Source organism: Streptococcus caecimuris, assembly GCF_943193075.1.
Taxonomy (GTDB): domain Bacteria; phylum Bacillota; class Bacilli; order Lactobacillales; family Streptococcaceae; genus Streptococcus; species Streptococcus caecimuris.
On record NZ_CALPCT010000017.1, the window covers coordinates 1 to 50,178 of the forward strand.

Consider the following 50,178-nt stretch of genomic DNA (forward strand, 5'->3'; position numbering starts at 1 on the left):
AGCCCTACTCAACTGTGCGGAGGTGGGACGACGAAATCGAATTCTAACGAATTACCGATTTCTGTCCCACTCTCTCTTTGGACAAAGTCGTCCTTGTAATTACTGTTTACCAGACTGTTCCATATTCCAGAAGTCGGTCACAGCACCACGAGAGGCGGAAGAAACGATATGGGCGTATTTACCGAGAACCCCACGGCTATACAGTGGTGGCAAGGTTGTTTCCGCCTTCCGTTTCGCCAACTCTTCGTCTGAAACGTGCATGGTGATTTCTTTGGTATCTTGGTCTACTGTTACCAGATCCCCTGTGTGGAGGTAGGCGATTGGGCCACCGACCTGAGCTTCAGGCGCAATGTGACCAACAACGAGACCGTAAGTCCCACCAGAGAAACGTCCGTCTGTCAAGAGGGCCACCTTGTCTCCTTGGCCTTTCCCAACGATCATAGATGACAAGGACAGCATTTCCGGCATACCAGGACCACCCTTAGGTCCTACAAAACGAACAACAACAACGTCGCCATCCACGATTTCATCCGAAAGAACCGCTTCAATGGCTGCTTCTTCCGAGTCAAAGACCTTAGCAGGTCCAGTGATGTTACGAACTTTCACACCTGATACTTTGGCAACCGCCCCTTCTGGAGCCAAGTTCCCTTTCAAGATGATCAATGGACCATCTGCACGTTTAGGATTTTCAAGTGGCATGATAACTTTTTGACCTGGTGTCAAATCAGCGAAGGCTTCCAAGTTCTCAGCTACTGTTTTACCAGTACATGTGATGCGATCCCCGTGAAGGAAACCATTCTTAAGAAGGTATTTCATGACGGCTGGCACACCACCGACATTGTAAAGGTCTTGGAAGACGTATTGACCTGATGGTTTTAAGTCAGCCAAGTGAGGCACGCGCTCTTGGAAATCATTGAAGTCTTCAAGGGTCAAGTCCACATTGGCCGCATGAGCGATCGCAAGCAAGTGAAGAGTCGCATTGGTGGATCCACCCAGTGCCATGGTCACTGTAATCGCATCTTCAAAGGCTTCACGAGTCAAGATATCAGATGGCTTCAGTCCCATTTCAAGCATTTTGACAACTGCACGACCTGCTTCTTCGATATCGGCTTTTTTATCAGCTGATTCAGCAGGGTGAGAAGAGGAACCTGGCAAGCTCATACCAAGGACCTCGATCGCTGTCGCCATGGTATTGGCCGTATACATACCACCACAGCCACCAGGGCCAGGGCAGGCATTACATTCTAGTTGCTTTACTTCTTCAGCAGTCATATCACCATGGTTCCATTTCCCGATCCCTTCGAAAACAGAAACCAAGTCGATATCTTTTCCATCGAGATTCCCTGGAGCAATGGTCCCACCATAAGCAAAGATCGCTGGGATATCCATATTGGCAATGGCAATCATGGAACCAGGCATGTTCTTATCACAGCCACCGATGGCTACAAAGGCATCGACGTTGTGACCACCCATAGCAGCTTCGATAGAATCCGCAATGATATCACGTGACGTCAAGGAGAAGCGCATCCCTGGTGTCCCCATAGCGATCCCGTCCGCAACTGTAATGGTGCCAAATTGGACCGGCCAAGCTCCTGCATCTTTCACACCTTCTTTGGCCAGTTTTCCAAAATCGTGGAGGTGGATGTTACAAGGAGTATTTTCCGCCCATGTCGAAATCACTCCGACAATCGGTTTCTCAAAACTTTCATCGGTCATTCCCGTCGCGCGAAGCATGGCACGGTTGGGAGATTTTACCATGCTATCGTAGACACTACTACGATGGCGTTTGTCTAATTCTGTCATGTCATTCCTCTCGTTTCATTTTTTACCATTATAGCATAAAAGAAGGCCCAAAGACAGATCCAAACTTTGAGATCAACCAGGGAGAAGAAACTTTTCCCAAAAATTTCAATTTTTTTGTCAAGTAACTTTACTTTACAAAAAAGTTTTGTTATACTGTTAAAGTTGATGAAAATCAAACCTAATTGAATTTATATCTTAAAAGGAGAATAACGAAATGGCAGTACCTGCACGTCGCACATCAAAAGCGAAGAAAAACAAACGTCGTACGCACTACAAAGTAACAGCTCCATCTGTAAACTTTGACGAAGCAACTGGAGATTACTCACGTTCACACCGTGTATCACTTAAAGGATACTACAAAGGACGTAAGATCGCTAAAGCTGCATCAGCTGAATAATAGAAGGGAGATACCATGCGCGTAAATATTACACTTGAACACAAAGAATCTGGTGAACGCTTGTACCTTACTTCTAAAAACAAACGTAACACTCCAGACCGTCTTCAATTGAAGAAATACTCACCAAAACTTCGCAAACACGTTGTGTTTACAGAGGTGAAATAGGGGTTCACTACACGTCAATAGATGTTAGAAACCTTGATTTTAAGCGATTCTTGAAATTCTAAATTTCACTACATTGCAATATAAATCAACCGAATCACTACCTTTTTCACTACCTTTTTTGAAATAAGAATAATGATTCGGATATATAAAAGAAGAGGAACTTTATTGTGAAGCTCCTCTTTTTGTTATGTGTTCTTTTTCTCACAGATCGTATGACCTGGTTTGACACAGTTGGATTTCAGGTACTTTCAGTTTAGCTTTATATCAACCATCATCAAAATCCAACTATTTTCTTATTTTAAAAAATATGAATAAGTTTGATTGAATGAGGGAATTTCTTTAAATTTTTTCTTAGCACCTATAAGTTAATAATACTATTCTTTAAATTATAGTTTATAATTATCTGATGTTTCAATGACCACAAAACAAAGTACAGCGAATCACTTCCTTTAGTCAAACATATAACTGAACAACATTGTTTATCTTCCTGCACTTTCATATTTTTTCAATCCTTTTCTAAAAATTGTACGACTGATAATAATCAAAAAAACTGTAAAAACTATTTGATAGAAAAATAGGTTCAATGTATCTTTCCCTAAAAATATTAATACTGCAGGATTGGCAATTAATAAATTGGGAACAAATAACATAGTGATCAATCTGTTAATACCTGTAAAAATATTATATGGATACTTAGAAATTCCAATATAATTCAAAAATACATCTACTTTTGAAAATTTAGTTGGGAACCAAAATGAACTAATCGTTATTAGAAACCAAATTGAATAATATATAATACAACCACACATTAAAGAAAGGATATAAAATAATATTTTTAATGAATTTAAATGTACATTTAAATTTCCATAACTTATAAAAATGATCGCAAGACCAAAAAAAGTATTCACGAATTGAACTAAATTAAATGATCTAAAAATATAGAACAACTGAGTATCAAACGGCCTCAATAAAATTTGATCCAAGTTACCACTCAAAATATCTGATTCTAAAATTCCCATACTTCTAATTAACAATCCCATCATAACTCCATCTACAATAGTGTAGGAACCTACCAAAAATAAAATTTGATAATAGTCCCAACCATTAAAAGAGTCTATGTTTAAGAAAATCAATCTAAAAAATACAATAGGTAAACCAATCCACAGTATCGACGAAAATAGACCACAAAAGAAGTCAAAATGAAAATTCATATCAGATTTAAAACCAAAATGAAGTAGCCTAAAAATTACTTTTATTCTAAACATTTTATCCTCCCACATTTGAGAAGTGCTCCACTCCTTTTCTCAATATGAATCTTGATATAATATAAAAAATGATGCACCAAATCAATTGAATACAAATAATTCTCAAATAGTCTATTAATTTATATGTATCATTACTAAACATCTGAAGCGGTTCATATACTAAGTATTTAAAAGGTAATACATCTAAAAACAGACGAAAATTATTTGAAAAAAAACTTAAAGGCAATAATATTCCTGATAAAAACTGAATTACTATTTCTTTAACAGTAAGGACAAAAAATATATTTTCTAACCAAAAAGAAAGCATACCTACACAACATGATATTAAAAACCATAGAACCATAGATAGAATAATTGCAATACTTCCTAAAATAAGAATTTCAATGGTTAATAACTCATTCTTGTAATAAACACTGGAGAATAAAATGACAGGAATGATGATAAATAATAAATGAGCAAGCCTATCTCCAAGCATTTTACAAAAATAATACTTATAAAAAGTAACAGGTTTTATTAATATGCTAAAAAAATTTCCTGAATGAACATCGTCATTGATTTCCCAATCAACTGGATAAAAAACAAAATATGAAAAAATTATAGTCCCCAAATAGTATTGAACCATTGAGGTAAAATCATATCCTGCTATATTTATCTGGTTACTCTGATATATATACGTCCATAAAAATACTGATATCATAATTTGTATACTTGCCTGTAACATTAACAATAGTACACTTGATTTATAGTTCAAAATAGATCGAAATGATATCAGAATAATAGACATTTCTTTTTTCAATTGTGCTCCTTTTTTGTAAAATAGTTTTGTAAAATAATTTCTTCTAAAGAAAGATTTGATATTTCAAAATCTTCTATATCTACAAGCTTATTGATTGATTCTAATGTCTCAAAGACAAAATCTCTAGGTATTTTTAGTATACATTCCGATTTTGTTTGAGAAATGACTACTACTCCTTTAACAGAGCATAACTCTGGTACCAAATCTAATGTCATTTTTATCTTTAAATATTTAAAATCAGAAAATTTAGATAAAATAACATCCATTGACTCCTGCAAAATAATTTTTCCTTTGTCAATGACGATTAATTCGTCACAAACAGACGAAATATCATCCATATCATGACTCGTTAAAATAATAGTAGTATGACATTCTTCATTCATTTTCTTTAAAAATGTTCTGATATCTTTTTTAGACTGTATATCTAACCCTATAGTAGGCTCGTCTAAAAATAATATTTCCGGACTTGTTAAAGATGCCGCGATAAACTCCATTTTCATTTTTTGTCCAAGAGAGAGGGTCCGGACCTGCTGGTAAAGCTGATCTTTTACATTCAACAAATTGCTTAATTCCTGAATTCGTTCTTGTAAAATCGCCGGTTCTACCTCATATAAAGTACCAATCAATTGAAAATAATCCATAGCCGAAACATCTTGAAATAACTGTAATTTATTTCCTACTACTATTGAAATTTTTTTTCTAAAATTTATACTTCTTTTAAATGGAATTTCTCCATTCACTTCTAATTTTCCGGAACTAGGATAAAGAGTCCCAGTCAACATTTTAATCGTTGTGGATTTACCAGCTCCATTACTCCCAATAAAGCCAACTATACTCCCTCTCTTAATCGTAAAACTAATATCTTGAACAGCTCGAATCGTTATTTGATTACGTTTCAAAAATCTCTTGATAAATGGGAGTCTTGAATCAAAATTATAAAAATTTTTAGATAAATTCTGAGCATTAATAACTATTTCACTCATATATCTCTCCTTTCGATAAAATATATTTACTTGTACTTTTTCCATACTTTACCAAAATGCTAAAGATTGAGCTAAAATCTTCGGGATGGGTAAAATAATTTTTGTCTTTAAAAAGTTTCTCAAAACCTTCAAGGCGATTATTGAAATCATTAAATTTTGTATTGTCTAGCTGGTTGAATGTCTCTTTAATATCCATAAACTTTCTCCGTGATTCTTTATTTCACTTTATAAATAGAAGAGTGTCTATATATTTATAGATCCTCAAGAACTTGCATTTTATCAAGTATAAGTAGAATAGTATGTAAGGGTTTACATATTCATATTATATGATTATGTAAGGAATCCGTCAATTTTCCACATTATTATATGACAAAATGTATTTTTTAAAAATGCAAAAATCTATGAGCAAGATGTTTGACTTCCTTTTTTAAAGTATATATACTTATATTAACCTTAGAAAAAAATGTTTGAACAGATATTCAATAATAATTACTTTTTTTAAAATTAAAATTCGAACTTTAAATTTTTATCTTTTTTATATTATTGAGTAACCTAAATTGCCCAATTTGTAAAATTTAGCTAGACAAAAAAAGACATCCAAGAGAAATTTCTTAAATGTCTGTAAACGTTGATATAAGCGTGTTGATTAACGTTTTGATAATTGTGATGCTTTACGAGCTTTCTTAAGACCTGGTTTGGAAAGCATGGGTTTCAGTTGGACTAAAAACAATGTAATACCAAGGATTTTCAGAACGATATCTACTGATTAATTTCATAAAATATGAATAAGTTTAAGCGAAATAGGGAAATTACTTTAAATATTTTATTTACAATTATAATTTATCAATGGTTTTCCTTCAATAATAGTATATAATGGAAGAAAACTGAGTCAACTATCCAGAAAGATACTATTCTGTCTGAAAATAGAATATAGTAGCCAAGTGTAAAGAATATACTATAAGCTTTCCGAAAAATTCGTATTTTCCTGAACGTTTTGAATTTGAAACGATGAACAAACAAAAACAACCGGAAAAGAAACCGTTCCCGACTGGCTTCTTCTCTGGTTGTTTTTCATACTAACGATTTTTCCGACTTAATTGATAAGAGTACACCATAGGGATAACCACAATGGCGAGGATGACCAGCACCAGTACATAAGAAAGCGCGAATTGAAGGCCTGCTTCAAGCAGAAGGATCAAACCTCCGAGGACCCACAACTTCCCTGCCAAGCGATGGGTTTTGTGCCAGTTATCTTCACTCTGTAAGGTCCAAGGCAAACGGATTCCAACCGTGTGATTCACTTTCAACTTAGGCATGTAATTGCCCATGATCACAAAGATGAGCCCTAGCAGAACCGAAACAAAAACTGATGGATTGGTAGTAGATCCTAGCGCCTTGCTATAGATGAGATAGGAGGTACTTAAGGAAACGATTGGGGTCAACCAGTAAATCGCTCTGATCATTTTTTCATTCATAGCGCTATTCTTAGAATCGCGACCGATCATAAAGATCATAAACAAATGCACCATGAGATCGAAAATAGGAAGACCAAACACAACCAGGGGTTTCGATTGGAAGTTATTGGCCTGGCCGGCAAAATTGAAATGAATCGGGATTTGGTTAGGCAATTGTGGCCAAATTATCAACCCCCAAAGCATGGGTAAAAGGATCACCATAGAAGTTAATAGCAATAGTTTTTTATTCGTTTTCATCAGTAGAGTCTCCTTTCAAATCAACGAGCCAGACCATTAAATCCTCCAAGACAGAAGTATTGAGTTCATAGTAGATAAAATTCTTCTCTTTTTCCTCTCGAATTAAATCTGCCTGCTTGAGGAGGCTTAAATGATGGGAAATGGTCGCTCCTGCTACATCAAAGTGGCCAGCGATATCACCAGCAGATAATTTCCCCGCCTTTAGCAGTTCTAAGATACTTCTTCTTATCGGATTCGATAAAGCTTTAAATGTTTGCGCAAAATTCATTCTCTATCTCCTCTAATCTATTTAGAAATCTTTCTAAATAGATTCTAGTACTTTCGGATGGGTTTGTCAACTCTATTTAGAAAAAAATCTAAATAGCTTCTGTTGTAAAAAAATATCAGACCTAAGACCGATTCTTATAAACAGCGTCTTTTCTTAAGTTTTCTTTAAGAAATCAGCCTTATAATAAAACCATCAAATGAAGACCTCCTAACTTTGTTTGATAGAAAATCCTAAACTTTTTCATAATAATCTCCCTATAAGAGTCACCAAAACCGGTGGCTTTTTCTATGGGAGTGAGACAGAACAATTATTTAAAATTGTTCGTTGTCTCACCCCCGCACAGTTGATTAGGTTATCTTTGGAGCTATAAGAGCGAACAAAGATACCAATCAACCACTGCGTTATACAATTATTACTAACCTATTCTTAGTGAGTCAAGTCCAATAGGGGCTTAAACGAGCTTAGGTACGTTGATGCAGTTCGAACGACAGTGAGAACTACGTTCCTTAGAATGGAATAAGTAATTTTACTGTTTGGAATGATGATTAATGCATTTTGTCAGACTTAAGACCTATTTTTTAAACACAACCTTTTCTTAAGATTTCTTTAAGCAAACCGCCTTATAATAAAACCATCAAATAAAGACCTCCTAACTTTGTTTGATAGAAAATCCTAAACTTTTTCATAATAATCTCCCTATAAGAGCCACCAAAACCGGTGGCTTTTTCTATGGGAGTGAGAACTACGTTCCTTACCCTTCATTTGTACAAATACTCCAATTTATACTCGATCTATGTTATAATGAAGAGAATTTTTGTCTGAGGAGGATTTATGAAAAAAACACATTCTACGCTATTCATCCCGGGCATCATTATGCTTGGGATTGTTTTACGAACACCATTTACTACGCTTCCGACGGTCTTGTCTGACATCGCTGCTGGTTTTGGGGTAGATGTGAGCTCTCTGGGACTATTGACTAGCTTACCACTTCTCACGTTTGCCATTTTCTCACCTTTTGCGATTCAATTTGCTAAAAAGTTGGGGATTGAGCGCCTCTTTTTCCTAGTTTTGATCGCGATTACGATCGGATCTGCCATTCGGATTATCAACCTCCCCTTCCTCTATCTGGGAACCATCTTGATTGGAGCTGGCATCGCCTTTCTCAATGTGTTGCTTCCAAGCCTGATTCAGGCGAACAGACCCCGCCAACTAGGCATTCTGACCACTTTGTACATCACTTCTATGGGGATGTCCACAGCGATCGCCTCTTCTGTCGCTGTTCCGATCACCAAAGCCACTTCTTGGCAAGGTTTGGTCAACATCTTGACAGCCTTATGTGCTCTTGCTTTGGTCATCTGGATTCCTAACCTTCGCTACAACCACCATCTAAAAAAGACGGCTACTACAGAATCTAGTAGCAAGTGGTATACCAATAAGTATGTCTGGGCTATCATGATTTTTGGAGGCTTGCAGTCACTGCTTTTCTACACAAGTATGACCTGGCTTCCGACCATGGCTGTTCAAGCTGGCCTTTCAAAGGTTGAATCTGGACTACTGGCTTCAGTATTTACCTTGATCAGTCTCCCATTCTCCTTGACGATCCCAAGTTTAACGACACGATTATCCGATCGCAATCGACGCTTGATGCTGACGATTGTTGTCGGAGCAGGGATTCTGGGGGTAGCCATGCTCTTAATCCCGACCAGCAACTTCTTCTACTGGTTGGTATTAAATGCCCTGATTGGAAGTTCCGTTAGTTCGCTTTTCCCTTACCTCATGGTCGCTTTCTCTATGAAATCCAGCACACCTGAAAAAACAGCTCAACTTTCCGGTCTTGCCCAAACAGGAGGCTACGTCTTTGCAGCCTTTGGTCCCATCCTCTTCGGCTACAGCAAATCTCTCTTCCACTCTTGGACACCTGCCATTCTTATGCTCCTGGTCTTAACCATTATCATGGCGATTGCCCTTTATCAGGTGGAAAAAGTCGATCATATTTTATAATCATCGTCTGGCTGGAAGATTCGTCTTCCGGCCTTTTTTGTGCATACAAAAAAAGAACTAGGCACTTGTCCTAGTTCAAAGTTTTATTATCCGTTAAATGAGATATGTACGTGGTCGTTGTGGTTTGCTGTATCTCCACCACGGTCCGGCATTTGGTTCCATGTATTAGCTGGTCCGTAAATGTTATTTACTGGCATGTAGAATTGTTGTTTCCAGATAATATATGAGATACCTGCACGGTCCATGTTATCAATCGCATACTGTGCAACTTGATCTCCAAGCTCTGAATTTGTTGGAACCATCACGTCTACTGCAAGTCCTTTACCATGGTCTTCTGGATCCCCTTCACGGTAACCACCGATGTTTGTGATACCGAATTTCGCTGCAATTTCTTGACGGAAAGCTTCCGCTTGAGGTTGAAGATTTGGATCAGTTGGAATAGTATTTCCGCTTGTTGGAGTTGATGCTACTGGTTGCACTTCAGGTGCTGCAGCAGTTTCTACTGCTGGTTGTGCTGCTGGAGCTTCAGGAGCAGAAGCTGGTGTTTCTGCAGGAGCTTCGGTTGCTGGAGCAGATTGAGGAGCAGCTGGCGCTACTTCTTGATTTTGAACTTCAACATTGACAGCTGGAGCACCGTAGTTTGGTGTTTCTGGAACAGCTGGTTGTGCTGGTGTTTCTGCTGCTGGTACTTCAACTACAGGAGCTTCCGCTGGGGCTTCTTGAGTTTCAGCTGCTGGAGCAACTGGAACAGCTTTGTTATCTTCGTTTACTGGTTTAGACAAATCGTTGACAGCGACTGTTTGGTCATCAACTGTCACTTGGTTTGTTGTCAAGTCAGCACTTGCAACGGTTGCATCTGTCGCACCTGCTTGAGGAGTTTGGATTTCAACTGAAGTTACTTCTTTTTGATCATTTACTGTTGTTTTCAAAACAGTACCTGGGTAGATCAAATCCATGTTGCTGATGTTGTTTAAGTTTGCCAACACATGTACATCGATTCCAAGCGCTTCTGCGATCGAACTCAATGTATCACCATATTTGATGGTATAAGTTTGTTGGTTTTCACCGCTTTGTTGGATATCATGTTTGATTTCATCTACTGAGCGAGCTACCCAATCTTCAAGTGTTTCTGCAGTGGCTTTTGTAAATGGAATCACTGCAAGAGCTACTGTTGAAGCGATCAAGGCTTTCGTATTAACTTTTAATTTCATCTTTTATCCTCTTTTTTCTTTGTTTTTTGTTCAAGATTTTCTTGAACAAATGAACTACTATACTATCTTATCACAATTTAAAAATAATAAAAGGCCTTTTTGGCTATTTAACAAAACTGTATTTTTCTTGTAACATTTCGTCTTTCTTGTCACATTGTTATAAACTAGTAACATAAAAAGAGGGTGGTGGAAGAAGAGGGCGAGGGCGTAAAAAAGCCTCATCAAGGAGCGGTTCCTCGATGAGGTTCTTGTCTTTTTTAAGTAATTGAGGCCGGCTGAAAAGCTGGGTGAAAAACGCAAACTGTAATAGTACTAACTTCAAAGGCACAGTAGCTGATTGGATTTTTCTCTCGCTTTAAGAGCTCGGAAAAATCCTAATCAGCCTTGTGGGGGCAGGACAACGAAGCATTCTATACAACAGTGCTTCTGTCCTGCTCCCTATTTTCACTTTGCATTTTACGGGCTTTGTATCTTATTTTACCTTCATGATTCTGACGAGGTTGGCGCGTTCGGCTTCTTCGAGTTTCATTTCGATATAATAGATAGTCTCTTTGAGGTCTGGGATGGTCGCATACTCGAGTCCGTTCACTCGACGGCGGGTTTTCTCGATTTCATCTGCCATGAGTTGGCAGCTTTTTTCGATTTCCGCTAACTTGAGCAAATCTGGGAGTAGATCCCCCATTTCTTGGATGGTGCTGTCCATTTGACTGTTGGAGGCGAGGTAGCTATAAACCACGTCCCCTTCATCATCTCCGTATGGATTATCGATACGGGCATGGAGCTTGGGCACGCGCACACTCATGACATTTTCTTCCTCGATATGGAGCATCACTTCTCGAGTCGGTACAGCGAAGATTTCTTCTACCATAAGGTCACTCTCTAAGGACTTGGCCATCACGAAATCTTGCATATTGCCCACCAGCGCTGCCTCCACCTTTTGGCGCAGACGATTATTCTCTCGCACAGCTTCAATAAAACGGCGCATAAGTTCATCCCGCTTATCCTTGAGCAACTTGTGCCCCCGGGTTGCTGTCTTGAGGCGCTCTTTGAGAATATTAAGCTCCATCCGAGTTGGTTTTACATTTAATCGTGCCATAGGCTAATCCTCTTTGTTTGGCAGATACTTGTCAATCATCTCATCCTTGATCCGTTTAAGCTCTGTTCTTGGAAGGATGGATAAGAGTTCCCAACCGAGATCCAAACTTTCCTCAATCGTCCGATTGGTTGTGAAGCCTTGGTTGATGTATTCCTGCTCAAAGCGGTCCGTAAATTTAACATAGAGCTTGTCGGTATCTGACAAGGCAGACTCCCCAAGCACTACAGCCAGTTCTTTGGCTTGTTTTCCTTGGGCATAGGCCGCAAAGAGCTGGTTCATGGTCGCCGCATGGTCTTCCCGAGTCTTGCCTTCACCAGAACCCTTGTCCTTCAAACGAGAAAGGGATGGAAGAACATTGATCGGTGGACGGTAACCACTATTGTAGAGATCACGGGACAGAATAATCTGGCCTTCTGTGATGTAGCCTGTCAAGTCAGGGATGGGGTGGGTGATGTCATCTTCTGGCATGGAGAGGATCGGAATTTGGGTCACAGATCCTTTCTTTCCAACCAAGCGTCCTGCACGTTCGTAGAGGGTTGAGAGGTTAGTATAAAGGTAACCTGGATAGCCCCGACGACCTGGAACTTCCCGGCGGGCAGCAGATACTTCCCGAAGGGCTTCACAGTAGTTGGTCATATCCGTCATGATAACCAAGACGTGCATATCTTTTTCATAGGCTAAATATTCGGCAGCTGTCAAGGCGATCCGAGGAGTCGCAATCCGCTCAATAGCTGGGTCATTGGCTAGGTTGATAAAGAGAACAGAGCGGTCAATGGCCCCAGTTTCCCGAAGGTCGTTCATAAAGAACTCGGCTTCTTCAAAGGTGATTCCCATAGCCGCAAAGACCACGGCGAAGTTTTCTTCAGAATTAAGAACCGTCGCTTGACGAGCAATCTGAGCCGCCAACTCCTTGTGAGGAAGACCAGAACCTGAGAATACTGGGAGTTTTTGGCCCCGAACCAAGGTATTCAAATGGTCAATGGCTGAGATTCCTGTCTGGATAAATTCATCCGGATAGTCCCGCGAAACAGGGTTAATAGCTTGTCCATCAATGTCCAAGTATTTCTCTGGGATAATCTCCGGACCGCCATCGATGGGTTTCCCCATCCCGTTAAAGATGCGTCCGACCATGTCTTCAGACACAGGAAGTTCTAGGGGACGTCCGGTAAAGCGGACCTTGGCTTTTTCCAAATTGATCCCACTAGATCCTTCAAAGAGCTGGACCATGGCCTTGTCTTCTTGGACTTCGAGGACTTGTCCCTGACGGGTCGTTCCATCATGAAGCTTGATTTCTACCAGTTCATTGTAGTGAACCCCTTCGACCTGATCGACAATCATCAAGGGGCCAACAACTTCGCTAACAGTACGGTATTCTTTAATCACGCTCATTGTCTACTCCTCCTTTTGCGACGATTTGGTGTAGGGTTTCTACAATTTCTTCTTTCAGGTCTTGAATGGTTGCCAACTGATCCTCATGGATGAACTTGCTACGGGCAATACGGTCCCGAAGAGTTACAGTTCCTTCCATGATTTCTGTGAAGTAAGCCCCTAATTCCAGTGCTTTTTGACTTTCTTGGTCAAAGGTTAAAATGTTTGTCAACAAGGCCACCTGCTTGCTGAAAGAGGTATAGGTATCGACCTCATCAAAGGCATTTTGTTGCAGGTAGTCTTCGCGGATCATCTTGGCCGCATTCATGGTCAAGCGGTCTTTTTCAGACAAGGAATCTAGACCAACCAAGCGGACGATTTCTTGCAATTCACTTTCCTTTTGAAGCAAGTTCATAGCGCGGGTCACTTTTTCAGACCAGCTGATTTGTTCATGTAAATCGATATAGCGACCAACTTCATCTTGGTAAAGCGAATAAGAACTCAACCAGTTGATTGCTGGGAAATGGCGGCGTTGCGCCAATTGAGCATCTAAGCCCCAGAAAACCTTGACGATCCGCAGGGTGTTTTGCGTCACGGGCTCTGAAATATCTCCACCCGGAGGGGAAACGGCACCGATAGCGGTAATCGAACCTTCACGCGCAGTGGTTCCAAGTGTCTTGACTCGACCGGCCCGCTCGTAGTATTCGGCAATTCGGCTACCAAGATAGGCTGGGTAGCCTTCATCCCCTGGCATTTCTTCTAGACGACCAGACATTTCACGGAGAGCTTCTGCCCAGCGCGATGTCGAATCAGCCATGATGGCAACGGAATAGCCCATATCACGGAAGTATTCGGCAATGGTAATCCCTGTGTAGATGGAAGCTTCACGCGCCGCTACTGGCATGTTCGAAGTGTTGGCGATCAGAACGGTCCGTTGCATGATGGATTGACCAGTCGTTGGATCGATCAATTCTGGAAATTCATTCAGAACGTCCGTCATTTCATTTCCACGTTCCCCACAACCCACGTAAATTACGATGTCTACATTGGCAAACTTAGCCACCTGGTGTTGCACAACTGTTTTCCCAGCTCCGAAAGGACCAGGAACAGCTGCAGCTCCACCTTTTGTCACAGGGAAGAAGGTATCGATGACCCGTTGACCGGTAACCAAAGGCTCTACTGGAATGAGTTTTTGTGCAAAGGGACGGCCTCGACGAACCGGCCATTTTTGCATCAGGGTCCCAGTAAAGAGGCTACCATCTGCCTGCTCGATCTCATAGACCGGCTCTTCCACTGTGTAAGAACCTGCTGCGATCTTGATCACACGTCCACTGACACCAAAGGGTACCATGATGCGGTGTTCCACCATATTGGTCTCTTGAACGGTACCGACGATGTCTCCTGCAACTACCTCTGTCCCTTCAGTCACGCTTGGTTCGAAGGCCCATTTGGTGTCCCGATCTAGATTCGGAACTTGCACCCCACGAACCAAAAAGTCACTGGCAGTAACTTCTTGGAAACGTTCCAAGGGGCGTTGGATCCCGTCAAACATCTGAGAGATCAAACCTGGCCCCAATTCAACAGAAAGGGGAGCTCCGGTTGTGACCACTGGTTCTCCTGGACCGACTCCAGACGTTTCTTCATATACTTGGATAGAAGCTTCGTCACGCCGCATCTCAATAATTTCACCAATCAAACCAAGATCGCCGACCCGGCAAATATCTTGAATATTGGCCTCCTGCATCCCTGATGCGACCACCAAGGGACCGGAAACTTTGATAATTTTTCCTTGAGTCATGTATTCCTCCTGGGAATCCTTTGTTTCTTTATTTTACTTTTGCGCTATCTCTCTTAGAGCTTGCTTTTGTTGGCCATTGGCTTCGAAGTTGCTTGGATCCAACCAAGCTTCGAAGCGCTGTTTGATAGCTGGCCATTCTTGGTCAATGATAGACAACCAGTCTGTATCACGGGTACGACCTTTATAAACAACAGCCTGACGGAAACAGCCTTCATAGGTGAACTCTAAGCGCTCAGCTGCTTTGCGAGATGCTTGGTTTAAGGCATCGCATTTCCACTCATAGCGGCGGTATCCTAAATCTTCAAACACGTAGCGCGCTAAGAGATACTGGGCTTCTGTAGCCATGCGTGTCTTTTGGAGCGCTGGTGAGTAGGTCACTGCTCCGACTTCGATCACCCGATTGGCTTGATCGATCCGCATGAGAGAGAAAGTCCCCAAAGCCTTGCCTGAATCTTTGTCTACAATCGCATAGTAAAAGCGACCTTGGGCTGTCATGAGATCATCTAATAGGTGGTCCCACTCCTCTTCATTGCGGGCAGGGCCTTTGAATAGAAAGGTCCACATCGCTGCTGGAGAGTCCGGCCCGTAGACCTGATAAAGATATGCTCCATGTTTTTCTTTTGAGAGGCGCTCGATCACGGTATAGCGACCTTCAATCCGCTCAATAGCTGGCAGACGCCCCGGAGTAAAATCCGGCAGTGCATCGCCAATCGTTTGGCCAAATTCATTTGTTCTCATAAAATATCCTGTCCTACTGCTTTTTCGACATTATCACGAATCCGCTGTTGGCCCAGTCCCGTAGTCCCTCTATGGGTCGGGATAAGAATCAGAGCCGGTGTCAGCTGCTGGTCGTAAAACGCCACTGTATCTGGAATAGCCTGAGCAATATCCTCTGTCAGGTAGATAATCCCGAAGTTTTCCCGACTGAGTTTTCGCAGGGTATTGATCGCTTCTTGTGGCTCTGTGACCGGATAGGTTTGAAAGCCAATCAGGCGAAAAGGAAGGATGGCGTCCCGATTGCCCACAACGGCGATTTTATAGGTCTGTTTGTCCATAAATCGGTCTCATCCTTTCTTTGATGTCTGCTAGCGGAAAACCATTGTCCAAACCAGAGAGGACCAAACGAAGGTTGGTCACCTCTAACTCTTTTCCGTAAAGATAACGAACAAGAGGGAGTGGTCCATCAACTTCAAAACGGCCAGCGTCTAGAAGACTGAATTTCACCAAACTCTCTAAATACTCCAACTCTACGGTCTTTAGTTGACCGGTGCGCATCTTTTCTTCATAAGTCTCTAAAGCGAGATCGTACTCTAGCGGATTGACTTGATAAAACCAGGTCAACCACTGACCGGATTCTAGCAGGTCGATCACCTGATGGGCACTGAGGCTCCCTTCATCTGAGAGCAATTGGTGCATAAAGCTATGCGGTTTTTGCTGATCCAAGGCCCGCTTAACTGTAATCGCATTGTAAAAGTCAATGGTCACGTCCACCAACTGCTTCAGAATCGGATGATCTAGGCTGTCCCCTAAGTATCTCAGGTGTTTAAAATAAGCTAAGTCCATCCCGATTTCGAGGACCCGCAAGTCCTGATAATCTTGGAATTCTTGCCAGGTTGCAGCCACTTCTTCCGCCATAAAGGCCGGACAATGCTCCGCAGAAAAGGTCGCCACCAAATGCTCGAGCACATCGAGAGAATAAGGACCGATAGGGATCAATAAGTGCCCCAACTTGCGCTCTGTCGCCTTATTTTTCAGATAAACCTTGAGATTATGATAGGTGTACTTCAAGGTGAAGAGGCTAACCAGGTCTGACTGAGGGGCCACTTCAAAAGCCCATTGGTATTCTGCCAACAAAGCTGCCATCAGGCGGGCTTCAAGGGCTGATAAATCCTTGATCTCGTGGCTGTCTAAAGCATAAGGTGTCCCTTGTAGCAAACCTTCTCGACTCTCGCTTGAGGGACTTGCAAGCAACTGCTCGAACTGACTGGGACTGACAAAACTAGCCTCACGTACGCTGATTCCTGTATTGACTTGAGAATAGGTCCGTTCGCTCATTGCAACCTCCTAGTTCTCTTCATCTGTGAAAATGCTGGCTGCCATCTGGTAGCTTTCTTGCTCCCAAATGGAATCCACCAAATCACGGTAGAGATAGTTGTCATCAATCTTCCCAACCGACAAGACAAAGCCTGCTTGAGCTGGGACCGTCACATCTGCAACTGTCACATTCTGATGCGTCTGCTTCAATCTCTCGAGAGCTGCTGAATCAAATTTAGCAGCGCTCACCGCCCCAAAGGTCAGGGTCACAACTTGTCCCTGATAGCGATCTAAGACCGTATCTACAAACTGCATTTCCTTTTCAAGGGGCCAAGCCACCATCGCTTCATAAGCATCCGCAAAGAGATCCTTTAAGACTCGTTGCTTGGTGACAAGGGTTGATTGGCGTTTTTTATTTTCGATTTGTTGGGTTTCACGTTGCAATTGACGTTGAATCCGCTTGAGCTGCTCGGAGCGTTGATTGAGTTTGTCTTGGATCAAACGCTCTTCTTGTGCAGTCTCTTCTTTTAGGATGGTTTCCTTGGCCTCTTCTAAGAGTTTACGCCCCTTTTCGTGGGCTTGGGCCAAGATCGAATCCTTTAATTGGGTTTGTTCATCCATATCGTTTTTTCTCCTATTGCATGCGTCTTGTGTTTTTCGCCTCGTAAGGCAAATTCATCAAAGCTAGCTCTTAGCCGACGCGTAGAGTCAATAGGAAGGACACAACGAAGGCCAAGATGGCGTAGGTTTCAACCATGGCCGCAAGGATAACCCCTTTCATCATGTCTTCAGGGCGTTTGGCCAAGATTTGCATCCCTGCTGTCGCTACATTTCCTTGGTGTTTGGCTGAGAAATAACCAACGATCGCAACTGGAAGAGCTGTAAAGAAGTATGCAACCCCTGTTTCAAGTGGCATATCTGGCTTAATTTGCAACCAGATCAAGATCCCGATAACGAAACCGTACAAACCTTGTGTACCTGGCAACAATTGCAAAATCAAGGCTTGGGCAAATTTTTCAGGTTGTTCTTTCAAGAGCGCTGCTGCTGCTTGACCCGTTTTACCAACCCCAAGGGCAGATCCCATTCCACTAAGTGCAACGGCGATCGCCACACCAAATGCTGCAAAGAAGGCGCCCCCATGGGCTGAAAAATATGATGCTAAAGATTCCATGAATATACTCCTATTTATTAAAGATAATACTTATTTTTTTGTTTTAATATAGCGTTCAGAAGGTTTGAGAGGACGAAATGGCTTGCCTCCTCCTTCGTAGAACTTACCGAAGAACTCCACAAAGATCAAACGGGCTCCATGCACATATCCTGACAAGAAGGACAGGAACATATTAATGGCATGGAGGACGATAAAGAGCAGAAGCCCTACCGTAAACCGTCCAAGCGGTGGGAAGAGATTGACAATGAGGTTGAAGGCCGAACCGATACTCGCTCCAGACAAGCCCAAGGCCATCAAACGAGTGAAGCTGACCAAGTCTCCAACATATCCACTAACATTGTAGAGGTTAAAGAGACCAGAAGCTAAGCCGGACAGCTTCTTGGCACTGACAATGGAAACAATCAAGATCCCAATGGCATTCAAAATAGCTAACCACTTGCCAATCGGGACTAAAATGCTCATTCCTGGCAAGATATTGCCTACAGCTAGAAGCATTAAACCAAGTAGGATCAAGACCCAAGCAAAGCCCGCATTATAGGCTTCCGTGTAGTCTTTGAGGCGAACATTTTTCATTCCCCCTAGGAAGAGGCCCACTAAGACAGTGACAAAACCAAAGACCACTGAGAGGATTAGGATGGTCATGGCGTTGCTGGTCGTACTGATCAAGGCAAAAGGCATCTCAAATCCAAAGAAAGAGCCATAGACCACACCCCAAAGGGCAACTGAAATTCCGAGAAGACTGAAGAAACGAAGGTTCTTGGCTGTACTAGGCTTGAGCTTGAAGGCTTTAAGGGCAAAGCCTGTCGCTACCGTTAGCAACAGTCCATAACCGATATCTGCGACCATCATGCCAAAGAAAACAAAGTAGAAGAGAGAAACGATCGGTGTCGGATCTTTCTCGTAATACTTAGGCAGGGCGTACATCTCTGTGACTAATTCAAAGGGCTCTACCAAGGCATTATTTCGCAACTGGATCGGAACGTCATCCCAATCTTTTTCCGTCACATCTCGCGTCTCTAGTAAGACCCGAGAACCAAAACCTTCTTGCAAGAAGTCTCGCAACGAGCCCACTTGGTATGTTTCAATCCAACCCTCTAGGGCTACCAAGCTTTGCGTGCTGGCAAGAAGCGACTTAGCTTCCTCACGAGCTCCCGAACTCAGCAAGTAATCCATCTGGTACTTGAGCTGGTCCAACTCCTTCTGGGAGTTTTGCAACTCTGCTAGGGTTGCTGCAACTACAGCTTCTTGCTCTTTGATTTCCCCTTCTAGGCGATCCAAGTAGGCGGCTGGGACCTGCTCTTCTTCATAGTCCAATTCTTTGAACCCATGATCTTCCAGAAGCTCCTGAACAGCTACACGATCTCCCGAGCGATACAAGATGACATAACCGTGTTCGGTTTCAGACGTAAAGACTTCTTCTAACTCCAGCTCAGGATGAGCTTTTAAAGAAGAACGAACGGCGTCTGTATCGCTATTCGGGATCGTCCCGATCAAGCCATGCACATAGTGAAAGGTAGCGAGGGCAGCTGGTGTCACCTCTAACGGTCGCCATTTTTCTAAGCGCTCTATCTCTGCCTTTGCATCCGCAATCTTCTGACGAGCCTTGTCTAACACGCGCAATTGGCGTTTCAACTTGGTCAATAGAAGATCCTCATCTCGAATCATCCCGTGGGCCTGCAAGTCATCAAAAGACAAGCTTAAGGGTTCTTCCTTTAGAGCTTGCAAAGCCTTCTTCTCAGGCATGTAGGGCTCTAGAGTCTGAATCATTTTTTCAACTTGTTCTTGACGTTTTTGCAGTTCTACCAAGGCTTGACGATTGTCCTCTGTCAAGGGTTGAGACAAGGTATTTGCCTCAAAGGCAGCCTGCCACTCTTCATGCTCACTGAGGTCATAAATCTGGATTTTTGCCTCAGACTGTAGCGCTAGTAGGAGACTGTCCAAGTCATCTTTGGGCAAGATGAGGGACAGTTTTTGCATCTGACTAACGGCCATAGCTTGCTACCACCTTTTCTACAATGGCTTCAACTAACCCAGCTCGCTTGTCGGTCATCGCCTGTTGTACCTTGGCATCATTGCGCGCAACCGTTTCTTCCAGATCTTTCGTTAAACGGACGAGTCTTTCCTGGGCGTTTTTTTCTGCCTCTGTGACCAATTGCTTGGTTTCCTCATCGTAATGCTGCGCCACTGTTGCAAGGCGATCGCGCGAATCCGTACGGACTTGCTCGACCTGATCTTCATAAGTAGCGATCACTCCCTGAGCAGCTTGCTCGATCTCTTGCATCATCTCGAGTGTTGCATTCGACATCGTCACACCTCCTTATTCAACTATTGTTCTTCCAACAACAGTACAATTATCTTAAATTATACCACAATTCATATCGTTTGTTCAGGCCCAACCGGGAATTTTCAGAAAATTTTGGACAGCCAGCAAGCCCCTACTGCCAAGATTGGTAGCGTTCTCTTCTTTTCGCATATCCTGTTCCTAGTTTCAGTATTTCTTGATTTCTTTTACTTGAATAAAGCGGTTACCCATGTTATAATGTGTAATATATTATAGGAGTATCCTGTTATTTCATCTCGTGAGAAAGGAGGATTGCTGTGAAACAAGATCAAGATTTACGCGCCATTATCGCCAGCCATGAAGCTGAGTTAACGGATATGGAACGCGACATTGCCCAATATTTTTTATCATCCGAAGCACGACAGCACTCCCTGTCCTCTTCTCGTGTAACGGAGTTACTCCATGTCTCAAAGGCAGCTTTGACGCGTTTCTCTCAAAAATGTGGTTTTTCCGGCTATCGGGAATTTGTCTATCACTTTAACGAAGAAACCAAAAATCAAAAACAGGTGCAAGAGCATGACGAGCTGACGCTGAGCGTCTTGCAACGCTACCACCATATCAGTAACGTCACTGAAAGTCTGGTAAAAGATTCCCAATTAGATCGGGTAGCTGAACTAATCGATCAAGTAGACCGAGTCTATTTCTTCGGGATCGGTAGTTCCGGTTTAGTTGCTCGAGAAATGAAATTGCGCTTTATGCGACTGGGCGTCGTTTGTGAAGCCTTGACTGATCAAGATGGCTTTGCTTGGACGACCAGTATTCTCGATTCCTCTTGTTTAGTCATCGGTTTCTCATTGTCAGGAGGCACCAACTCCATTACAGACAGTCTCCTGGACGCCAAAGAAAAAGGGGCTAAAACGGTTCTTGTGACGGCTAACCCGGCCGCCATCCACCAAGGATTCACAGAAGTGTTACCGGCCGCACCTCTTCCTAGTAGTACCTATATCGATCGAATTTCCGCAATTTTACCACTCCTCATTGTGGTCGATTTGATCTATGCTCATTTCCTTAATAAAAGCCGAGAACAAAAGGAAATTGTCTTTAATAGCTACTGGGAAAACAAAAAGCTTTCTAGTCAACGTTCTCGAAAATCCTAATATGGTCTCCCTATTTAAAAAGCATGAAAGATCAGGCTTTCTTCATCTTTCATGCTTTTTTTGATGAATCAAAAACAAGTCGCCAACGCGACTTGTTTTATGTTTCATGTTTTTGTCTAAAGTGATAGTAAGCCCCCAACATACCTGCGGCGTTTTGATGGTGGGCAAATTCCAAACGGATCTTATCTGCTAGGCTAGGAACCAATTCGGCACACAGGGCTTGATAGATTTTTGGCTTGAGGATGGCTTCCTGAGCCATAATCCCCCCTCCAAGAACGATGACCTCTGGATTGACCACATAGGCGATATTGGCCAGTCCTTTTCCGAGATAGGCCACCATCCGATCAATTCCAGCCATACAGATCTTATCTCCTTCAGTTGCCTGCTTGAAGATCCGGCGACCATTCCACTGTTCCACAGGATCACCATGATGTTCTGCCACATACTCGACCAAAGCCGTCGTTGAAGCTAGATCCTGAAAGGCACCGTCTGGCAAATGAAGATAGCCAACCTCACAGGCTGAATTGCTAAAACCATGAAAGACCTGACCATCAAGCAAGAGGCAACCGCCGATCCCTGTTCCAATCGTCAAGCAAACAGCATTGTTCGATCCTTTTGCATGGCCTGTGGTGACCTCTGCGAGACCGGCACAGTTAACATCATTTTCAATCTCGCAAGGGATCTGAAAGGTCTCTTCGATTTCCTTTTTGAATTGGGTGCCTGCATAGTTGGGAATTTGTGGGCCTGCATAAAAGATTTCTCCTTTATCAGGATCTACCATTCCGGCCGAAGAAATCGCAACCCCTGCCAAGGGATGCTTCTTCAAATAACGGGCTACGATTTCCTTTGTTGTGTTAAGAATGTGAGGTCCTCCTTTTTGGGCCTCCGTTGGCATTTCATGGGTCTCTAGGAGTTGCCCTTTTGCATCGGCTAGACCATACTTGATACTGGTCCCTCCGATATCAATTACAACATATGGATTCATCTAGACCTCCTTTGATTAAAGGAATCTGGCTTTTGTGTCCTGAATGAGTTGAGCAGCACGTTGAATCACTTCTTGATCCGCTTCTACTACTGGCGTCAAAGGGGAGCGAACAGATCCCAAGTCCAAACCTTCATTGATGCGCAAAACCGCTTTGATGACCGCATACATATTGCCATGAGCAGACGTCAAGACTCCAATAATGTCATTGATGGCAAACTGCAGGGCACGCGCAGTCTCCAAGTCTTTCTCAGCAATCAGCTGATTGAGCTTCAAGAAAAGTTCTGGCATCGCACCATAGGTGCCACCGATCCCAGCATGCGCTCCCATGAGACGGCCACCTAAGAATTGTTCATCCGGACCATTAAAGACAATGTGGTCGTCGCCTCCTAAAGAAGCAAAGGTTTGAATGTCCTGAACAGGCATCGAAGAATTTTTCACCCCAATCACCCGTGGATTTTTCAACATTTCCTTGTAAAGGCTCGGTGTCAAAGCGACCCCTGCCAATTGCGGGATATTATAGATGACAAAGTCTGTATTGGGTGCGGCTGCACTGATTTCATTCCAGTAGTGGGCAACACTATATTCTGGCAAGCGGAAATAGATCGGCGGAATGGCCGCAATGGCATCCACTCCTAGTTCTTCCGCATGTCGTGCCAATTCTACGCTATCCTTGGTGTTGTTGCAGGCTACGTGAGCAATGATGGTCAATTTCCCTTTAGCTACTGCCATCACTTCTTCTAGAATCAGCTTGCGATCGGCCACGCTCTGGTAGATACATTCGCCAGAGGATCCGTTGACATACAAGCCCTGCACACCTTTCGCGATAAAATATTCTACCAGCGCACGTACCCGCTCCGGGCTAATTTCTCCTTGGTCATCATAGCAGGCGTAAAAAGCGGGGATGACTCCTTCATATTTTTTTAAATCTGACATTTTTTCTCCTTTTGTCACTAATAAATTCATTTTATTCTTGATACTGGGCGAAAATCTTTTCCATTAATCCAACTTGTGCAAAAGCTAAGCTTGAAAAGCCGAACAAGAAAAAGATCATAAGTCCCAATAGGAAAGCTAAAACTGAGCTTGCAAGAGCCATACATAGAAGCAAGAGAGCACTTCCCATGACAAAGAACCAAGGAAAATGTAAGCCTGTCACAATCATAGCTTTTTGCAAACACTCTTTCCAATCCAACTGGTAGCGAGCCGCAATCGGATAAGCAGCCAATAAGATCAACACAAGAAAGAGAAAGAGGCCTAAACAAATGGTTTTCAAAGCTTGGAAAGCTAGGGAAGTTTGCCCCCAAAATAAGAATAAATCAAAGAGACAAATACCTGCAACAATCAGTTCTAAACTTCCTAGTTGCAAGCCTATTTTCCAATTGTCCCGAAAAGCCTTCGCATAACTACGAATCACCGGAACTCGACGCTGGTGCTTAATGGCAAATAAGGTCTGATACAAACTAATTTTCGCAATTCCAATCGTGAGAACTGGTAAACAACTTAGCACAAATAAAAGATTAACAGTTACCAAGTCGAGGACCTTCTCACTGATACGCATCACTACATTGTCCGTGTTAAAAACGGTTTTGATCAATCCTGCTCCCTTAGATGACATAGGCACTCCTTTCTAACGTGATCAATCGATCGCAATTTTAAATAGATATTTTTTCACGATATCTTCTTGCCCTGCATAGCCATTGGGCTGGTGAGGCTCCCCTGGAAAGAAAATCGCAAAATTATGATAGCCTAGATGAAGCGGATAAGACTCCTGGCAATGGACAAAACCGATGTCCGATGCTTCATCAAATGCGAGCGCCTCACCTGTCACACGAGATCCATAACTCGAAAACTCATGCCCTTCTACTAATAGATGCAAATCGGCATATCTTTTGTGGTGTTCAAAGCGATCATTTTCTGCTTTGTTGAGGGCATTTTCTTGAACGACGAGAAAGACCTTATCCCCATCAATATCGTATCTCCCCAATTCAAAAGAATCCTTCCGATGCTCATAGAGAAAATCAATGGCCTGATCCAGATTGGGGTGGATTCCTTTGTAAAAGGTGATGTTTTTTAAATCATCAAATATCATATTCTCATCCTTTCGATACTTCTCAGCTTAGAAAACCGATCTGTACACAACTATCGTTTGTCCAAGCGGACGACTTATCCTTTGACCGCTCCCATGGTAATCCCTTGTGTGAAGGATTTTTGGAAAACGAGGAAGACCGTAACGATTGGCACTGCAGCTAGGGCTGCCCCAGCCATGATCAAGCCATAGTTGGTGGCCATTTCAGCCTGCATGGTTGCTACCCCTAAGGAAATGGTCAAGTTTTGCCGAGAGGTCAGCATTACCAATTGCATAAAGTAGTCGTTCCAGGTGTTGATAAAGGTAAAGATGGCAAGGGCTGCAAATCCCGGTTTGACAATTGGGAAGGCAACGCTCCAGAAAGTTCGCAACTCTCCACAACCATCGATCTTAGCAGATTCTAAGAGTTCTGTTGGGATGTTTTCACTAAATTGCTTCATCAAGAAGACCCCGAATGGCCATCCAACCAATGGTAGAATAACCGCTGCAAGGGTATCATGGATCCCCATAAAGTTGATAATGCGTACCAATGGAACTAAGACAACTTGTTTCGGAAGAGCCATAGCAGCAATGAAGATGGCAAAGAGAATTCGTTGCCCATAGAAGCGTTTCTTAGCCAAGACATAACCTGCCAAGGAAGAGGTCATACACACCAAAAGCATAGTTGCAAGGGAGATGAAGACACTATTCCACAACCATTGTAGGGCTGGGTTTTGTACCATCAACTGTTGGAAGTTTTCCATGGTTGGTGTCTTTGGCCACCATTGAGGTGGGATCATAATGGTATCTGGTTGAGACTTAAAGGCCCCTGTCAAAATCCAATAAAATGGGAAAATGAACAAGACTGTCAAAAGGAGCAAAATGATCGTTGAAATCACTGTAAAGGCAGTGATGGGTTTCTTTTGTGTTGGTTTCATCTGAGGCTCCTTTCTTTAGTATTCTACGTCGTTTCCGAGGATCTTGAATTGCGCAAAACTGATAATGGCAATCATCACCGCAAGGAAGACACCCATGGTGTTGGCATAACCGTATTCAGAGAGTTTAAAGGCTTTTTCATAGAGGTAGTACATAAGGGTACTCGTTGAGTAGTTAGGACCACCGGATGTCAACAATTGGATCAAGGCGAAACATTGGAAAGAGTTAATGGTCGTAATGATGGCAATGTACAAGGTTGTTGGCAACAAGCTTGGCCATTTGATTTTCCAGAAAACTTGAAATTCTGTCGCACCATCCACACGCGCTGCTTCTACGAGAGAATTATCAATATTTCCCATAGCTGCGATGTAGAGGATGATCGGTTGACCAACAGAGGTGGTCAACAAGATGATAATGATGGCCATCAAAGCCCAGTGCTTGTCCCCCAACCAAGAAATGTTTTGGTTGATGACATGTCCAGATTTCAATACAAAGTTCAAAATCCCTGATAGTGGATCATAGATCCATTTCCATACAACCGTTACCGCTACACTCCCTGTAACAACTGGAAGGAAGAAGACGAAACGATAGAAGGAACGCGCAATCGCATTTTGATGGTAGGTCTGAGAAGCCACAAACAAGGAGAACAATACGACGATCGGAACTGATCCGATAACGATGATGACGGTATTGATCAAGGACTTCACAAAGACCTTATCCGCAAACATGCGGGAATAATTTTCTAAACCGACAAACTTAAAGGATGTCATAGAATAGTTGAAGAAACTTGTCACAAAGCCCATGATCATGGGGGCTAGGACAAAGACCGTAAAGAAGATTAAAATGGGTGCTAGGAATGCGTAGGAAACGAGCGTCTCCCTCATTCGGATTTTGTTCACCTTCACAGTAAGGCACCTCCTGATGTTCTTTTTCTATTTTTTCCTTGATTCCTATGTGGAACGGATGGCACTGCCCCTTCCTACATATGATAATTAGGAGAGCGAAAACACGAAGGCCCCCTCTTTCAATCTACACATGGAGATAAGAAATCGAGGGGGCCTATGCTTTCTTATTTCTATGAAAGGATCATTTGAGTTTCATAGATGATCTATTTTTTCTTGATCGTTTCGTTTGCTTTTTCAGTAAAGGTCTTCAAAGCTGGTTCTGCTTTTTCATCCCCGTTTGAAACAGATTGCAACATTGGGAACCATAGGGTCCGCATTTCTGCAAAACCGTCGATTGTGTTGTAGTATGGTGAGTAGTATTTTGTCCAAGTGCTGATAGTTTCCATCCGTTTGTCATCGTACAACTTACCAAATGAACTACGAACTGGGAAAGCTCCTGTACGCACAACATCTTTTGGACCCCATTCTTTGTCGTCTGCGATGAACTGTACAAATTTCTTAGCAGCAGCAATTTTCTTTTCATCTTTATTATTGAAGACAGCAAATCCATTGACAAGGTATTCCAATTTTGGCTTACCTGAGTCAGATGGGAATGGCACTTCTACTACTTCGACCTTACTTGCATCCAACAATTTAGCTTGGATACCGTTTTGTGAAGGCGCCCACAAGATAGTGTAAGAAGTTTGACCATTCGCAAAGTTTTGGATGTCTGCTCCACCATCGAATTGAGAACCATTCATCATCAAGCCGTCATCGATCCATTTAGAAGCTTTTTCCAAACCTTTGACAAATTTTGGATCATCTGTTGTATACTTGGTTACTTTTTCATCAGTAACAGAACCGCCATAAAGGTTGGCAATGAAGGCACGAGTTCCTTGGTCTCCACCTTGACCATTACTGAAGAGTGATCCTGGTGTATAACCTTTGTCTTTCAAAGCTTTCAATACTTTTTCAAAGTCGTCTGTTGTCCAGCCTTCTTTGACAAGATCCAACACGCCTGCATCTTTGAGCATCTTCTTATTCATCGCCATGTAGAATGGTGCTGAACTAATTGGATACATGTAAGCTGTGTCGCCTGCCTTGCTGGCTTGGATGATATTTTCATTATTGACATCTTTGACAAAATCTTCTGTAAAGAGATCGTTCAAATCAGCCAATTTTCCATTTTTACCATACTGAATGATCCGTCCAGGTGCATCAAAGAGCACATCTGGAGCAGTTCCTGCTTCAATAGCCGTTGTGATTTTTTCAGGGCCAGACTTGAAGTCGATGGTTTCTAGTTTAACTTTGATATCTGGATTGGCTTTTTCGAAGGCTTCGATAATAGTTTTTTCATAGGTTCCTACGCCATCATCAGCTTTCTCTTGAGTAAAGACTGGGAAGGCCCACCAGGTAATTTCTGTTTTACCTGAATTTCCACTAGAAGATTCTGTTTTTGAACCTCCGCCAGATCCACAAGCTGCGAGTGCTAGAAGAGCTGCACCAGCTACCAACGAGCACAATACTTTTTTCATTTTCATGTGATTTCTCCTCACAATTTACGGTAAGATTACTCTTACAGGGGGTTATCCTCAATGAGGACGCCTATTCTTGTTCATGTTTCAGATTCGACTACTCTCTATTCGGTCTCCTCCTCCTTCAATCTACTGTTTTGTTTTCTCATTTTAAGGCTGCGACGAAGCGCTCTGTAATCTCTTTTGGTCGGGTAATGGCGCCACCTACAACGATGCTGCGAACACCGAGATCATGGATTTTCTTGGCCTGATCAGGGTAGTGGATCTTGCCTTCTGCGATGACATCCACTCCTGCTTGGCAGAGACGATGAATCAGTTCAAAATCTGGACCATCAACCTTTGGACTGTAGTCCGTATAGCCCGAAAGGGTCGTTCCGACAAAGTCCACTCCCGCTTCGACAGCTGTCAATCCTTCTTCCAGAGTAGAGATATCAGCCATCAAGAGTTGGTCTGGATATTTCTCTTTGACTTGATGGATAAAGTCACTAATCGAAAACCCATCATGACGCGGACGTTTGGTACAATCAAGCGCAATGACCGCGATATCCAAAGCTGCCAACTCATCGACTTCTTTCATAGTAGCCGTGATAAAGGGTTCTTCAGGTGGGTAATCACGTTTGATAATCCCAATGATCGGTAACTTGGTCACTTCCTTGATTTCCTTGATATCTCGGACACTATTGGCTCGGATTCCGACAGCTCCACCCTGCTCAGCCGCTTTGACTAAGAGAGGAATAACTCCTCCTGCTTCTGTATAGAGCGGTTCATGAGGGAGGGCTTGACAAGAAACAATGATGCCGTCTTTGATTTGTTCAATCAGTTCATCTTTTGTAATCTTTGACATAACTCCTTCTCCTTTGATAATAAGGCAACTCGAGTACTTGTAAATTGATTATAATCTATTTTTAAAGCGCTTACAATATTAATCGTGCAATTGGATTATAGTTTCACATTTAGGGGAAAATAAAAAGATCTCTGAAACTAGTTTCAGAGATCTAGGACATGGTGATTCCCTAGGTCATCTTTTGAGTCGCTTTTTCCTTTACGACAAATACAAAGCCGATAGAGCCGACGACGGCTCCAAGCAAGATCCAATAGACCATATCCGATGAAGCCATTGGGCCTGCCAAGAGACCTGCTAGTAAAGAGAGCTCGATATACAGTCGGGTATCGCGATAGAAGGTCCAATTGAAATGGTAGCTACCTTCTGGATACTGACGTGTCGATACAGCCGGTTGAAAGACCTGAAGAAGGATCAAAATCCCAACAAAAGCAAGATAAGCCAGGCTAACTACCGAAAGAGGAGCCTGCATCGTTAAAGCTACAGTCGCTAAAAGCAAGACCAAGATCCAGAAATGGAAGTCCATCCAGAATTCACGATGATAACAAAAACGTTTCATAAGATCACACCTTTCTCTTTATGTAATCGTTTTCTGTACTTATATTATAAGACAACAAATTTATTTTGCAAGGAATCATTGGCTTTTGGGGGTTGAAAATAGGACCAGAATATCTCTGGTCCGTCTAAAAAAACTATGAACAAATATTAGTTGCCACTTCATTCACTGATATCATTTTCGATAATGACTTTGAGTGCGTTGTTTTCACCCGCATGTTTAAAGACATCATAGGCTTTTTCAACTTCTGAGAGTTTGAAGTGGTGGGTGATGAGCTTGATCCAGCAGTTGCAGATTGCCTGCAGATACATAGGTTGCAGCTTTCATAAGCGACTCCTTTTTTGTTGGTTTGATAAAACCATTTTATTTTCGTTTCTTTGTGAATATTATAACATACTAAGTAAGCGCTTGCAAGAATTTATAGGCACATTTTTAAAAGTTTTCGAGCAAACAAAAACATTCCTCTTATCTCTACCAGAGGAATGTTTCAATCACCTTGTTCTAATTGTTGACGCTGCTTATAGTACTCTTGCTGTTCGCGCTCACGCTCTTCTTCTAAACGCTCTTCATAGCGCTTGAGTTCTGCCTCAAACTCTTCTTGCAAGGCAAATAAACGCTCCAAGCCACTTTGGGCCTCCGCACTTGGCGCTTGAAAATGAAGGGCACTTAGCCAGTCCACTAAATTTTCTGTATGTTGGCGGACATCCATACGCATATCCGCATAATCCCACTCCAGCTCGCTTAGCTTTTGATTGAAGCGGTAATGTCGATCTTCTAGTTGTTCTAATTCACTATTTCCTGAATGGTACATCACATACCTCCTTTAATCGGACTCAATAAAATCGGCTTCTTCACTGCTTTCAGTGCTGTTTCTACCGCGTCCGCTGCTCCTCCTGTAAATCCATCTTTCAAATCACTAACTAGGGTCGTTGTGGCAAAAGAGCGCATCTTTTCGGATTGACCGCCCAAGGTTACCTGCAAACTCATCCCTTCCAACATCATCAAGGCTTTCTGCGTTGCAATCAAACTTCTGATCGCAATCCGCTCTTGCTCCTTTTTAATCTCTCGATGGAGCTCCTCAATTCGTTCTCTGTCCTCTCCCAGGATCTCTAACATCTTTTTCTCCTACTTATGAAAAATCAAAGGCCGTCGCTTGTCCCTTGTCCAAGTCCACCAATTGAGCTGATGCAGCCTCCAGCTGACCTGCCAAATCTGACAAGCGAGTGGAGTAGGCCTTTGCTTGGGCGAGGTTTTCCGCCTCTACTGCTTGGTCCCAACAAGTATCCATGGAGAACTCTCCTAATAGTTGCTCCACTTCTGCGTCTGTTAAAAATTGGGCCATGCTGTGGGCCATTTGAGACACCTCAGCGACCTTATGAGAAACTGTCTCCTTAGCCTCTTCAAGCTTATCCTTGACTTCTGCCTCAAAGACAGTTGCTTGCGCTGAAGCATTCTGCGCTACTGCCAGCACCAATTCCTCCCGCAATTGAATGGTCTGGGTCCCAGACGCGCTCGCTAGTTGCCGATGGAGGCTAGAAACGCTTGGCCTTTCCTGCCCATACATGGAGACCACCGAAGCAGATGATGGCTGATTTTCTGAAGTGGAAGTTTCCCGATCTCGTTGGGGCATTTTAATAATTTTCTGTGCCTGATCTTGTCTTCCTTGCACGTCACCTTCTAACTCCATTTGAGATGGCCTCCTTTCTTGGATTTGTTTTTTCGTTTCCTATAACTGAAAAAGGATCATAACCCTTCAGCTACAGGCAGATTCACACACTATAGGGTAACATAAAATAGCTCGGAATGCTATAAAAATAACACAATTTCTGAAAAAAAGTCTAATTTTTTATGAAAAAACGATTTTTGGACCCAAATAGCAAAAATCCCCCACTCTTTCGAGTGGGGGTAGCTGATAAACATCAGTTGTTCCTTGGCGTCTTATTTACGACGTCCTGGACGTTCCTTGTAACCATAGTAAGCATCTTCGATGATTTCTTGCATATGGTCTACCATTGGAAGACGTGGGTTAGCTGGTGAACATTGATCTTCATAAGCAAGGAAGGCCAATTCACGAGAATGTTTCTTCCATTCTTTTTCATCGATGCCTTGTGCTTTGAAGTTCATTTCGATACCACAGCGTTCACCGAGTTCGTATACAGCTTTTGCGTAAGCTTCAACGGCTTCTTCTGGAGTAGAGCATGGAAGTCCTAGCATACGAGCGATATCTTGGTATTTTTCATCTGCACGGTAGTAGTTGTACTTAGGCCATGTAGCTGTCTTAGCTGGGCGTGTACCGTTGTAGCGGATAACGTATGGAAGCAAGATGGCATTGGTCCGTCCGTGGATGGTGTGGAATTGCGCACCGATCTTGTGGGCCATTGAGTGAGAAATACCGAGGAAGGCATTGGCGAAGGCCATACCTGCGATGGTTGACGCATTGTGCATCTTTTCGCGTGAATGGAAGTCCGCATTCTTGACTGAGCTTTCCAAGTTTTCAAAGACAAGTTTAATAGCTTGAAGAGCAAGACCATCTGTGAAGTCGCTAGCCATTTGTGATACGTAAGCTTCTGTCGCGTGCGTCAAGACGTCCATACCAGTGTCTGCTGCAACAGATCCTGGAACTGTCAATACCAAGGCAGGGTCTACGATGGCAACTGTTGGAGTCAATGAGTAGTCTGCGATTGGGTATTTACGGTTGTTTGCTTTATCAGAGATAACGGCAAATGGAGTTACTTCAGATCCTGTACCAGATGTTGTTGGGATCGCAATAAATTTAGTCTTCTTACCAAGCAATGGGAACTTGAAGGCACGTTTACGGATATCCATGAATTTTTGTACCAAGTCACGGAAGTCCACTTCTGGTTGTTCGTAGAAGAGCCACATAACTTTGGCCGCATCCATTGGTGATCCACCACCGAGAGCAATGATCGTATCTGGTTTGAAGGCACGCATGATCTCTGTACCACGTTCAACAGTTGTGATATCTGGATCTGGTTCTACGTCTGCAAAGATTTGGTAAACCACCTTGTTGCGACGAAGGTCAAGCTGTTCGATGATACGATCAAGGAAACCAAGCTCTACCATAGCGTGGTCTGTAACGATCATGACACGTTCAACGTCACGACATTTTTGTAGGTATTCAATTGAATCACGTTCAAAGTATGTTTTTGAAGGAAGTTTCATCCATTGCATGTTATTTCTCCGGCGTCCGACTTTTTTGATATTCAAGAGGTTGATGGCACTAACGTTGTCCCCAACAGAGTTGCGTCCGTAAGAACCACATCCAAGTGTTAATGATGGCAAGAAGGCATTGTAAACATCCCCGATACCACCGAAAGTCGAAGGAGAGTTGCAGATCACACGAATAGCTTTAACTGCTTTACCAAATTCTTTGGTCAATTCTTCATCAGCAGTATGGATGGCTGCTGAGTGACCAAGACCGTTGAATTCAACCATTTGGCGAGCTTTGTTAATTCCGTCTTCACGGCTTTCAGATTTCAAAACAGCGATGACTGGTGACAATTTTTCACGAGTCAACGGTTCTTTTTCACCAACTTCTTTACATTCTGCCGCAAGGATATTGGTTCCTTCTGGTACAGTGAAGCCAGCTTGTTCAGCGATCCATGCTGCTGGTTTCCCAACGATGTCCGCATTCAATTTCGCACCCGCGCAGTTCTTGCTGTTGGCTTTTACGCCGAAGCAGAACTCTTCAAGAAGGGCTTTTTCTTTTTTGTTAACAAAGTAAGTGTGGTAAGATTTGAATTCTTCAACAAACTCATCGTAGATTTCTTTATCGATGATGACCGCTTGTTCAGACGCACAGACCATACCGTTGTCAAATGATTTAGACATGACGATATCGTGTGCTGCTTGGCGGATGTTGGCTGATTTTTCAACGTAAGCAGGCACGTTTCCGGCACCAACCCCAAGAGCTGGCTTCCCACATGAGTATGCTGCTTTAACCATGGCGTTACCACCGGTCGCAAGGATAGTCGCAACTCCTTCGTGGTTCATAAGGGCACTGGTTGCTTCCATAGAAGGTTGGGTAATCCATTGCACACAGTTCTCAGGTGCTCCAGCTGCAATTGCTGCATCGCGGACGATTTGTGCCGCATGAGCAGATGATTCTTGAGCAGATGGGTGGAAGGCAAAGACAATAGGGTTCCGTGTCTTCAAGGAAATCAATGCTTTAAAGATTGCTGTTGAAGTTGGGTTGGTTGTAGGTGTGATTCCGCAGACAACTCCGACTGGCTCAGCAATCAGGGTCAAACCAGTGACGTCATCTTCTGAAATGACACCAACTGTTTTCGTGTGACGCATGTTATTTACTACGTGTTCACAAGCGAACAAGTTCTTCGTCGCCTTGTCTTCAAAGACTCCACGACCAGTTTCTTCATAGGCATGAAGAGCGAGCTCACCGTGAGCGTCAAGAGCCGCCACAGATGCTTTCGCCACAATGTAGTCTACTTGCTCCTGATCCAATTTGCGCATTTCTTCAAGCGCCACCAGCGCTTTTTGCACCAACTCGTCTACGTGTTTTTCAGCAGCGAGTTTCTTTTCTTCAGGTGAGAGAGTTTTTTTATCAGCCATTTGATGCTTTCCTCCAATGTTTGAAACCCTTATCCTTTTCTAGAACTTTTTCATGTTTTCTGAAATTTTCAAGAATAGTGTAAGAAATTTCGATTTGTTAATTATTTCACAATATAATTGTACTCTATTTTGAGATTTTTGTAAACACTTCCAAGCAACTTTCACAAAGATTTTTTTGAAGTTTGTGAAATTTTTATCAATCTTATTGATGTGAAAGCAATTGTCTAGCAAAATTGTGAAAAAATAATTAAAAAAATTTTTTCTTCACAAAGAGATGTTTTCAATTGATTTTTGTAAGCGTTTTCTTAATCTTACTAAAATAAGCAGCTTTTTACAAGTAAAAAGTTGCTTTTTGTTTTATTTTGTTAGGATTTGTTTTGTTTCAGTTTCAGAGAAGCATTGTTACTTCTTGACCGGACCTTTTTCGGCCTTATCAAGGGCTTCTTTGACTGTTTGAGCATAGAGTTCCCCACCATTGGTTTCCATATTGAAGTGAACAGAGTCTGTTCCCACCCAAATGTTTGGATTTTCAATTGCTACTTGGTACCAGTCCGCAATCGTGATAAAGTCGTATTTCTTAGCTAGTTCCAACTCATAAAGACGCGTTTGAACCGATTCACTGGACTGATCGTTGGCATAGCGCCCATCATATGGTGTCACAAGGATCAAGCGACGGCCTTTTGGAAGTTTCTCAACATACTGATCCAGCAATTCTTTGTAGTTGCTTACAGTATTGGTTCCTAGGGCAATGACCACATTTTTTAGGAGAACTTTATTGGAGATATCGGTCTCAAAGACCTTCATTCCATTTTCCAACTGACGGCTCACCACTGCATCGATCTGGATGCCAGGGATGGCTTTAGTCAGGTAGTCCTGCGCTCGCAAGTTAACGGAATCACCGATCATGGTCACACCATTTGAGACGTTATAGTCTGTTGCCGTCGCATTATCCACTTGCGTCCGTGTGACCTGCATTTTGCTGTCTGCTTGATTGAGCCCACTCACTACCAAACTCTCATCAAAAGCTCCAACGGTTGGTGCAAAGGCGGAGATTCCAATCATCAAGAGAGCCAGAGGAATCATGAGGTAAAAGATCGGCTTGGTCAAAAAACTGAGATCCATCTTCATGCCGAAGACACGAGGTTCCTTGCCTGCAATAGTTGGCTCCAAAATATAGAAGGACAGAGCCGTTAGAATCAAGGAAACGATCGTCGTCACAAGGGCTGCCATCATATTTCCCAAATGTTGAGAGAAGATGATAAAGAAAGGCCAGTGGAAAAGATAGACACCATAACTAGTATCTGCCAAGAAATTGAGAATGGCTGGTTCTTTTTTATCTGGCGTCTTTTCATGGAGAATGCGGGCCGACAGAATCATGGCACAAGCTGCGATTGTCGCTGCTAAAAAGCCAAACAGATAGGTCCACAAGCTATCAAATGGCAAGAAAAGACTGAGCACAAACAAGAAGGCAAAGCTTCCACCCAAGACCGATAAGGTCTTTTTCATGCTCCAAGACTGCACCAACTTTGTAAAGTTCGGGCTGACATTAGCAATCCCTGTTACCGTTGCTAGACATGATCCCGCAAAGAAGGGGAAGATGTGAGTGAAGCTAGAAAAATAGATAGTGGAGAAATTAGCTGTCAGAAAGGCGCGGATGAACATAGACAAGAAGGTGAAGAGAAAGAGTCCGCTGGACGCCAGGAAGAGCATGCCTCGGTATTTCCCAACTGTCTTAGCCCGCTTAGCCAAGAACCATGCCAAAAGTGCCCAGAGCACATAGTAATGCACTTCTAGAGCCAAACTCCAGGTATGAAGGAAGAGATGTGGAATGAAGTTACTTTCGTAACTACCACCCGTTGCCATCTCAAAGAAATTGGTCACAAAACCGAAGACCGCCGCAATCTGAGTCCCAATACCAGCCACGTAGTCCCGTTGGACCATAAAGGTAAAGGGCATCACGACCAAGACCATAAAGACAAGGGGTGGTACGATCCGGTAAAAGCGCCGTTTCAAGAATGCCAGGTAGTCGATTCCTTGCTTGCGCGCAAATTCATCGATCAAGAGCGCTGTAATCAAAAATCCTGAGAAGGTGAAGAAAATATCTACCCCAATAAAGCCTCCAGGAAAGGCTTTTTGGAAGAAATGGTAAAGCAATACCAATAAGAGTCCTGTAACACGGACTAGTGAAAACCATTTAATGCGCATTTTGATAAATCCCCTGCTTGAATGTTCCTTTGTATACGACGTTGGCTTCTGTGGTTAAGGTGCCTTTGCCCTCCGGCTGGCCATTAACAAACTGCCCTTCATAGGTCCAGCCATCCTTGGACTTAAACTTACCATAGCCACTAAAAGAGCCGTTGACGAGGTTACCTGTATAGGTATCCCCATTTTTAAAGGTGACGGTTCCCTTGCCATTCATCTTGCCACGGACCAAACTTCCGTCGTAACGGATCGCCCCCTTGTCCAAGGTCAAGACGCCCTGACCTGGAATGGCTGAAAGGAAAACCAGCAAAGCAGATAGAATAATCACGACTAATGCTGCTATTTCTAAATTTTTTCGCGTCAGATAGACCTTATAGGTCTCATAAAATTCTTTCATATTCTGTATTCTCTCACATATCAAACTCTTAAAAAGTTGCTAACTGATCTAACCAAGCCTTACAGCCGCTCAGGACTCTGGAATAGGTCTCTTCAAAATCACCGGTATACCACGGATCTGGCACACTTTCAGCAGCAAAAAGATGAATCTTGTGTTCTGTTCCTGCAGGAGCCATTTGCTTCAGATCTGCTACATTGTTTTCGTCCATCCCTAGGATCAAATCAAAGTTGTAAAAATCCTCTTCCTTGATCTGTAAGGACGTCTTAGCTGGATCATATGGGACCTGGTGTTGTTGAAAGATTTTCCGGGTTCCCTGATGGATGGGATTGCCATGTTCCCAGCTCGAGGTGGCCCGACTTTCAATCTCATACTGATCCGTCAAGTCCTTCATGACAAACTCCGCCATGGGGCTCCGACAAATATTTCCTAAGCAGACAAAGACGATTTTTTTCATGATTCCACCTAACTCCTTGTTCGGACTGCCCAACCTAGCTGAGCTCTTGGCTTTCCACTATGGAAAACCAGCATACTATTACCATTATAACAAAAATGTGACAGAAAGATGACAAAGGGACTCCATCATTTTAAAGAAAAATCAGATTCCTTTTTCAAATCTGATCTGTTTCTCTATTTTGGAAAACGAACCTCTAATGGAGGCCATTTACTCTGCCAATCCTTCTTTTTCATCCGCTCTGTATAAACCGCTAAACGCTCTGGGCTGGCTAAAAAATGCGGAGTTGGCTGAACGATGAAGTCTTCGATATCCTTTGTCCCATAAGGGAGAAAGAGCTCTAGCTGACCATCTTTTCTTAAGCGAACTGCAAGTGCCGTACACTGCTCGGGGTATTTGGAAACCGCATCACAGGCACTGCGATAAGGAGCCGTCCCCGGACTATGCTGGTGCATGTAGACTTGATTCTTCACTTCCCAAGCGTACTGGGGATAGGTCTTCTTTAATTCCTGCTCGATCTGCAGAGTCTCCTCATAGCTGATCGCAGGGTCATAAAAGACCAGATCCATATCGGTTGTCGCATCAAACCCTGGTTTTCCAGAGAGCCGGTTCCAGATGAAATTTCGCACCGCGCCCGCCACTAACCAGGCATCTGCCAAGTTGAGATCTCGAATAATGGCCAAGACTTTCATCATCTCCTGATCCGCTTGGATCTGTTCTACGATCGCTTTTTCCGTCAGCATCTTCTTCTAATCTCCATTGTAGGGATAACCCAGGTGTTCATAGGCCTTGCGGGTCGCCACGCGCCCTGTCCGGGTCCGCATGATAAAACCTTTCTGAATCAAGTAAGGCTCATACATATCTTCTACGGTCTCGCGCTCTTCGGCAATATTGACCGATAGGGTCCCAAGACCAACCGGGCCACCGCCATACATCTCAATCATGGTGCGCAGGATCTTTTGATCGACATAGTCCAGCCCTTCATGGTCCACATCTAGCATAGAGAGGGCCTTGTCCGTAATGGTGTTATCAATCAAGCCATCGCCCATAATCTGAGCAAAATCGCGCACCCGTTTAAGCAAACGGTTGGCAATCCGAGGAGTCCCCCGACTACGAAGAGAAAGCTCTTCGGCAGCTTCGTGGGTAATCTCCATCTCAAAGATTTCGGCGGTCCGCTCGACAATCTCTGTCAGATCATCTTGCTCATAGTATTCCATGTGCCCCGTAATTCCAAAACGAGCGCGCAAGGGATTGGACAGCATACCAGCTCGAGTCGTCGCCCCAATCAGAGTGAAGGGAGGAAGATCCAGATGAACACTCCGGCTGGTCTCGCCAGCACCAATCATGATATCGATGTAAAAATCTTCCATGGCGCTGTAAAGCACTTCTTCGACTGACATAGGCAGACGGTGGATTTCATCGATAAAGAGGACATCGCCCGGCTCTAGATCATTGAGGATAGCTACCAAGTCACCAGCCTTTTCAATGACAGGACCAGAAGTCTGCTTGAGATTGACACCCAGTTCATTGGCAATGACAAAGGCCATGGTGGTTTTCCCCAGTCCCGGAGGGCCAAAAAGAAGGACATGATCCAGCGCTTCATCCCGAAGCTTAGCTGCCTCGATAAAGATTTTCAGCTGGTCCTTGACCTTATCTTGACCGATATATTCATGTAAATATTGCGGGCGCAACGTCCGTTCAACGGCCTCTTCATCGCCCATGATTTCATTGTCTAAAATTCTACTCATACAGTCTATTATAGCAAAAAATGATACCTTCGGTACCATAAATAGAATGTGTTTTTTAAAGATCCTGGTTCTCACTAGCGTTCGTTAGAATAAGTTGAACAGTTGCCCTCATCGCCAACCTTTCTTTTTATTATACAGTCCCTTCTTCATCTATCGCTCACCATTTCACTTTATAATTATTTCCTTTAATGATAAAATTAAAGCAACAACGTTTAGGAGGTAAATTTATGTTTACTAAAACAAAGAAGATCCTTTTCGGTTTCTTGGCATTCTTTGCAGTGCTCCTTATTGCGGGATGTCAGTCTTCTCCATCGCAGTCTTCTAAAACAAATAAGTCTTCTCAAACAGATAAATCTCCTCAAACAATAAAAGCACCACAAGATCTTACAAAGGATCAACAAGGAACTTGGAAATGGACTGACCAACAAATGACCATTCAAAAAGTATTCCTAGCTTCTAATATCAAAAAACTTGCCGCTGTACTAATGCTTGATGACTTCGATAAGGTTAAGATGACGATGACCATTAAAGATAAAACCGTTGAATTGAAGTACCATTTTGATTACAGAAAACTGTATGAGGATCAAGCATTTGCAACAGGAGAGAACAAAGCGAATTATGAATCGTATTTAAAAAATAAAACTGCTGAATTTAAGAATTATATTCCAAATTTGAAACATACAAAGATTACTCTTGACGAACCTAATTATGCCTATGATTACTCTCTAACTGGAGAAATCGATACACAGAAACATACTATTACGTTCCCTGAAACACCTACATTTTTAAGTAGAATTGTTATGGGAACCACGTATAATTCACTTGTACCAATTACTTATACTTACACCGTTGAAGGTAACCAACTAACACTTTATGCTGAAGGTAAAGATGAACAAAGTCATTTTAGAGTAATACGTCTTCGTTTCAATTACGTAGAAGACAATCATTAGAAGGAGTGATCAATCATGAACAATATGAAAAAAAGTTCCCTATGGATGTTTTCCCTTCTTGCTCTTCTATTGGTATCAGGATGTGGGCAACAGAAACAACAGCAACAGAAACAACAAACAACCGCTGAGACTACAACAGTTGCAGAAACTACCACAGTAGCACCGACCCCAGTCTCACTCGAAGGGGACTGGAAAGCTGTAGATTTTAGAGATACAGTGGAACGTACTTTCTTAATTTATTATGGTGATGCTAATAGTCGATTAAAGGTTACTGAAGCCTTCCAAGATATCGTTCCGACTCTAAAAATCACAGGAACAGATGTAACTTATTCTTATAGTGCTGATATGAATAAGTATATTGATTTTTATGCTGAACAGAATAAAGATGAATATCCTACAAAAGAAGAAGCTACTGCCATCCTTCTAGGCGTAAGAGAAAAGAAATTTGGAAGTTTTAAACATCAAACTGGAACGTTTGATAACGATACAAAAGTGTTAACTGCAACGTTAAAAGATGGAGTTTTAAACGAGAATGCAAAAACGATCGTATTCCCTGAAGTCCCAAACATCTTTGGAGTTCTACCTCTTTATATTAATTCTACAGACGTACCAATTACTTATCACTACGAATTGAATGGTGACATCCTTACAATTTACGCTGAAAAAACATTCGAAGAAACAGGAGCACATCTCGTTTATCCAATGAAATTCAAGAAAGTTTCAGATCCTAAAACTAATTAAATAGCTCACCGCCCCTTGAGAATTTCTCAAGGGGCTTTTGCGTGCAAACAAAATAATTTAGGAAGCCTTGAGAATCTCATCTATTGGGTACTCTGCTACATACAATTTTTCCGTTTCTTATGTTGAATAATCGGTCAAGTTACAAAACAAAATTGTGATTCGTTTGAAAGCCCTTGCAAAACAATTATGTTGCACGTATAATATAAGCGTAATACAATCATCTATTTTAAGGAGGTCTAGCGATGATTAGACGTTATAAAAAATTATTTTTAGCATTCGTTGCTCTGCTCTCAGTCTTCCTACTAGCTTCTTGTTCTCAAAAACAAAGTGGCTCTAAAAAGGCTGCTAAAACAGAAACAGCAAAAGTCGAAACGATTGATGGCGAATGGGAATTAGTCGATACTCTCGATGCTTTAACGGAATCCATCGGTGCCTATACCCTCCATGGAATCCACTTTGCACACTTGCTTGAATCTGTTAAAGACTTCAAAATGGACATGAAGATTGAAAACAATACGGCAACCATTAAATACGACTATAACATTGATAACTTTATTAAAGCTTTCTCCACTGTCACAACAGAAGCTAGAGGCAAGACTGAAGAAGAATTCAAAAAAATCATGTATGACTCTCATGAAGGATTTGCAGGCGACTTTAAGAAATACAAAGTCAGCATGAATAAAGATACTGGCGTGTTTAGCTACGAAGCAACGGGTTCTATTGATCAAGGTGCCAAAACAATGACCTTTGATGAAGGACTTTCAGTAGCAAACTCATTCTTCTTCTCATTCGGTGAAAATCGCGTTTCGCCAAACACATATCACTACAAATTAAAAGACGACATGCTTTATGTCACGATTGATGGAAAAGCGAAGAAAAATAATCTTCCAGTTCACTATGAACTACACTTCAAACGTAAAGGAAGCACTACTCAAAAAGACCCTGTTCCAATTGAAGGAAAATGGCAAGCCATCGACTTCCGACCAGCTCTTGAACGTAGCTTAGCCTTTAAAGATTTTGACAATGATGATTCGGCTATCAAGCTTATCTATCCTGAGGCATGGAAAGATTTAAAACCAACGTTGAACATTACAGGTACATCTGTTGAATTCGACTATACTGTATCTCTAGCAGATGGTTTTGGAAGGTTCTACGATTACTTAAAACAAAAAGATGCATCTAAAGTGACTCAAACGAAAGAAGAATATATTAAAAATCAATTTAATAAATTATCAGTCAATCTACAGGATGGCGCTAAAGACTTGCCCAATACAACTTATGAATTTGATAGAGGTAATGCTAAAATTCATTCTGTATTGAAGAACGGTAAATTAGATACAGCAAACCAAACGATTATCTTCCCAGAAGCTATCAATATTGTGCAACTTGCAACCATGTCCATTGGACCTGTCGCTAAAGAAACTACGTATAAATACTCTATTGATGGAGATATTTTAACGTTGACGATTGAGCAACGCGATGGACATAATAATCTAAATACGATTATTTCAGCAAAATTCAAAAAAGTGTCTGATGCAACGAGCAAGTAGTCATTCCACTGCTCCTTGAGAATTTCTCAAGGAGCTTTTTTCTGTGCAAAAAAATAAAGAGCTTACGCCCTATTAAAATACTTCGGTACCTTTGGTTCGGTTAGGAAGGAACGTAGTTTTCGCTCCGCTCAAACTGCATCAATGTACCTAAGCTCACTAACGTTCGCTAAGGTACATAGAAAAAGCCACCGGCTTTGGTGGCTCTTATAGGGAGATTATTATGAAAAAGTTTTAGGAGTTTTATCATTCAAAGTTAGGAGGTCTTTGATGATGGTATTAGTATACGATAGGAAGCTTAAAATTTCCTTATAGTTTTTCTAAAAAATTTTTTTTGAGAAAAAGAGGAGGTCTCAAGCAAGGATTTCACATCCTTGTTTGGCCACTCCCCTTTCCTTCTTATTTCTTAGCGATGGCATGGTAGCTAGTCTTGCTGGTGAAGACTTGACCTGCTCTCAAGATGACCTTTTCTGCCTGGTCGCTATGAATGGCATCTGGCACTGTTTGGAATTCTAGAGCCAAGCCATTGTGCTGAACCATTGGTTGGCCTTGCAGATGAACAGTCTCGTCTACGAAATTGGCTGAATACACCACCAAGGCTGGGGCTTCTGACTTGAAGGTCAAGAAACGTCCAGATGGCTGATGGTAAAGAAAGCCAGCATTTTCATGCCCTTCTGGAAGAGCAAATGGATGGTCTAATCCTTCTACCAGGCGGATTTGCGGATCAGAGTCCTTAAAAAGATCCTCCAAGAGCATAGCTTGGTAGAGATGCTGAACAACCGGACTTTCTCTATCCACGGTCTGAAGAGGAACACCGTCTGGATGGATAGGGTAAAGCCCTTGATGGTTGATCTGAAAGACATGGTCATTGATCGGTTGGGTGAAGTCCCCAGATAGGTTGAAATAGCTGTGGTTGGTCGGGTTAACTAGAGTATCTTGATCCGTTTCTACCCGATAAGCAATCTCGAGCTCACCTGCTTCAGTCAAACCATAGGTTACCCAGATCTTGAGATTTCCAGAGAAACCGCCGGTACCATCTGCACGCTCTGTGTACAGGGTGATTTCTTGGTCTGTCACGGATTCCACGCTAAACAAGGCGCTGTCCCAACCCGTCGGTCCACTGTGGTTGCAGTTGGCACCGTTATTGGCTTCCAAGTGGTAGGTTTGACCATTGAGTTCAAAGCTTGCCCCTGCAATCCGACCTGCTACCGGGCCAATACTAGCCCCATATTTAGGGCTATTGTCCACATAATCCTCAAAACGATCAAAACCTAAGATGATATTGGTAAACTGGTCTTCTTTATCAGGCGTCACATATTCTAAGATCGTCGCCCCATAGGTCATGACAGATAATTGGTAGCCCTTATCATTTTCGAGGCGATAAGCCCGAACCTCTTGATTCTGCCATTCCCCAAACACGCTTTCTTGATACTGTTTCACAAACCTTCTCCTCTCACTGTTTTTCTCCATTGTATCAGTTTCACAAGAAGAAACACTCCACTTTTTATAGAAAATTAGTGGCTATTCTTTATGAAATGGATGAATGATCACCCCTTGAACAACCCGATTGACGGTACCAGTTGGTGAAGGTGTGTCTGGGCGATTTTGCACCTTGAGCGAAGTCAAGAGAGAAATCAATTGACCATAGATAATGTATGGGAAGGCACGGTAGATATCTAGAGAGTCTGCTGATGCTTTCACCAACACTTCCCGTACATGCTCAATCCCTGCAGCTTGATCGGTCAAGAGGACAACTTGACGGGCAATTTGATCCCCTGCAACTTCTCGAACCAAGTCCAGATCATACTGACGTGTGTATGGATCAATGGATCCAAAGACCAAGACGAGGGTCTGGTCATTGATGAGGGATTTCGGACCGTGACGGAATCCGACAGGACTCTCATACATGGTTGCGATTTTGCCTGCTGTTAATTCCAAAATCTTGAGCTGGGCTTCATGGGCTAGGCCAAAGAAAGGTCCTGCCCCCAGATAGATCACGCGCTCGAAGTCTAGATCGACCACTTCTTTGACCGCACGGTCCTTCTCCAAGATTTGCTCAGATAGATGAACCAGCTCTTCTACTCGTTTTTCCTTGATCTCTTCCTCGCTTGGATCAAAGACCAAGAGAGCTGTCAAGAGCATGGAGGTAAAGCTAGAGGTCATCGCAAAGCCGGCATCATTGGTTTCTTTAGGTTGGAGAAGCAAGAGATTGCGCTCATCCCCATGCGCCTGCAAAGCCAGTTTTCCTTCTTCGGCACAGGTAATGGTGATCTGATAGAGTTCATCAACCAGATCTTGGGCCAACTGCACAGTTGCAACACTTTCTGGCGAATTGCCACTCCGGGCAAAGGATACTAAAACCGTCGGAACCTCTTTTTTCAAATAGGTTTGTGGATGCGCCACGATATCCGTCGTCGCAATGGATTGGAAATTCCAGTGGCGTTCATCGTGCACTTCCTGCAAGTAAGGAACCAAGGTATCTCCCACATAAGCCGAGGTCCCAGCCCCTGTCAAGATGACCTTGATATAGTCATGCTCTTGCCCAATTTTTTCTAAGAAAGCTTTTATTTCCGCTTTTCTTTCTTGGTACAAGCGAGCTGTTTCTTTCCAAACACTTGGTTGTTGGTAGATCTCACGAGTGGTGATCTCTGCTCCTAGCTCCTGCAAGTCTTCTTTTGTATAGTCTAACATAGAAACTGTTGTTCCTTTCTACAATCTAACGTTGATAAATGGGAAAGGAGCCTGAGATGATGCTCCCAGACTCCCATACCAACCTACTCATCTTCATCATCATCAAGGTTTGACAAGAGGTCATTGACCTTGACAATACTTTCTTTTGCACGTTCAGGGTAGTCCCCTTCATTACCAGTCAGGCTACTATTGATGAACTCGATGACCATCGGAAGATTCATCCCTGCGTATAAGTCAATCGCACGTCCTTCAAGGATCAAGCGGCTCACGGTGTTGCAAGGAGTTCCTCCCAAGAGATCGGCAAATACAATATAGTCTTCTAGACCTTGGACGGTTGCTTCAAATTTAGCGGTAAAGTCTTCTGGCCCTTCTTCTGGTAAGAGTGCAACCGTATGGATGGATTCTTGTGGCCCCATAATCATCTCTGTGCTCGCTTTGAGCTCTTCACAAAAGCGACCATGGCTGACCAGTACTAACTCTTTTGCCATACCCTACTCCATTACTGCATGCCGAAGCAGAAATGACCAAAGGCAGAGAAGGCAATCGCTGCGACGATAATCAACAAGATAGCTTTAGTTGAGTTCATTCCTTTACGTCCAAGCAACCAGTAAATCACACCTGTGATAATAGCTGGAACCAAGCGTGGGAAGATCAAATTGAGCATGTCTTGGATATCGATGGCTTTGTCCCCGATGTGTGGCATCCAGGTTACATCCACATTGATCATCGTTGCAATCAAGGCACCGACCATGAAGATACCAAGTACAGAAGCTGCTTCGATCAAAGCTGTCAAGGTACTTTGCATGTTGTTGATTAAGTTGGTACCTTCTTTATAAGCGAATTCCAACTGTTTCCAACGGAAGATATCATAAGCAACTGCCACAGCAATCCAAAGGAAGATACCCCATGGTTGACCTTGTGACGCGATGGTTGCTGCAATAGATCCCATAATAGCTGGAACCAAAGATCCAAAGATAGAGTCTCCAAGAGGGGCAAATGGTCCCATGAGACCTGTCTTGATCCCGTTAACCGCATCTTTAGAGTTGACACCATCTTTTTCTTCCAAAGCCAAATCAAAACCAGTGATAATGGTGTGGAAGAATGGAGAAGTATTGAAGAATTGCGTATGCAATTTCATCATTTCTTTCAATTCAGGTGTGCCATCTCCATACATTTTCCGCAATTGTGGAAGAAGCATGTAAAGGTAACCAGAAGCCTGCATCCGTTCGTAGTTCCAACCTAATTGGAAGGTGAAGAGGCTACGTTTGTTGATTTGTTTAAAATCCTCTTTAGTGAGTTTGTAGTTATTAGAATTCGTCATCTTCAATTTCCCCGCTTTCTACATTGCTTGCTGGAGCAGCTACAACTGTACGTTGGCTGTTTTTAAAGTGTTGCACTGCAAGGAAGATACCGATGATGGCAACCCCGATCATAGATACAGATTTGAAGTTGTTTGTGAAGGCAACCATTTGTTCTTTTGGAAGTTTTGCAAACGCATCTGTTCCAAGCATAGCAGAAATTGCAGCACCAACACTTTGAACATTGCTGTAAAGCACTGTCAACATCGCTGTCAAGCCAAAACCAAGGGCAAGATAGTGAAGGTGACGTTTCACAGGCAAGTAGTGAAGCAAGATCGCAAATCCAAGACCAGGAAGCATACGTCCTGCAAGAGTCAAGCCGTTTGCGAACCATTGATATTTTGCAACAAAGTCAACAACAGATTGGACAAAAGCACCACCAAAGGCAAGAGCCAAGAAGACTGGAAGAGCACGAGAGAGAGCCCAAGGAACAGCACCAAGAAGGTAGTTGCGTTCAATTCCTTTATAATCAAAGCGTTCGATCGCCGCATCAATACGGTGTGCAAAGGCAGTAGTACTCATACGGCCAAGGATATCTGCATAGGTCAAGAGAGCAGCTACGGGAACGGCAATAGTTGAAATCGCAATTTCTGGTTTAATACCTTGCGCTACTGAAAAGGCAGTTGCAAGAACGGCACCAGAAGTGGCGTCAATACGAGAAGCTCCACCGAAAGTACCTACACCGAGCACTGTCAATTGGAGAGACGCTCCGATAAAGAGACCTGTTCCTAAATCCCCCATAACAAGTCCTGTAATGAAACCAGCAAAGACTGGTGAGCCTGCTGATGAAACAATCGTCAACTCATCACAGATTTGATAAGCTGAGTACAAAGTAAGTAGTAAAATTTGCCACCATTGTATCATGACAATTTCCTCCTAAAAATTTTCTTTTACTTTAATAACTTCATAAAGTCTTCTGCAGTGTCGTTTGGCACCATCTGAGACGTAATCTTTACACCTTTTTCGTGGATCTTGTTGAAGTCTTCCACGTCCGCGTCCACCACATTGATCGAGCGGGTAATCGCACGTGTCTCATCAGATTGAGACATATTGCCGACATTCAGCGTTTCAAGCTGAACACCTGCTTCGATCAAACGAAGGAAACGATCAGGTTTGCGAGCTACGATAAAGAGTCGTTGGCTATCATATTTTCCAGCCAAGATATTTTCCGCAGCCTTTGCGACTGGCAAGATACTGAGCTTAACACCAGGTGGTGTCGCTAGTTTCAAGCCACTTTTTTCAATATCATTTTGAGCGACTTCATCATCGATCACCATGATACGTGAAACATTTAGTTTGGTAGTCCAAAGATTGGCTACCTGCCCGTGGATCAAACGTCCATCGATACGGCATCCTACAATAGTCATAAGTTTTCCCCCTTTACTTCTTTGAATGTAGGTTGTTGAACAAGTTGAAGTGTCTCTTGGTACCGCCCTTCTGTCTCAAAGACGATCAGGCTATTGGCTCCTTCTTTGAGGAAGCCATGAGGCACGTAAAGTGAAGTGGTCGGTCCGACCTCCCAGAAGCGACCAAGGTTATGGCCGTTGACAAAGACGACCCCTTTCCCAAATCCTGTCATATCCAGATAAGTGTCAAGGGTGTGGTCCAGCTGAAAATCATATCGGTAAAAGGCTGGAGCACCTGTCTGCCATTCCTTTGAAAAATCGAGCTGACTGAGATCTTGTAAATCCAGTGGGTACTGCTTCCAATGAAGGTGGAAATGCAAATCCACACAGACACCTGTGCGAATGCCCTTGTGCTGGCTATCAGCTAAGAGCTTGTGGCCGTAGTTGACACGTCCCATATTCTCAAGCAAGATTTTTAAATTCGTAACCGCTTTCTTTTTTCCTTTGATAAAAAGATCTTCACCGATCTCTGTTTGGTATTGCGTTGCTACATGTTGATCATCCAGGTAAATCTGTACCCGATCCCGGCCATCAATGATGCGCAGTTTTTCTTCTTCCGCATCCAACTCAAGGTCTGTCTCATATAGCAGATAACCTGTGGTTTGCCCTAACCCTTCCATCTTTTCCGGATAGAGACTGGTTTTGACTTGAGCCAAATTGTCCAGATTCCCAAAAAGACTAGTCTTGGTTGCCAAATGTAAAGTCTGCTCTGGCAAACACTCTTTGATGAGTGGTTCTTGCTGTGGGTATTCCGGATAATAGGTCGCCATCATTTTTTGAATAGCATAATACTTCTCCGTCGGATTGCCCTGCTCATTGAGCAAAGCCCCATAGTCATAGGATGTCACCTGTGGCAAATCAAGCGTACCCCGAGCTGAGCAACCATTCATGAAGCCGAAATTGGTTCCGCCATGAAACATATAGAGATTGATGGAGCCGAGCTCCAAGACCTCATGTACAGCTTCTGCCAACTCCTCTGGGTCCCTTCGAATCACGGGTTCCTTCCAGCGGGTAAACCAGCCATCCCAGAATTCCATACACATCAAGGGCCATTTCTTGCCGTATTCGTCAAAGAATTCTTTCATCTGACCAAAGTTATAGGCTGCTTTGGAACCGAAGTTTCCCGTCACAAAGAGGTCTTCTTCAATCAGGGTTCCTGTTCTTAGCGTTGCTCGCCATGGCCCATCCGATGTAAAGAGAGGACAGGTCACGCCTTTTTCCTTCATCAAATCCCGAATGGCACGCAGATAATCCTTATCTTCTCCATAAGAGCCGTACTCATTTTCCACCTGCATCATGAGGATTGGACCACCTTGATCCACTTGGTAGGGTGTCAACAAGCCAAGCAAGCGATCATAATAACGATCCACCGCTTCGATAAAGGCTGGGTCTGATGAGCGGATTCGCAGGTCTTCTTCCAAGAGCCAGGCTGGTAATCCACCAAATTCCCACTCTGCACAGATAAAGGGCGACGGCCTTACAATCATGTAAAGTCCTAGGGACTGGGCTGTTTGAATGAAACGCTCTAGATCCAATCGACCACTAAAGTCAAACTGCCCTTTGCGGGGTTCATGCGCATTCCAAGGGACATAGGTCTCAACCGTGTTAAAACCCAAAGCCTTTAGATTATACAAGGAATGATACCAGTCTGCTGGGTCAATTCGGAAATAATGGATCGCTCCGGATAAAATCTTGAAGGGTTGATCTTTTAAATAGAAAGCATCGCGAATCTCAAAAACTCCCATAAACGCCCCCCTTTCTTATATGTAACCCTTTTCATTTATTAATATAATAAATTATTTAAAAAATGTCAACACTTTTATAAAAAATATGTTAAAATAGGGTTAAATAAGAGAAATCTAAAGAGAGGTAGCACTATGGCAATTCCAAAGTACCAACACATCAAAGATGAATTGAAGCAGCAAATTATCTCCGGAAAATTTGAAAATGGAGATAAATTTTATACTGAAGCTGAACTCATTAAAATTTATGATGTCAGCTCTATCACCGTTGTCCGTGCTTTGAACGACCTCGCTGCTGATGGCTACATTGTCCGTCAGCAAGGAAAAGGAACCTTTGTTTCTCGTGCTCGAAAACACAAACTGGTTGAATTTTCAGATGTTGAAACCTTCCCAATCCAAAAGGCCAAAGTCAAAGTTCTCTCTATTAAACGTGGAAATACCTTAAGCATCCTAGACAAACTAGGCCTCAACCCAACGCAATTCTACTATAAGATCGAACGGACTCGCCAGACAGGGGATGATACCTATATCTTCCACCAAACCTATATTCCTGAACAATACATCAATCCAAACTATCCAAATTTGGAATACTATAGCTCTATCTATGATCGCTTCAAAGAAGACTACCACATTCATATGAATGATGAACACTTCGAAGAAGTCAACGAAATCGTCTTTCCTACACCAAACAAGGTTGCTAAAGTATTGAACATCGACGAAAATTTCCCAACGGTCAAACAAGTGAAGACGACCAAGCTAGAAGCGACTGGCCAAATCCTTGAATACACGGAAACCTATAAACGCGGTGACTACTACAAGATCAAGTTCATCTCCTGTGACCGCGATCACTAAGAACCAAAAAGACTGAGACATCTCGGTCTTTTTTATAGCTCCAGTATAGCACGTTGAAAACGATTTCTAAAGACCTCTTTAAAAATATATATAATTAGTGATAGTTTAGCTATAAAAAGTTTAAAAAGAGAGTGGGACAGAAATCGGTAATTCGTTAGAATTCGATTTCGTCGTCCCACCTCCGCACAGTTGAGTAGG

Annotated in this window: 51 protein-coding genes and 1 pseudogene; 8 read left to right on the top strand and 44 right to left on the bottom strand. The window is 42.8% G+C overall.

Annotation, left to right across the window (positions count from 1 at the left end):
- Positions 1-99 precede the first annotated feature (99 nt).
- Positions 100-1,803, bottom strand: a complete 1,704-nt coding sequence (ilvD, locus tag NFR56_RS07390) for a dihydroxy-acid dehydratase (protein ID WP_004219590.1) — start codon at positions 1,801-1,803, stop codon at positions 100-102.
- A gap of 214 nt (positions 1,804-2,017) precedes the next feature.
- Between ilvD and rpmF the strand changes: the two genes are divergently transcribed.
- Both rpmF and rpmG read left to right on the top strand, forming a co-directional pair.
- On the top strand, positions 2,018-2,200 hold the full coding sequence (rpmF, locus tag NFR56_RS07395; RefSeq protein WP_003009516.1) for a 50S ribosomal protein L32: 183 nt from the start codon (positions 2,018-2,020) through the stop codon (positions 2,198-2,200).
- 15 nt (positions 2,201-2,215) lie between these two features.
- Entirely contained in the window at positions 2,216-2,365 is a 150-nt protein-coding gene (rpmG, locus tag NFR56_RS07400; protein ID WP_001265622.1) for a 50S ribosomal protein L33, read from the top strand.
- Positions 2,366-2,844: 479 nt separating this feature from the next.
- Here rpmG and NFR56_RS07405 read toward each other — a convergent pair whose 3' ends face one another.
- From NFR56_RS07405 to NFR56_RS07430, 6 genes are all read right to left on the bottom strand, one after another.
- Positions 2,845-3,630 (bottom strand): ABC transporter permease, encoded by a 786-nt coding sequence (locus NFR56_RS07405; protein ID WP_003013947.1) that lies wholly within the window; start codon positions 3,628-3,630, stop codon positions 2,845-2,847.
- A 1-nt stretch (position 3,631) separates the two neighbouring features.
- The gene (locus NFR56_RS07410; RefSeq protein ID WP_003013825.1) at positions 3,632-4,426 is read right to left on the bottom strand and encodes an ABC transporter permease; all 795 of its coding nucleotides are present in this window, start codon (positions 4,424-4,426) and stop codon (positions 3,632-3,634) included.
- On the bottom strand, positions 4,423-5,409 hold the full coding sequence (locus tag NFR56_RS07415) for an ABC transporter ATP-binding protein (protein ID WP_003010129.1): 987 nt from the start codon (positions 5,407-5,409) through the stop codon (positions 4,423-4,425). The genes NFR56_RS07410 and NFR56_RS07415 overlap by 4 nt, the downstream gene beginning before the upstream one ends.
- Positions 5,402-5,605: a hypothetical protein gene (locus NFR56_RS07420; RefSeq protein ID WP_049472641.1), complete on the bottom strand. Its 204-nt coding sequence runs from the start codon at positions 5,603-5,605 to the stop codon at positions 5,402-5,404. Before NFR56_RS07420 ends, NFR56_RS07415 begins: the two co-directional genes overlap by 8 nt.
- A gap of 880 nt (positions 5,606-6,485) precedes the next feature.
- A complete protein-coding gene (locus NFR56_RS07425) occupies positions 6,486-7,121 on the bottom strand; it encodes an SdpI family protein (protein WP_251458445.1) in 636 nt (211 codons plus the stop codon).
- Positions 7,108-7,389, bottom strand: coding sequence for an autorepressor SdpR family transcription factor (locus tag NFR56_RS07430; RefSeq protein WP_003009465.1), 282 nt, complete (start codon positions 7,387-7,389; stop codon positions 7,108-7,110). The genes NFR56_RS07425 and NFR56_RS07430 overlap by 14 nt, the downstream gene beginning before the upstream one ends.
- An 831-nt stretch (positions 7,390-8,220) precedes the next feature.
- On the opposite strand from NFR56_RS07430, the gene NFR56_RS07435 reads away from it, so the two are divergent.
- Complete coding sequence (locus NFR56_RS07435) at positions 8,221-9,390, top strand: CynX/NimT family MFS transporter (RefSeq protein ID WP_251458447.1); 1,170 nt, start codon at positions 8,221-8,223, stop codon at positions 9,388-9,390.
- An 86-nt stretch (positions 9,391-9,476) separates the two neighbouring features.
- Here the strand turns inward: NFR56_RS07435 and NFR56_RS07440 are convergent, their stop codons facing one another.
- From NFR56_RS07440 to NFR56_RS07490, 11 genes are all read right to left on the bottom strand, one after another.
- Positions 9,477-10,601: a LysM peptidoglycan-binding domain-containing protein gene (locus NFR56_RS07440; RefSeq protein ID WP_118228636.1), complete on the bottom strand. Its 1,125-nt coding sequence runs from the start codon at positions 10,599-10,601 to the stop codon at positions 9,477-9,479.
- 472 nt (positions 10,602-11,073) lie between these two features.
- Complete coding sequence (locus NFR56_RS07445) at positions 11,074-11,697, bottom strand: V-type ATP synthase subunit D (RefSeq protein WP_003002380.1); 624 nt, start codon at positions 11,695-11,697, stop codon at positions 11,074-11,076.
- 3 nt (positions 11,698-11,700) lie between these two features.
- Positions 11,701-13,086: a V-type ATP synthase subunit B gene (locus NFR56_RS07450; RefSeq protein ID WP_003002370.1), complete on the bottom strand. Its 1,386-nt coding sequence runs from the start codon at positions 13,084-13,086 to the stop codon at positions 11,701-11,703.
- On the bottom strand, positions 13,073-14,863 hold the full coding sequence (locus NFR56_RS07455) for a V-type ATP synthase subunit A (RefSeq protein WP_251458459.1): 1,791 nt from the start codon (positions 14,861-14,863) through the stop codon (positions 13,073-13,075). Before NFR56_RS07455 ends, NFR56_RS07450 begins: the two co-directional genes overlap by 14 nt.
- Before the next feature lie 33 nt (positions 14,864-14,896).
- On the bottom strand, positions 14,897-15,601 hold the full coding sequence (locus NFR56_RS07460) for a GNAT family N-acetyltransferase (RefSeq protein WP_251458462.1): 705 nt from the start codon (positions 15,599-15,601) through the stop codon (positions 14,897-14,899).
- A complete protein-coding gene (locus NFR56_RS07465) occupies positions 15,598-15,918 on the bottom strand; it encodes a V-type ATP synthase subunit F (protein ID WP_003009443.1) in 321 nt (106 codons plus the stop codon). Before NFR56_RS07465 ends, NFR56_RS07460 begins: the two co-directional genes overlap by 4 nt.
- On the bottom strand, positions 15,899-16,918 hold the full coding sequence (locus NFR56_RS07470) for a V-type ATPase subunit (protein ID WP_251458479.1): 1,020 nt from the start codon (positions 16,916-16,918) through the stop codon (positions 15,899-15,901). The genes NFR56_RS07465 and NFR56_RS07470 overlap by 20 nt, the downstream gene beginning before the upstream one ends.
- Positions 16,919-16,927: 9 nt before the next feature.
- Positions 16,928-17,518 (bottom strand): V-type ATP synthase subunit E family protein, encoded by a 591-nt coding sequence (locus NFR56_RS07475; RefSeq protein ID WP_251458482.1) that lies wholly within the window; start codon positions 17,516-17,518, stop codon positions 16,928-16,930.
- Between the two features lie 70 nt (positions 17,519-17,588).
- A complete protein-coding gene (locus NFR56_RS07480) occupies positions 17,589-18,068 on the bottom strand; it encodes a V-type ATP synthase subunit K (protein ID WP_003009435.1) in 480 nt (159 codons plus the stop codon).
- 30 nt (positions 18,069-18,098) lie between these two features.
- A complete protein-coding gene (locus tag NFR56_RS07485) occupies positions 18,099-20,060 on the bottom strand; it encodes a V-type ATP synthase subunit I (protein WP_251458485.1) in 1,962 nt (653 codons plus the stop codon).
- Positions 20,050-20,373 carry a hypothetical protein gene (locus NFR56_RS07490; protein ID WP_049523811.1) on the bottom strand — a complete coding sequence of 108 codons (324 nt, stop codon included), beginning with the start codon at positions 20,371-20,373 and terminating at the stop codon, positions 20,050-20,052. Before NFR56_RS07490 ends, NFR56_RS07485 begins: the two co-directional genes overlap by 11 nt.
- Before the next feature lie 293 nt (positions 20,374-20,666).
- On the opposite strand from NFR56_RS07490, the gene NFR56_RS07495 reads away from it, so the two are divergent.
- A complete protein-coding gene (locus NFR56_RS07495) occupies positions 20,667-21,506 on the top strand; it encodes a MurR/RpiR family transcriptional regulator (RefSeq protein ID WP_070586617.1) in 840 nt (279 codons plus the stop codon).
- Positions 21,507-21,603: 97 nt separating this feature from the next.
- Here the strand turns inward: NFR56_RS07495 and NFR56_RS07500 are convergent, their stop codons facing one another.
- From NFR56_RS07500 to ruvB, 19 genes and pseudogenes are all read right to left on the bottom strand, one after another.
- A complete protein-coding gene (locus tag NFR56_RS07500) occupies positions 21,604-22,491 on the bottom strand; it encodes an ROK family protein (RefSeq protein ID WP_070586618.1) in 888 nt (295 codons plus the stop codon).
- Between the two features lie 15 nt (positions 22,492-22,506).
- On the bottom strand, positions 22,507-23,424 hold the full coding sequence (locus NFR56_RS07505) for a dihydrodipicolinate synthase family protein (protein ID WP_037608222.1): 918 nt from the start codon (positions 23,422-23,424) through the stop codon (positions 22,507-22,509).
- Positions 23,425-23,455: 31 nt separating this feature from the next.
- Positions 23,456-24,103 (bottom strand): DUF624 domain-containing protein, encoded by a 648-nt coding sequence (locus NFR56_RS07510; RefSeq protein ID WP_003009419.1) that lies wholly within the window; start codon positions 24,101-24,103, stop codon positions 23,456-23,458.
- Between the two features lie 21 nt (positions 24,104-24,124).
- Entirely contained in the window at positions 24,125-24,577 is a 453-nt protein-coding gene (locus tag NFR56_RS07515) for a NanQ anomerase/TabA/YiaL family protein (protein ID WP_134974812.1), read from the bottom strand.
- A gap of 74 nt (positions 24,578-24,651) precedes the next feature.
- Positions 24,652-25,491, bottom strand: coding sequence for a carbohydrate ABC transporter permease (locus tag NFR56_RS07520; protein WP_003002334.1), 840 nt, complete (start codon positions 25,489-25,491; stop codon positions 24,652-24,654).
- A gap of 15 nt (positions 25,492-25,506) precedes the next feature.
- Positions 25,507-26,394, bottom strand: coding sequence for a carbohydrate ABC transporter permease (locus NFR56_RS07525; protein WP_003009412.1), 888 nt, complete (start codon positions 26,392-26,394; stop codon positions 25,507-25,509).
- 203 nt (positions 26,395-26,597) lie between these two features.
- The gene (locus tag NFR56_RS07530) at positions 26,598-27,914 is read right to left on the bottom strand and encodes an ABC transporter substrate-binding protein (protein WP_070586621.1); all 1,317 of its coding nucleotides are present in this window, start codon (positions 27,912-27,914) and stop codon (positions 26,598-26,600) included.
- Positions 27,915-28,053: 139 nt separating this feature from the next.
- Positions 28,054-28,752, bottom strand: coding sequence for an N-acetylmannosamine-6-phosphate 2-epimerase (locus tag NFR56_RS07535; protein ID WP_251458488.1), 699 nt, complete (start codon positions 28,750-28,752; stop codon positions 28,054-28,056).
- Positions 28,753-28,921: 169 nt separating this feature from the next.
- The gene (locus NFR56_RS07540; protein WP_134974810.1) at positions 28,922-29,308 is read right to left on the bottom strand and encodes an ABC transporter permease; all 387 of its coding nucleotides are present in this window, start codon (positions 29,306-29,308) and stop codon (positions 28,922-28,924) included.
- Positions 29,309-29,466: 158 nt separating this feature from the next.
- A pseudogene (locus NFR56_RS07545) lies at positions 29,467-29,583 on the bottom strand (alcohol dehydrogenase); the annotation flags it as partial.
- A gap of 209 nt (positions 29,584-29,792) precedes the next feature.
- Entirely contained in the window at positions 29,793-30,116 is a 324-nt protein-coding gene (locus NFR56_RS07550) for a hypothetical protein (RefSeq protein ID WP_003009394.1), read from the bottom strand.
- The gene (locus NFR56_RS07555; protein ID WP_049472664.1) at positions 30,116-30,421 is read right to left on the bottom strand and encodes a hypothetical protein; all 306 of its coding nucleotides are present in this window, start codon (positions 30,419-30,421) and stop codon (positions 30,116-30,118) included. Before NFR56_RS07555 ends, NFR56_RS07550 begins: the two co-directional genes overlap by 1 nt.
- A 13-nt stretch (positions 30,422-30,434) precedes the next feature.
- Positions 30,435-30,992, bottom strand: a complete 558-nt coding sequence (locus NFR56_RS07560) for a hypothetical protein (RefSeq protein WP_134974809.1) — start codon at positions 30,990-30,992, stop codon at positions 30,435-30,437.
- A 251-nt stretch (positions 30,993-31,243) separates the two neighbouring features.
- Positions 31,244-33,895 carry a bifunctional acetaldehyde-CoA/alcohol dehydrogenase gene (gene adhE / locus NFR56_RS07565; RefSeq protein ID WP_134974808.1) on the bottom strand — a complete coding sequence of 884 codons (2,652 nt, stop codon included), beginning with the start codon at positions 33,893-33,895 and terminating at the stop codon, positions 31,244-31,246.
- 402 nt (positions 33,896-34,297) lie between these two features.
- Positions 34,298-36,100, bottom strand: coding sequence for an acyltransferase family protein (locus tag NFR56_RS07570; protein ID WP_023920066.1), 1,803 nt, complete (start codon positions 36,098-36,100; stop codon positions 34,298-34,300).
- Complete coding sequence (locus NFR56_RS07575; protein ID WP_070586627.1) at positions 36,090-36,494, bottom strand: MORN repeat-containing protein; 405 nt, start codon at positions 36,492-36,494, stop codon at positions 36,090-36,092. The genes NFR56_RS07570 and NFR56_RS07575 overlap by 11 nt, the downstream gene beginning before the upstream one ends.
- A 28-nt stretch (positions 36,495-36,522) precedes the next feature.
- On the bottom strand, positions 36,523-36,948 hold the full coding sequence (locus tag NFR56_RS07580; RefSeq protein ID WP_134974815.1) for a low molecular weight protein-tyrosine-phosphatase: 426 nt from the start codon (positions 36,946-36,948) through the stop codon (positions 36,523-36,525).
- A gap of 173 nt (positions 36,949-37,121) precedes the next feature.
- Positions 37,122-37,688: a nucleotidyltransferase family protein gene (locus tag NFR56_RS07585; protein ID WP_134974816.1), complete on the bottom strand. Its 567-nt coding sequence runs from the start codon at positions 37,686-37,688 to the stop codon at positions 37,122-37,124.
- 6 nt (positions 37,689-37,694) lie between these two features.
- Entirely contained in the window at positions 37,695-38,693 is a 999-nt protein-coding gene (gene ruvB, locus NFR56_RS07590) for a Holliday junction branch migration DNA helicase RuvB (RefSeq protein ID WP_134974817.1), read from the bottom strand.
- A 227-nt stretch (positions 38,694-38,920) separates the two neighbouring features.
- On the opposite strand from ruvB, the gene NFR56_RS07595 reads away from it, so the two are divergent.
- From NFR56_RS07595 to NFR56_RS07605, 3 genes are all read left to right on the top strand, one after another.
- Complete coding sequence (locus NFR56_RS07595) at positions 38,921-39,643, top strand: hypothetical protein (RefSeq protein ID WP_251458491.1); 723 nt, start codon at positions 38,921-38,923, stop codon at positions 39,641-39,643.
- 15 nt (positions 39,644-39,658) lie between these two features.
- Positions 39,659-40,384 (top strand): hypothetical protein, encoded by a 726-nt coding sequence (locus NFR56_RS07600; RefSeq protein ID WP_118228651.1) that lies wholly within the window; start codon positions 39,659-39,661, stop codon positions 40,382-40,384.
- Positions 40,385-40,626: 242 nt separating this feature from the next.
- Entirely contained in the window at positions 40,627-41,934 is a 1,308-nt protein-coding gene (locus NFR56_RS07605) for a hypothetical protein (protein WP_118228652.1), read from the top strand.
- Between the two features lie 396 nt (positions 41,935-42,330).
- Here the strand turns inward: NFR56_RS07605 and NFR56_RS07610 are convergent, their stop codons facing one another.
- The 7 genes from NFR56_RS07610 to NFR56_RS07640 form a co-directional block, all read right to left on the bottom strand.
- Positions 42,331-43,371: an aldose epimerase family protein gene (locus tag NFR56_RS07610; protein ID WP_251458494.1), complete on the bottom strand. Its 1,041-nt coding sequence runs from the start codon at positions 43,369-43,371 to the stop codon at positions 42,331-42,333.
- An 81-nt stretch (positions 43,372-43,452) separates the two neighbouring features.
- Complete coding sequence (locus NFR56_RS07615) at positions 43,453-44,622, bottom strand: SIS domain-containing protein (RefSeq protein WP_134974818.1); 1,170 nt, start codon at positions 44,620-44,622, stop codon at positions 43,453-43,455.
- Between the two features lie 83 nt (positions 44,623-44,705).
- Positions 44,706-45,110 carry a PTS sugar transporter subunit IIA gene (locus NFR56_RS07620; protein WP_003002366.1) on the bottom strand — a complete coding sequence of 135 codons (405 nt, stop codon included), beginning with the start codon at positions 45,108-45,110 and terminating at the stop codon, positions 44,706-44,708.
- An 11-nt stretch (positions 45,111-45,121) separates the two neighbouring features.
- Positions 45,122-45,943: a PTS system mannose/fructose/sorbose family transporter subunit IID gene (locus NFR56_RS07625; RefSeq protein ID WP_003002374.1), complete on the bottom strand. Its 822-nt coding sequence runs from the start codon at positions 45,941-45,943 to the stop codon at positions 45,122-45,124.
- The gene (locus NFR56_RS07630; RefSeq protein WP_003013827.1) at positions 45,930-46,844 is read right to left on the bottom strand and encodes a PTS mannose/fructose/sorbose/N-acetylgalactosamine transporter subunit IIC; all 915 of its coding nucleotides are present in this window, start codon (positions 46,842-46,844) and stop codon (positions 45,930-45,932) included. The genes NFR56_RS07625 and NFR56_RS07630 overlap by 14 nt, the downstream gene beginning before the upstream one ends.
- A 26-nt stretch (positions 46,845-46,870) precedes the next feature.
- Entirely contained in the window at positions 46,871-47,347 is a 477-nt protein-coding gene (locus NFR56_RS07635) for a PTS sugar transporter subunit IIB (protein WP_003009322.1), read from the bottom strand.
- Positions 47,344-49,131: a glycoside hydrolase family 35 protein gene (locus NFR56_RS07640; RefSeq protein ID WP_049490663.1), complete on the bottom strand. Its 1,788-nt coding sequence runs from the start codon at positions 49,129-49,131 to the stop codon at positions 47,344-47,346. The genes NFR56_RS07635 and NFR56_RS07640 overlap by 4 nt, the downstream gene beginning before the upstream one ends.
- A 132-nt stretch (positions 49,132-49,263) precedes the next feature.
- Between NFR56_RS07640 and NFR56_RS07645 the strand changes: the two genes are divergently transcribed.
- Positions 49,264-49,980, top strand: coding sequence for a GntR family transcriptional regulator (locus NFR56_RS07645; RefSeq protein WP_134974819.1), 717 nt, complete (start codon positions 49,264-49,266; stop codon positions 49,978-49,980).
- Positions 49,981-50,178 lie beyond the last annotated feature (198 nt).

Excerpts from the sequence above, each read along its gene's own strand:
- NFR56_RS07540 (WP_134974810.1), bottom strand. The coding sequence starts at position 29,308 with ATGAAACGTTTTTGTTATCATCGTGAATTCTGGATGGACTTCCATTTC.
- NFR56_RS07580 (WP_134974815.1), bottom strand. The coding sequence starts at position 36,948 with ATGAAAAAAATCGTCTTTGTCTGCTTAGGAAATATTTGTCGGAGCCCC.
- NFR56_RS07630 (WP_003013827.1), bottom strand. The coding sequence starts at position 46,844 with ATGATACAATGGTGGCAAATTTTACTACTTACTTTGTACTCAGCTTAT.
- adhE (WP_134974808.1), bottom strand. The coding sequence starts at position 33,895 with ATGGCTGATAAAAAAACTCTCTCACCTGAAGAAAAGAAACTCGCTGCT.
- NFR56_RS07460 (WP_251458462.1), bottom strand. The coding sequence starts at position 15,601 with ATGAGAACAAATGAATTTGGCCAAACGATTGGCGATGCACTGCCGGAT.
- NFR56_RS07470 (WP_251458479.1), bottom strand. The coding sequence starts at position 16,918 with ATGAGCGAACGGACCTATTCTCAAGTCAATACAGGAATCAGCGTACGT.
- NFR56_RS07465 (WP_003009443.1), bottom strand. The coding sequence starts at position 15,918 with ATGGACAAACAGACCTATAAAATCGCCGTTGTGGGCAATCGGGACGCC.
- NFR56_RS07405 (WP_003013947.1), bottom strand. The coding sequence starts at position 3,630 with ATGTTTAGAATAAAAGTAATTTTTAGGCTACTTCATTTTGGTTTTAAA.
- NFR56_RS07415 (WP_003010129.1), bottom strand. The coding sequence starts at position 5,409 with ATGAGTGAAATAGTTATTAATGCTCAGAATTTATCTAAAAATTTTTAT.
- NFR56_RS07600 (WP_118228651.1), top strand. The coding sequence starts at position 39,659 with ATGAACAATATGAAAAAAAGTTCCCTATGGATGTTTTCCCTTCTTGCT.
- ilvD (WP_004219590.1), bottom strand. The coding sequence starts at position 1,803 with ATGACAGAATTAGACAAACGCCATCGTAGTAGTGTCTACGATAGCATG.
- NFR56_RS07445 (WP_003002380.1), bottom strand. The coding sequence starts at position 11,697 with ATGGCACGATTAAATGTAAAACCAACTCGGATGGAGCTTAATATTCTC.
- NFR56_RS07635 (WP_003009322.1), bottom strand. The coding sequence starts at position 47,347 with ATGACTATTGTAGGATGCCGTATCGATGGACGTTTGATCCACGGGCAG.
- NFR56_RS07440 (WP_118228636.1), bottom strand. The coding sequence starts at position 10,601 with ATGAAATTAAAAGTTAATACGAAAGCCTTGATCGCTTCAACAGTAGCT.
- ruvB (WP_134974817.1), bottom strand. The coding sequence starts at position 38,693 with ATGAGTAGAATTTTAGACAATGAAATCATGGGCGATGAAGAGGCCGTT.
- NFR56_RS07620 (WP_003002366.1), bottom strand. The coding sequence starts at position 45,110 with ATGGCAAAAGAGTTAGTACTGGTCAGCCATGGTCGCTTTTGTGAAGAG.
- NFR56_RS07535 (WP_251458488.1), bottom strand. The coding sequence starts at position 28,752 with ATGTCAAAGATTACAAAAGATGAACTGATTGAACAAATCAAAGACGGC.
- NFR56_RS07490 (WP_049523811.1), bottom strand. The coding sequence starts at position 20,373 with ATGTCGAATGCAACACTCGAGATGATGCAAGAGATCGAGCAAGCTGCT.
- NFR56_RS07435 (WP_251458447.1), top strand. The coding sequence starts at position 8,221 with ATGAAAAAAACACATTCTACGCTATTCATCCCGGGCATCATTATGCTT.
- NFR56_RS07530 (WP_070586621.1), bottom strand. The coding sequence starts at position 27,914 with ATGAAAATGAAAAAAGTATTGTGCTCGTTGGTAGCTGGTGCAGCTCTT.
- rpmG (WP_001265622.1), top strand. The coding sequence starts at position 2,216 with ATGCGCGTAAATATTACACTTGAACACAAAGAATCTGGTGAACGCTTG.
- NFR56_RS07560 (WP_134974809.1), bottom strand. The coding sequence starts at position 30,992 with ATGGAGTTAGAAGGTGACGTGCAAGGAAGACAAGATCAGGCACAGAAA.
- NFR56_RS07575 (WP_070586627.1), bottom strand. The coding sequence starts at position 36,494 with ATGAAAGAATTTTATGAGACCTATAAGGTCTATCTGACGCGAAAAAAT.
- NFR56_RS07625 (WP_003002374.1), bottom strand. The coding sequence starts at position 45,943 with ATGACGAATTCTAATAACTACAAACTCACTAAAGAGGATTTTAAACAA.
- NFR56_RS07500 (WP_070586618.1), bottom strand. The coding sequence starts at position 22,491 with ATGAATCCATATGTTGTAATTGATATCGGAGGGACCAGTATCAAGTAT.
- NFR56_RS07585 (WP_134974816.1), bottom strand. The coding sequence starts at position 37,688 with ATGCTGACGGAAAAAGCGATCGTAGAACAGATCCAAGCGGATCAGGAG.
- NFR56_RS07595 (WP_251458491.1), top strand. The coding sequence starts at position 38,921 with ATGTTTACTAAAACAAAGAAGATCCTTTTCGGTTTCTTGGCATTCTTT.
- NFR56_RS07485 (WP_251458485.1), bottom strand. The coding sequence starts at position 20,060 with ATGGCCGTTAGTCAGATGCAAAAACTGTCCCTCATCTTGCCCAAAGAT.
- NFR56_RS07570 (WP_023920066.1), bottom strand. The coding sequence starts at position 36,100 with ATGCGCATTAAATGGTTTTCACTAGTCCGTGTTACAGGACTCTTATTG.
- NFR56_RS07520 (WP_003002334.1), bottom strand. The coding sequence starts at position 25,491 with ATGAAACCAACACAAAAGAAACCCATCACTGCCTTTACAGTGATTTCA.
- NFR56_RS07505 (WP_037608222.1), bottom strand. The coding sequence starts at position 23,424 with ATGTCAGATTTAAAAAAATATGAAGGAGTCATCCCCGCTTTTTACGCC.
- NFR56_RS07425 (WP_251458445.1), bottom strand. The coding sequence starts at position 7,121 with ATGAAAACGAATAAAAAACTATTGCTATTAACTTCTATGGTGATCCTT.
- NFR56_RS07475 (WP_251458482.1), bottom strand. The coding sequence starts at position 17,518 with ATGGATGAACAAACCCAATTAAAGGATTCGATCTTGGCCCAAGCCCAC.
- NFR56_RS07515 (WP_134974812.1), bottom strand. The coding sequence starts at position 24,577 with ATGATATTTGATGATTTAAAAAACATCACCTTTTACAAAGGAATCCAC.
- NFR56_RS07640 (WP_049490663.1), bottom strand. The coding sequence starts at position 49,131 with ATGGGAGTTTTTGAGATTCGCGATGCTTTCTATTTAAAAGATCAACCC.
- NFR56_RS07510 (WP_003009419.1), bottom strand. The coding sequence starts at position 24,103 with ATGTCATCTAAGGGAGCAGGATTGATCAAAACCGTTTTTAACACGGAC.
- NFR56_RS07430 (WP_003009465.1), bottom strand. The coding sequence starts at position 7,389 with ATGAATTTTGCGCAAACATTTAAAGCTTTATCGAATCCGATAAGAAGA.
- NFR56_RS07450 (WP_003002370.1), bottom strand. The coding sequence starts at position 13,086 with ATGAGCGTGATTAAAGAATACCGTACTGTTAGCGAAGTTGTTGGCCCC.
- NFR56_RS07480 (WP_003009435.1), bottom strand. The coding sequence starts at position 18,068 with ATGGAATCTTTAGCATCATATTTTTCAGCCCATGGGGGCGCCTTCTTT.
- NFR56_RS07455 (WP_251458459.1), bottom strand. The coding sequence starts at position 14,863 with ATGACTCAAGGAAAAATTATCAAAGTTTCCGGTCCCTTGGTGGTCGCA.
- rpmF (WP_003009516.1), top strand. The coding sequence starts at position 2,018 with ATGGCAGTACCTGCACGTCGCACATCAAAAGCGAAGAAAAACAAACGT.
- NFR56_RS07550 (WP_003009394.1), bottom strand. The coding sequence starts at position 30,116 with ATGTACCATTCAGGAAATAGTGAATTAGAACAACTAGAAGATCGACAT.
- NFR56_RS07420 (WP_049472641.1), bottom strand. The coding sequence starts at position 5,605 with ATGGATATTAAAGAGACATTCAACCAGCTAGACAATACAAAATTTAAT.
- NFR56_RS07645 (WP_134974819.1), top strand. The coding sequence starts at position 49,264 with ATGGCAATTCCAAAGTACCAACACATCAAAGATGAATTGAAGCAGCAA.
- NFR56_RS07615 (WP_134974818.1), bottom strand. The coding sequence starts at position 44,622 with ATGTTAGACTATACAAAAGAAGACTTGCAGGAGCTAGGAGCAGAGATC.
- NFR56_RS07555 (WP_049472664.1), bottom strand. The coding sequence starts at position 30,421 with ATGTTAGAGATCCTGGGAGAGGACAGAGAACGAATTGAGGAGCTCCAT.
- NFR56_RS07605 (WP_118228652.1), top strand. The coding sequence starts at position 40,627 with ATGATTAGACGTTATAAAAAATTATTTTTAGCATTCGTTGCTCTGCTC.